The 57,671-nt window shown below is 61.2% G+C and carries 46 protein-coding genes (2 of these 46 cut by a window edge); 14 read left to right on the plus strand and 32 right to left on the minus strand.

Going from position 1 to position 57,671, the window contains the following annotated elements; translation table 11 throughout:
* From LVD11_RS00960 to LVD11_RS00985, 6 genes are all read right to left on the minus strand, one after another.
* Window positions 1–386, minus strand: partial view of a phospholipase A gene (locus LVD11_RS00960; RefSeq protein ID WP_237055041.1) — the start only. The gene continues 526 nt to the left of window position 1, outside the view; only the first 386 of its 912 coding nucleotides appear in the window; the start codon lies at window positions 384–386; its stop codon lies beyond the left edge, outside the window.
* A gap of 170 nt (window positions 387–556) precedes the next feature.
* On the minus strand, window positions 557–1,279 hold the full coding sequence (locus LVD11_RS00965) for a hypothetical protein (protein WP_237055043.1): 723 nt from the start codon (window positions 1,277–1,279) through the stop codon (window positions 557–559).
* Window positions 1,280–1,521: 242 nt separating this feature from the next.
* The gene (locus LVD11_RS00970) at window positions 1,522–2,832 is read right to left on the minus strand and encodes a lysine N(6)-hydroxylase/L-ornithine N(5)-oxygenase family protein (protein WP_237055045.1); all 1,311 of its coding nucleotides are present in this window, start codon (window positions 2,830–2,832) and stop codon (window positions 1,522–1,524) included.
* Window positions 2,833–2,841: 9 nt separating this feature from the next.
* Entirely contained in the window at window positions 2,842–4,668 is a 1,827-nt protein-coding gene (locus LVD11_RS00975; protein ID WP_237055047.1) for an IucA/IucC family protein, read from the minus strand.
* Window positions 4,661–5,704, minus strand: a complete 1,044-nt coding sequence (locus LVD11_RS00980; protein WP_237055049.1) for a GNAT family N-acetyltransferase — start codon at window positions 5,702–5,704, stop codon at window positions 4,661–4,663. Before LVD11_RS00980 ends, LVD11_RS00975 begins: the two co-directional genes overlap by 8 nt.
* A 19-nt stretch (window positions 5,705–5,723) precedes the next feature.
* A complete protein-coding gene (locus tag LVD11_RS00985) occupies window positions 5,724–7,571 on the minus strand; it encodes an IucA/IucC family protein (RefSeq protein ID WP_237055051.1) in 1,848 nt (615 codons plus the stop codon).
* 269 nt (window positions 7,572–7,840) lie between these two features.
* Here LVD11_RS00985 and LVD11_RS00990 point away from each other — a divergent pair, with 269 nt between their 5' ends.
* A complete protein-coding gene (locus LVD11_RS00990; RefSeq protein ID WP_369413296.1) occupies window positions 7,841–9,055 on the plus strand; it encodes an MFS transporter in 1,215 nt (404 codons plus the stop codon).
* 49 nt (window positions 9,056–9,104) lie between these two features.
* Here the strand turns inward: LVD11_RS00990 and LVD11_RS00995 are convergent, their stop codons facing one another.
* Window positions 9,105–9,626, minus strand: coding sequence for a GNAT family N-acetyltransferase (locus LVD11_RS00995; RefSeq protein WP_237055055.1), 522 nt, complete (start codon window positions 9,624–9,626; stop codon window positions 9,105–9,107).
* Between the two features lie 464 nt (window positions 9,627–10,090).
* Here LVD11_RS00995 and can point away from each other — a divergent pair, with 464 nt between their 5' ends.
* The 4 genes from can to LVD11_RS01015 all read left to right on the plus strand — a co-directional run bounded on the left by can (window position 10,091) and on the right by LVD11_RS01015 (window position 14,103).
* Complete coding sequence (can, locus tag LVD11_RS01000; RefSeq protein ID WP_237055058.1) at window positions 10,091–10,747, plus strand: carbonate dehydratase; 657 nt, start codon at window positions 10,091–10,093, stop codon at window positions 10,745–10,747.
* 132 nt (window positions 10,748–10,879) lie between these two features.
* Window positions 10,880–12,538: an FAD-dependent oxidoreductase gene (locus LVD11_RS01005; protein WP_237055061.1), complete on the plus strand. Its 1,659-nt coding sequence runs from the start codon at window positions 10,880–10,882 to the stop codon at window positions 12,536–12,538.
* 137 nt (window positions 12,539–12,675) lie between these two features.
* On the plus strand, window positions 12,676–13,188 hold the full coding sequence (locus LVD11_RS01010; protein WP_237055063.1) for a flavin reductase family protein: 513 nt from the start codon (window positions 12,676–12,678) through the stop codon (window positions 13,186–13,188).
* Window positions 13,189–13,329: 141 nt separating this feature from the next.
* Entirely contained in the window at window positions 13,330–14,103 is a 774-nt protein-coding gene (locus LVD11_RS01015; protein WP_237055065.1) for a glycerophosphodiester phosphodiesterase, read from the plus strand.
* Between the two features lie 88 nt (window positions 14,104–14,191).
* Here the strand turns inward: LVD11_RS01015 and LVD11_RS01020 are convergent, their stop codons facing one another.
* The 4 genes from LVD11_RS01020 to LVD11_RS01035 form a co-directional block, all read right to left on the minus strand.
* Window positions 14,192–16,783, minus strand: coding sequence for a TonB-dependent receptor plug domain-containing protein (locus LVD11_RS01020; RefSeq protein WP_237055067.1), 2,592 nt, complete (start codon window positions 16,781–16,783; stop codon window positions 14,192–14,194).
* Window positions 16,784–17,254: 471 nt separating this feature from the next.
* Window positions 17,255–19,705, minus strand: coding sequence for a Lon protease family protein (locus LVD11_RS01025; protein ID WP_237055070.1), 2,451 nt, complete (start codon window positions 19,703–19,705; stop codon window positions 17,255–17,257).
* A 44-nt stretch (window positions 19,706–19,749) separates the two neighbouring features.
* The gene (locus LVD11_RS01030) at window positions 19,750–20,946 is read right to left on the minus strand and encodes a pyridoxal phosphate-dependent aminotransferase (RefSeq protein WP_237055072.1); all 1,197 of its coding nucleotides are present in this window, start codon (window positions 20,944–20,946) and stop codon (window positions 19,750–19,752) included.
* A complete protein-coding gene (locus LVD11_RS01035; RefSeq protein ID WP_237055074.1) occupies window positions 20,943–22,385 on the minus strand; it encodes an amidase in 1,443 nt (480 codons plus the stop codon). The genes LVD11_RS01030 and LVD11_RS01035 overlap by 4 nt, the downstream gene beginning before the upstream one ends.
* Window positions 22,386–22,689: 304 nt before the next feature.
* Here LVD11_RS01035 and LVD11_RS01040 point away from each other — a divergent pair, with 304 nt between their 5' ends.
* Complete coding sequence (locus tag LVD11_RS01040; RefSeq protein ID WP_237055076.1) at window positions 22,690–23,316, plus strand: DUF2799 domain-containing protein; 627 nt, start codon at window positions 22,690–22,692, stop codon at window positions 23,314–23,316.
* Window positions 23,317–23,352: 36 nt separating this feature from the next.
* Here LVD11_RS01040 and LVD11_RS01045 read toward each other — a convergent pair whose 3' ends face one another.
* From LVD11_RS01045 to arfB, 4 genes are read right to left on the minus strand one after another with little or no spacing between them, the layout of a single operon-like run.
* On the minus strand, window positions 23,353–23,931 hold the full coding sequence (locus LVD11_RS01045) for an HD domain-containing protein (protein WP_237055078.1): 579 nt from the start codon (window positions 23,929–23,931) through the stop codon (window positions 23,353–23,355).
* Between the two features lie 7 nt (window positions 23,932–23,938).
* A complete protein-coding gene (locus tag LVD11_RS01050; RefSeq protein WP_237055080.1) occupies window positions 23,939–24,334 on the minus strand; it encodes a GFA family protein in 396 nt (131 codons plus the stop codon).
* Between the two features lie 15 nt (window positions 24,335–24,349).
* On the minus strand, window positions 24,350–25,405 hold the full coding sequence (locus tag LVD11_RS01055) for an Ldh family oxidoreductase (RefSeq protein ID WP_237055082.1): 1,056 nt from the start codon (window positions 25,403–25,405) through the stop codon (window positions 24,350–24,352).
* Window positions 25,406–25,452: 47 nt separating this feature from the next.
* A complete protein-coding gene (gene arfB / locus LVD11_RS01060; protein WP_237055084.1) occupies window positions 25,453–25,869 on the minus strand; it encodes an alternative ribosome rescue aminoacyl-tRNA hydrolase ArfB in 417 nt (138 codons plus the stop codon).
* A 115-nt stretch (window positions 25,870–25,984) separates the two neighbouring features.
* On the opposite strand from arfB, the gene LVD11_RS01065 reads away from it, so the two are divergent.
* The 3 genes from LVD11_RS01065 (at window position 25,985) to LVD11_RS01075 (ending at window position 30,671) form a co-directional block, all read left to right on the plus strand.
* Window positions 25,985–27,970: a BCCT family transporter gene (locus LVD11_RS01065; RefSeq protein ID WP_237055086.1), complete on the plus strand. Its 1,986-nt coding sequence runs from the start codon at window positions 25,985–25,987 to the stop codon at window positions 27,968–27,970.
* 129 nt (window positions 27,971–28,099) lie between these two features.
* Window positions 28,100–30,088, plus strand: a complete 1,989-nt coding sequence (locus LVD11_RS01070) for a BCCT family transporter (protein ID WP_237055088.1) — start codon at window positions 28,100–28,102, stop codon at window positions 30,086–30,088.
* 52 nt (window positions 30,089–30,140) lie between these two features.
* Window positions 30,141–30,671: a GNAT family N-acetyltransferase gene (locus LVD11_RS01075; protein ID WP_237055090.1), complete on the plus strand. Its 531-nt coding sequence runs from the start codon at window positions 30,141–30,143 to the stop codon at window positions 30,669–30,671.
* 116 nt (window positions 30,672–30,787) lie between these two features.
* Here LVD11_RS01075 and LVD11_RS01080 read toward each other — a convergent pair whose 3' ends face one another.
* From LVD11_RS01080 to LVD11_RS01090, 3 genes are read right to left on the minus strand one after another with little or no spacing between them, the layout of a single operon-like run.
* Window positions 30,788–32,494, minus strand: a complete 1,707-nt coding sequence (locus LVD11_RS01080; protein WP_237055092.1) for a sodium:solute symporter family protein — start codon at window positions 32,492–32,494, stop codon at window positions 30,788–30,790.
* 9 nt (window positions 32,495–32,503) lie between these two features.
* On the minus strand, window positions 32,504–32,821 hold the full coding sequence (locus tag LVD11_RS01085; protein ID WP_091509488.1) for a DUF4212 domain-containing protein: 318 nt from the start codon (window positions 32,819–32,821) through the stop codon (window positions 32,504–32,506).
* 37 nt (window positions 32,822–32,858) lie between these two features.
* Entirely contained in the window at window positions 32,859–34,184 is a 1,326-nt protein-coding gene (locus LVD11_RS01090) for a DcaP family trimeric outer membrane transporter (RefSeq protein WP_237055095.1), read from the minus strand.
* 263 nt (window positions 34,185–34,447) lie between these two features.
* Between LVD11_RS01090 and acs the strand changes: the two genes are divergently transcribed.
* The gene (gene acs, locus LVD11_RS01095) at window positions 34,448–36,406 is read left to right on the plus strand and encodes an acetate--CoA ligase (RefSeq protein WP_237055771.1); all 1,959 of its coding nucleotides are present in this window, start codon (window positions 34,448–34,450) and stop codon (window positions 36,404–36,406) included.
* 241 nt (window positions 36,407–36,647) lie between these two features.
* Window positions 36,648–37,358, plus strand: coding sequence for a response regulator (locus tag LVD11_RS01100; RefSeq protein WP_237055097.1), 711 nt, complete (start codon window positions 36,648–36,650; stop codon window positions 37,356–37,358).
* Here LVD11_RS01100 and LVD11_RS01105 read toward each other — a convergent pair.
* Entirely contained in the window at window positions 37,324–40,776 is a 3,453-nt protein-coding gene (locus LVD11_RS01105) for a hybrid sensor histidine kinase/response regulator (RefSeq protein WP_237055099.1), read from the minus strand. The two genes, LVD11_RS01100 and LVD11_RS01105, sit on opposite strands and share 35 nt — an antisense overlap.
* Window positions 40,777–40,963: 187 nt before the next feature.
* Between LVD11_RS01105 and LVD11_RS01110 the strand changes: the two genes are divergently transcribed.
* Window positions 40,964–41,260 (plus strand): DUF1540 domain-containing protein, encoded by a 297-nt coding sequence (locus LVD11_RS01110; RefSeq protein WP_237055101.1) that lies wholly within the window; start codon window positions 40,964–40,966, stop codon window positions 41,258–41,260.
* 85 nt (window positions 41,261–41,345) lie between these two features.
* Here LVD11_RS01110 and LVD11_RS01115 read toward each other — a convergent pair whose 3' ends face one another.
* Entirely contained in the window at window positions 41,346–42,038 is a 693-nt protein-coding gene (locus LVD11_RS01115) for a single stranded DNA-binding domain-containing protein (protein WP_237055103.1), read from the minus strand.
* A 234-nt stretch (window positions 42,039–42,272) separates the two neighbouring features.
* On the opposite strand from LVD11_RS01115, the gene LVD11_RS01120 reads away from it, so the two are divergent.
* Both LVD11_RS01120 and LVD11_RS01125 read left to right on the plus strand, forming a co-directional pair.
* Window positions 42,273–42,569, plus strand: coding sequence for a DUF1540 domain-containing protein (locus tag LVD11_RS01120; RefSeq protein WP_237055105.1), 297 nt, complete (start codon window positions 42,273–42,275; stop codon window positions 42,567–42,569).
* 184 nt (window positions 42,570–42,753) lie between these two features.
* Window positions 42,754–43,545, plus strand: a complete 792-nt coding sequence (locus LVD11_RS01125) for a 4'-phosphopantetheinyl transferase family protein (RefSeq protein ID WP_237055107.1) — start codon at window positions 42,754–42,756, stop codon at window positions 43,543–43,545.
* Between the two features lie 175 nt (window positions 43,546–43,720).
* Here the strand turns inward: LVD11_RS01125 and LVD11_RS01130 are convergent, their stop codons facing one another.
* The 12 genes from LVD11_RS01130 to rsfS all read right to left on the minus strand — a co-directional run.
* Window positions 43,721–45,445, minus strand: a complete 1,725-nt coding sequence (locus LVD11_RS01130; RefSeq protein WP_237055109.1) for an AMP-binding protein — start codon at window positions 45,443–45,445, stop codon at window positions 43,721–43,723.
* 224 nt (window positions 45,446–45,669) lie between these two features.
* The gene (locus tag LVD11_RS01135; protein ID WP_237055111.1) at window positions 45,670–47,835 is read right to left on the minus strand and encodes a prolyl oligopeptidase family serine peptidase; all 2,166 of its coding nucleotides are present in this window, start codon (window positions 47,833–47,835) and stop codon (window positions 45,670–45,672) included.
* Between the two features lie 352 nt (window positions 47,836–48,187).
* Window positions 48,188–49,186, minus strand: coding sequence for a lipoyl synthase (lipA, locus tag LVD11_RS01140; protein ID WP_237055113.1), 999 nt, complete (start codon window positions 49,184–49,186; stop codon window positions 48,188–48,190).
* On the minus strand, window positions 49,179–49,895 hold the full coding sequence (gene lipB, locus LVD11_RS01145) for a lipoyl(octanoyl) transferase LipB (protein ID WP_237055115.1): 717 nt from the start codon (window positions 49,893–49,895) through the stop codon (window positions 49,179–49,181). The genes lipA and lipB overlap by 8 nt, the downstream gene beginning before the upstream one ends.
* Complete coding sequence (locus LVD11_RS01150; protein WP_237055117.1) at window positions 49,895–50,176, minus strand: HP0495 family protein; 282 nt, start codon at window positions 50,174–50,176, stop codon at window positions 49,895–49,897. Before LVD11_RS01150 ends, lipB begins: the two co-directional genes overlap by 1 nt.
* Window positions 50,177–50,391: 215 nt before the next feature.
* A complete protein-coding gene (locus tag LVD11_RS01155) occupies window positions 50,392–51,537 on the minus strand; it encodes a D-alanyl-D-alanine carboxypeptidase family protein (protein WP_439651252.1) in 1,146 nt (381 codons plus the stop codon).
* Between the two features lie 104 nt (window positions 51,538–51,641).
* The gene (locus LVD11_RS01160; RefSeq protein WP_305080646.1) at window positions 51,642–52,523 is read right to left on the minus strand and encodes a septal ring lytic transglycosylase RlpA family protein; all 882 of its coding nucleotides are present in this window, start codon (window positions 52,521–52,523) and stop codon (window positions 51,642–51,644) included.
* 182 nt (window positions 52,524–52,705) lie between these two features.
* Window positions 52,706–53,695 (minus strand): lytic murein transglycosylase B, encoded by a 990-nt coding sequence (mltB, locus tag LVD11_RS01165; protein ID WP_237055121.1) that lies wholly within the window; start codon window positions 53,693–53,695, stop codon window positions 52,706–52,708.
* An 89-nt stretch (window positions 53,696–53,784) separates the two neighbouring features.
* On the minus strand, window positions 53,785–54,930 hold the full coding sequence (rodA, locus tag LVD11_RS01170) for a rod shape-determining protein RodA (RefSeq protein WP_237055123.1): 1,146 nt from the start codon (window positions 54,928–54,930) through the stop codon (window positions 53,785–53,787).
* A complete protein-coding gene (gene mrdA, locus LVD11_RS01175) occupies window positions 54,923–56,812 on the minus strand; it encodes a penicillin-binding protein 2 (RefSeq protein WP_237055125.1) in 1,890 nt (629 codons plus the stop codon). The genes rodA and mrdA overlap by 8 nt, the downstream gene beginning before the upstream one ends.
* Window positions 56,813–56,940: 128 nt before the next feature.
* Window positions 56,941–57,417: a 23S rRNA (pseudouridine(1915)-N(3))-methyltransferase RlmH gene (gene rlmH / locus LVD11_RS01180; RefSeq protein WP_237055127.1), complete on the minus strand. Its 477-nt coding sequence runs from the start codon at window positions 57,415–57,417 to the stop codon at window positions 56,941–56,943.
* A protein-coding gene (rsfS, locus tag LVD11_RS01185; RefSeq protein WP_237055129.1) for a ribosome silencing factor crosses the window boundary here: on the minus strand, window positions 57,414–57,671 show its 3' portion. Its footprint extends 87 nt past the window's final position; the window shows 258 of its 345 coding nt (coding positions 88–345); its start codon lies off the right edge, out of view; the stop codon is at window positions 57,414–57,416. The genes rlmH and rsfS overlap by 4 nt, the downstream gene beginning before the upstream one ends.

Below are 57,671 nucleotides of genomic sequence, written 5' to 3' on the forward strand. Positions count from 1 at the left end.
CGATTGGTATAAGCCAGGCTGACAAAGGAGGACTCCCCGAGGAATCCGCCCCATACCGGCACCTGCACGGACAACTGGAATTGCACTTCCAGGTCCCGGTATGCCTGCCCGCGCGGACCGGCTTGCTCGCTGAGAGCCTCGTTGTAAGAGGCCGGCAGGACGTAATTCACCTTATGCGAGGCGAGAGAAAACCGGTTGCGTGCGGCCTCCCGAACCGCCTCTACCCTGTCGCTCGCATGGGGGCGTATGGGTCCCTCGGTAGCGACAGGCAATTCCCGCTGGCCCGGCCCCGGGCGAGGCGGTGTGACGTCTTCGGCACACTGCCCCTGCTCCCCGGAATCCATCCCCCCGGGGCTGGCGACGGAGGGAATACAGTCCTCACGCACAGCGCGGGACTCCTGCCCGGAAGCAAATGGCACTGCGAGACAAAACAGAATTATGAGGCAGGCTGCCCGCGAATCCCTGGGGGCATACGACACGGCTTTTACTCCCTGTTAAAGCCCGGACACCCTCCGAATAATAGACCTGGTACGTTCGAACCGCTTGGAAGTGACGATCACACCAGCGCGCCGAACGCACCGGACCACTCCAGGTCCCGTAGCCTGACCTGCCACAAGCGGCCCGTGCTGGAAGGCCAGTCATATCCGACCAGGAGTCCCCGCTTGTCGACGTAACAATGCGCGTCGCGCTCCGCTTCGTCGCCCTGGTAGATATAGCCGACAACATCAGGGCCCAGCTCATGGGTACCCTGGTTGGCGCCGACACTGGACATAAGCCGCGCTGTCCTGTGACTGACGCGGGGCGCGAGCAGCTTACCCCGCTGCGAGGGATCAACGATATCGGGGGAAACCACTTCCAGTCCCCGCTCGGACTGCTGCAGTTTCAGCAGTAGCGGGCCCATGAAGATTCGCATAAGGGGAAACAGCAGCCGTGCGCAGCCACTGAGCCGCGCCTCCTGCGGGCCATTGGGACCGGTCCATTGCGCTTCGATATCGTCACCGAGCACCGGGTCGCCACCACTCTTCCCCAGCAAACGGTAGTGGGCGGTGACCTCGTCCACCTCGTCGTGCCAGCTCAGCTGGCACTCGGTCACCAGGCCCCGGTCCAGCACTGCACCAACCTCCAGCCCGAAGCGCTCGGATCCCACCAGGCGCTGGCTAATCAGAACCTGGCGCCCTTCCTCATCCTCACCCAGCTGCCAGTAATCCCGCACCGGCATCTCACGGCCGTCGCAGCTGTAGTAATAGCGTCCCTGCGCCAGGTTTGATTTCAATCGCATTGTTAACCTCCTCCATGCCCTGTGATCACAACCCTGTGAATACACCGGACTCATGCAAAAAAAAGTATTGCACATGGGGAGAGAAAAGCGCCGCGATTGGCGCGACAGGGGACCCAGAGTAGTATTTGCGCCAGCTTGGTGCAGCCCGCTCATCATGCGTATTGCGATTACAAAGCTGGCGATCGACAGGATCCGGATTCGGCAATAGAACCACGGACGCAGCTGGCCGGGATAAACTTTTTCTAGGCCACGGCAGAAACCATCTCCTCCCGCGTCGACCACTGCAGGATTCCCCCTGCCTGCCCGGTATCGTAAATCCGCCGATTCATCAGGTCATTGATGACCCGCGCAGCGCGCCACGCGGCGAGACTGAGTTGTGGCTCGGCGATCCCATGTGTGTAACGGCCGCTGCCGAGCACATAGACCTGGCGCTCGCCAGCATCCTGCAGGTCCGCGGCAAAATCAGCACTCAGGACCAGACGTCCCCGCCCGTCCATCGCGAAACGGTCTCGCAGGGTCGACAGACAATCCGGCAACATTTCCCTCAAGCCGGTGCAGAGGATAATCAGGTCCGCACGGCAGCTCTCCAATTCTCCGGCGTGGGAATTGAACATGCCCAGCTCGTAACTACCTGTGCGGGAGATATCGCGCAACTCACGCCCCGGCAGTAACACAATTCGGTCACCCTCCCCGTCCAGGTGCACCAGCTGGTAAAAACGCTGGTAAAGTGCCTTCAGGGTCGTGGTAGAGATCCCGTCAGATGCCAGCTTCTGTGCCTCGACAAGGCCCTCCCGTCGCAGCGCCGGCAGGCGGTGGAAAACATGCACGTAATCGGGGGTGAACCAGGCGTTGGTGAAGGGCGATTCATCGAGGGGGAGAAAGTTCTGGCGCCGGGAAACCCACTGGACCTGCTGCGGCTTGCCCCAGTGGCCATCGAGCAGGTTGAGCACCAGCTCCGCTCCGGTCTGGCCTCCACCCACAACAGCCACCCGTCGGCCCTCGACTTTCGGTTGACGCAAGCCTGTCTCCAGCGCGTGGAAACAATGGTCCGAGAGCAGGGGGCGGGCGCAATCAGGCACATAGGCCTCCTTGCCCGCCGCAATACAGAGGTTGCGCGTGGGCACTGTCTTTCGCGCCCCGGAAACCTCGAGCTCCAGCTCAAAGAAATCTCCCCGGTCGCGCACTTCCTGTACGTCGGAGCCCATTTGCAGCCGGTTCGAGTCGACCAGTTGTCCGGCAACCCATCCCAGGTAATCGGCAAACTCCCGCCGGCCTACAGCCTTCTGGTCAGCATTGAGGAAATCATAGAATCGCCGCCTTGCGACCAGGTAGGCGAGAAAACTGTGAGGATTGGTAGGATCCACTGGTGTCACAAGGTCTTTCAGGAACGATGTCTGCAGTTCCGCTCCGGGCAGCATCAAACCCGGATGCCAGGAGTGACTGGGCTTGCGGTCGAAAAAGCAGTAAGCGAGGGGTTGCCGGTGCAACAGTGCCGCCACAGCCAGGTTAAAGGGACCGGCGCCGATGCCGGCCAGGTCGAGAGGGGTGTCCATAGTAGTGCCTTATTGAAGTCCGTGATCAACGTTTTCTTGTTCCACCAGCCACAGAGGATTCTGCAGGGGTGTGCCGAGTACAGGCACGGGTCTCTCATGGGTATCATCGTATCCCTGCTGCAGGCGAACACGATTGATACACACACGCTCCATGTCGGGCCGGAACAAATCGAAATGGGAAAATCGCTCCCGCATCCCGGGCCACTGTCGCCGCGCCTCTTCCTGGTAATTCCGTAATACTCCCGCCAGAAGGCGATAGAAGTCTCGTTCTGGTAGTGCAATCTCCTGCTCCAGTTGCGCCGACAGGTAGCGCAGCACGGTGACAAAATGGCCGGTATACAGGTCGTGAAGCAGGTGTGTTGCCGGTAACCGGGCAAGTGCACGGCCAGCGCTGTCCGGCAGTGAGTCACGCTCGGGGAAGTTCCCCTCTGCCAGGCGCAGGTCGCCCTGGAAGTCTTTCAGCAGCACGCGCTTTACCACTGCATCGTTCACTATCAAGGTCAGGTTCTGCGCGTGCGCTACAAGGCCAACGCCGTAACGACAAAGCAGGTGGTAAAGCGGTATGACGACCTTTTCAAACAACTGCTGCAGCCACTGCCTTGCCTCCAGGCCGGAGGAATCGATGAGAGCCGCAACAACGGATCTGCCGTCTTCATCACATTGCAGCAGTGATGCCATCAGCAGGCTCCGCTCTCCGGCCGCGCACTTTGCCCTGGCGCTCTCGCGCCAGGTCACGCCCAGCAGCTCACGGTAGCGATAAGGTGTACCCATGACCTGTTCATGATGTGGATGAGGCAGATGGATGCCGGCGACCTCCCGCATCACCCCGGTCCCCCGGCTTGCCATTTGCGGATCGTGCTCGCACAGGCCCTGCACCCACTCTGAAAGGGCCGGCCCACATTCCATGTACCGGCCGGGGATACCGCGGTAGCAGGATGTATTGAGCACTGTCAGCGGCAGTTTGAGATGTAATGCCGACGGCCGCTGCAGGTTCGACAGGGTGCGCAGGGACACTTGCGGGAGATATTCATCGCCGAACTCACCCAGCAACCGTATATCGCCCCGGGCAATCATTGCGGCGTACTGGTGGCGGACATACCGGTGCCATTGCCAGGGATGAACCGGCAATGGCAGGTATTCCCCCCAGCTGATGCCGAGGGAAAGACAGGTCGCGGTCAGGCGTTCTGACTCCCCATCATCAAGGCTCTGCGCCAGCAGTTCCTGCCAGTTCCAGTCGCCACTGCGGCTGTGGACTGCCAGCCGGGCCTTTACCGCCAGCCACACCGGCCGCACGGCGGCACCGGACTCGGTGCCGTAACGGGCATATTCCCAGGCTCCCCAGCCGATACGGCCTTTATTGACAATCGCCTTCGGGTGTCCATCCAGCAGGCACTGGAGTTGCTCATCCGGAAGCTGCGCCAGGGTATCTGCATCGAGGCCTCGCCGCGCCGCCAGGAGGGCCATATCCGCGGCCAGGGTGTTGGCGGTTTCATGCAGCAGGTTTCCGAGAGTGGCCGGCCGCAGCTCCAGGTCCTCGCCCGCGTCAATGAAAAACTGGGCCGCGTCGACAGCTCTCCGGCGCCCCCCAACGGTCACCCGTTCGACACTGTTGTAGTCGATATCCAGCCATCCCCAGATCGACACGCGTGCAGAAAATTCATAGCGCACTCCCGAGGAGAGCACGACACAATATCGACCCCGTCTCTGTCGCTTCGCCAGCAGTGCCTGTTCATAGCAGAGCTCTCCCAGGGACTTGGCAGTGAGGGCGCTATTTGCGCGATCCCAGTCATTCTCTACCAGCCGTGCCGGCACAAGTTTCGTGTCAGCTTCAGTCACAGTGGTCACCTCCAGCCATGCCCTGGAAGAACGCATCGCGCTCCCCCATAACCAGCGCAGCGCGTTTGTGTGGGAAGTCAAACTCCTTTACTTTGCGCCACCCCGGCATTCTTTCGACATACTTGAGGATGCCCCGGTTATCGGCGCGCGGCTCCCCCACCAGGCGCGTGGTGCGGGTATCGTCCAGGAACATAAAATGAAAGATGCAATCGAGCCATGCATAGGCATAGTGGCGACCGAGGAATGCGGGGTCGCCGACAAGAAGATGTAGTCCCCGGTCAAATGGTTGGGCATCATAGTATTCGCCCAGCCGGTCCTCCATTGCCCAGTAGAGTTCGAAGTAGGCAAACGGACGGTCGTCAAACGATGCGATCAGGGGATCCTTGTGCGGCGCAGCCAGCACTTTGTCGATATATCGCCGCTGCTTCTCCGCATTGCCCTCCTCTTCCCAGAATTCCGCCACCCTGGGCTGGTTCATCCAGTCGACAAAACGCCGGGTATCAAGGGCCGGATCGATCCTGCGCAGACTGAAATCCATTCCCAGTTCATGGCAGTGCCGCCGGAAGACCTCTCCCGCCGGAATCGCCGGGCGCAAGGGTTGAGGGGGACTCCCAACCTCCCCCGCAGCCCATTCCAGGGGCAGCCTGCCCCCATTCGATCCCCGGTACCAGCAGCGGGCATCCTGGAAAAACCGGGCGCGGGTAATCGACCGGACCGCCTTGCCCAGGGACGAAACCAGGTTGCCATCAAGGACAATACTCTCGAGGCTCCGGTAGTGCGCGAACAACCAGTCGATCCAGGAGTCAATCCGGCCGGCTTCCGTGCCCACTCCCACATTCCCGGAATCACTGAAAAATGCCCGCCGTTGGTCCATATCCAGTGTGATTTTGAGTTGCCGGCCCGCGCCCAGTTCGCAGGAAATTTCACTGCCTCGGCGATACCAGCTGCGCCCGTCAGGTGAAATTCCGGACTCCTCCCAATCCCGGGAATCGGTAGTTGTAACGGTTGTTTTGGCCACCGCCCAATGGCTGTTCATGCTGAATTCCTTATCTCGTTTATTGGCTGGTTGATGTGCCCGTGCTTCCCGCGGTTGATGCAGGCTCCAGCAACGGGTTATCCATTTGGTGATAGATCGCGAGTGGATTGTCCGTGGTGGTCTCATTCATACCGCGCATGGCGCAGCGGAAATTGCCCTTGGCCCAGAGCTGGCCCGCAGTAAGCAGATAATCCAGGCATGTGGGGTCCCGGCGCGGGCCGCGGGCAAGTTCCTGCAGCCGACCGCGCAGCTGCTCCAGTAATGCAGCCTCCTGCAACAGCCCCGCAGCGCCCAGGGCGCCGATCAGCCCAAAACAGCTGTTGACCACCAGGTAATAAACAAACAGGCGATTGGCCATAGTCTCATCGAGCAAATTCTCACTGTCGGTGGCCAGGCCCGGCAGGTAGGGATGCAGGAGTGCTTTCCCAAGTGGGCTGTAGGCTGTGCCCTGGCAGTCCCGGAAAAATCCCGCCCGGGGCAAATCATCGGCAAAAGCAATAATAAGGTTCTGTTGGTGGGCGCCGTACAGGAGGCCGTAATCGGCCTGGGCAATCATCAGCGGCTCGATCACCACATCGAGGAAGCGCCCGAACCACTCGCGCGTTGCCTCCGCCCGGGATAATCCCAGGGCCAGCGCCCGTCGCTGGATCATTTGCGCCGCCCGGCAGTGCCCCTGCCCCGGATGGTCCTGGGTCAGGGTGGCGAGGACACAAGCGTTACGGGCGCCGGCCCCGAGAAAGGGGTTTTCCCGGAACAGCACCAGGCTTTCGCTGATGGGTTCTCCCTGGACGTCACGCAGCAGGAGGTAGGCAGGTTCCGCCAGTACGGTAAATGCCGGGTAACGCGCAGCAAACTCTCGTCCCACCGGCGTGCTGCGTACCCGGGGAACTTCCAGTCCCCGTGCCATTTCCTTCGGCAACAGGGTGCGCAGGGAATTAGTAAGGCGCAGGCTCAGGGAAAATTTCAACATAAAGGGGCTGTGCTCGCCGTACACCGCCCGCAACGAAGAGGTGGCGCGCCACGGCCTGCCCCCATGGCCCAGCACCACAAGTCCACCGCTATCGAGCAATGCACCGACACGGGCGTCGCGACGCAGGTTATGCCACTGCCAGGGATGCGCCGGAAACGGAATATATCCATCGGGAAGCGATTGACCATTGCCCTCCTCCCGCCAGAGACGGTAAGCAAGCTTTTCCGCTGGCTCACTGGTACCGCTCTTTCCACCAAGGAGCCCGGGGTCCACTGCCAGCCACTGCAACGGGAAATCACCGCCAAACTCGGGGGCGTAAAGCCCGGCCTCCTCGTCGGTCATGGGCTCACGACTTTTCGGGGTTGGGTGCATTGCATGCCCACTAAGCAATGCCTGCTCGGCATCGGCAAAATCCAGGGGCGCCAGGAATATTCGTGCCAGGTCCCCTTGCCGGGCATCCAGTGCCAGCGCCATGTTGCGAACGCTCGCTGAAGTGCGCTCAACAAATTCCTGCCGGGAATCAGGTGCCGCCTCTGGGAAGAACTTTTTTTCCCGTGCCACCAGCACCGCTACTTCGGCGAGGGAAAGTGCTTCGCATCGCTTGCAACCGCGCTCCAGCAGCAATGGCAATTCAAACTGGTGTCGCCCCGCCAGGCTGCGATAACGAACTCCAATCCACAGCCGGGCATTACTTTCCTTCAGGTCGATAGCCACTGCGGGGACACTGACCGGATCGGGGACTTCGATATCCTCACCGCTGTACCAGCGTCCCGCGCCGCTTTCCCGCAACAGGGCATTGAAGAAGCTGTTGGCGGACAACCTTTCAGCTTCCGGGCTTCCGGTTCCTGCCACTCCCTCTTCCCGCTGTTGCCGTGAACCCCGCATCACCTCAGGCATATGATAACTCCTGTATCCCCGGCTTCCTGTTCCGCGACCTGTGCTTCAGCTCAGGCCGGAGGCAGGAAGACTGCGTCCGCCCTGACCGGCACAGTTCCCGGGCAATAAACCATTAATCTAAACAATAATCGTTTGCATTCGTAAAATCATGCAGGTAATTTTCACTCCATGCAACGGCTCCTGGAAAATTTTTCCTCCGGAGCCTGCAGACAACACCTACGTGGCGGCCACAATGCGCCGCCCCCAAACAATGGAGATGAGTAGTCGGGATGAGGGGTAACAGGGGTAACAATGGGACGACCAGGCTGCGGTGGGTCGTAGCCAGCCAGGGCGCTGTTCAGGTGATCCTGTTGTCACTGGTACCGGTGATCGCCCGGGAATGCGGCCTCGGCCCTGGGGCAATCGGCAGTCTCATGGGTCTGGGGACAATGTTCCTGATGGTCGCCTCCCCGGCCTGGGGACACGCGAGCGATCGCTATAACCGCCGGCCGATACTGCTGGCCGGCCTGTACGGGATCCTGTTGGCACAGGTATTGTTTGTCGCCCTGCTGGTGATGCTGGCTGAGGGAATAGTTGCCGGTACCAGCGCCCTGTTCCTGCTGGGTTTCAGCCGGGCGCTCTACGGCTGCTGCGCAGCCGGGATTTACCCGGCCTGCCAGGCCTGGACTGTCGAATACGCCGGCCGCGGCCGGGAACTCCCGGCACTGGTTTCTCTTTCGGCGGCGGCAAACCTGGGCCGGGGGCTGGGGCCGGTGCTCGCACTGGCGGGACTCGCCGTCGGGGGCCTCTGGGCACTGGGGTGGCTGGTCCTGCTGCCCTTGTTTTGCCTGCTGGCCATACCGGGCGACCGGGAATCGGGCCGCGCTCCCGGCAGTGCGGCGCCAGCCGTCCACAGCGGCCTTCCCCCTCTGTCCCTGTTTGCAATTGCCCTGCTGGGCACCACCGTTATCGGACAACTGCAACTGGCACTGGGCCCGGTGTTATCAGATTTTTACGGTCTTGGGGTCAGAGAGGCTGCGTCGGCAACGGCGTTGTTGCTGGTTGCCGCCGCCTGCTGTGGTTTTGTGGTTCAATCAACCCTGGTAAATAAGCTGGCAGATTCTCGCACCGTCCTGGCACTGGGCGCGGTGCTGCTTATGGCGGGCGCAGCAATCATCAACGCGGCCCTGGGCAACCGGGGAGCGTTACTGGGGCTGTTCACGCTCGTCGCCGGCACCGCCCTGCTGGTCCCAGGCTATACCGCACTCATCGCGGCTCATTACCATTCCGGACGCGGCCGCCAGTTCGGCCGCCTCACCGCGCTGCATACCGGCGGCTATACACTGGGTTTCGTCCTGGGCGGCTGGATATACCACTGGGCACCCGCCGCCCCGCTGGCCGGGTTGCTGGTTGGCGCCACACTGGTCGCCTCTATCACGCTTTATGCGCTTGGCCGGGAACGGCGACCGCCCACCGGAAAGACAGCTCCGCGCCCGGTGGAATGAGCATTGCCGGGAGTGCATTCGCATACACCGCTTTCCGGCATCTCAGGCATCAGAGGTAGCGCTCCCAGAAGAGCGCCGCGCCATGGGACTCATCCAGGATGTAGGGCTTGAAGCCTGCCTTCCGGTAGGCCGTCTGCGCCGGCAGGTTCTTTTCCAGGACTTCCATGGTCAGCTTGCAACAGCCGCGGGCACGCGCCTCCGCTGTCACCAGCTCCAGCATGGCCGCACAGATACCGGCACCCCGGGCATCGCGGTGCACCACCACATCGTGGATATTGACCAGGGGCGCACATTTGAAGGTGGAGAAACCGGTAAAGCAATTGACCAGCCCGACCGCCCGTCCCGCGCTGTACGCGAGCACACTGAAAGCCCCCGGAAATTCCGCAAGCTTTTGCACCAGCTCCGCGCGGCAGTGTTCACTGAGCGGCTCGCCACCCCCAAAAGGGTCGCGCGAGTAGTGATCCATCAGAGCCACGATATCCGCCCCCTGGCGCTGGTCAGAGTAATCCGCCAGGCAGACCTCGACAGATGCGGCCGGCGCCGCTGCAGCTTCAGTTTGGTTGCTGGTCATCACTTTCTCCTTACTGGTGGCAATTGCTTTGTTTCCTGTGAGCGGCCGGTATGTGGAGCCCTGGGCAGGGGTCAGGAACCGGCATCATTCTCATTCCGCTCGCCGTTTTGGTCTTCACGAAACAACCGCTTGTAACTGCGAACACGCGTTCGCTGTTTCAACAGCCAGCGAACACGAATGCGCTGGCGACAGAGAGGCGTGGCGCGGAAGGCGCGGCGGCGAGTGCGCAGGGAAAGCCGGGCTGGGCGACGTCGGGCCATAATGACAAAACCCTCATGGTGGGAAGCTTTCGCTCCGGTAGCGGCAGCACTGGCTGCATGCATCACAATAACCGGACCCGGCGCAGCTTAACAGATTCAGGCCCCCGGCAGCAGCCGCGCAACTTGGCCGTGCCGGGCAAACCGGCTATCCTCTCCTCTCTACGCGACCAGTTGGTCGGCAACCCTTCATACCGGGATACCATCTTGCATCCGCTCAGACACCTGCTAAAAAACAACCAACAATGGTCCCAGGCCACGCGACGGGAAGAGCCGGAGTTTTTTCTCAAACTCTCCAAGCAGCAGTCCCCGGAGTATCTGTGGATAGGCTGCGCAGACAGCCGCGTGCCCGCCAATGAGATTGTCGGGCTGCTGCCGGGCGAACTGTTCGTGCATCGCAATGTGGCCAATGTGGTGGTGCACACAGATCTCAACTGCCTTTCAGTGCTGCAGTACGCGGTGGAGATTCTCAAGGTCAAGCACATCATTGTCTGCGGCCATTACGGCTGCGGTGGCGTCCAGGCGGCACTGGAAAACCAGCAGCTGGGCCTGATCGACAACTGGTTGCGCCACATCCAGGACGTGCGGGAAAAGCACCACACCCTGGTCGACCTGTTCCAGCAAAAAGAGCGCATCGACCTGTTGTGCGAACTGAACGTGCTCGAGCAGGTGATTCATGTCTGCCAGACCACCATCGTCCGCGATGCCTGGCGCAGTGGCCAGCAGCTTTCCGTCAACGGTTGGGTCTACGGCCTCAGGGACGGCCTGGTGCACGACCTGGGAATTTCTGTCATCCACCCGGGTGAGATTGCCGAGGTCTATCACAGCGCACTGACCAATATCGCCCAGCGCGACGTCGAGTAGCAGACTTAACCGCCAATTTTCCTTACACTGCAATGCTTTCCGGGCCGGGCCCGGGGCCGGCAGTGCCCTCCTGTTGTACCAGGTTAATCCCGGCCATACACCGCATACACGCATGATCAAGTCGGGGGAGTAATGACTGAATACCGTGTCTGGGAATGCCAGATCTGTGGCTGGGTTTACGATGAGTCCAAGGGCTGGCCGGAAGACGGCATCGCCCCGGGCACGCGCTGGGAGGACATCCCGGAAGACTGGAACTGCCCCGAGTGCGGCGCGGCCAAGGAAGACTTCGTCATGCTCGAAGTGAAGGCTGCCAGCGAGCCGGCCCCTGACACCACGCCTGACACAGGAACGCGCCCGTCTGCGCCAGCGCAGCCCAGCGCCAAACAGCCGGGCACCCGCATCTGGGAATGCATGGTATGCGGTTGGGTGTACGACGAATCCAAGGGTTGGCCGGAGGACGGCATTGCCCCCGGTACCCGCTGGGAGGATATCCCGGAGGACTGGTGCTGCCCACAGTGCGGCGTGGGCAAGGAAGAGTTCGACATGGTCCTGGTAGCCGATGGCACAGAGGCACCAGCGGCCGAACCGGCACCGGCCGCAATCATCGACAGCGACGCCGATCCCCTGGTCATCGTCGGTACCGGCCTGGCCGGTTACAACCTGGCGCGCGAGTTCCGCAAGCTGGATCGCACCACCCCCCTCGTAATGATCAGCGCGGATGACGGCACCTTTTACTCCAAGCCACTGCTCTCCGCCTCGCTGGCCCACGGCAAGACCCCCCAGCAGCTGGCCAACAGCTCCGCCGAGGAGATGGCACAGGAACTGGACGCTGAGGTACTGGTGCATACCCAGGTCAATGATGTCGACGCAGCGGCGCGCATCCTGACCCTGGTTCCGGCCAACGGCAGCCATCAGGCCACCCTGCGTTACGGCAGGCTGGTACTGGCAACCGGCGCCAGCTGCCGTCCCCTGCCCGCCATCGAGGGCGATGGCCTGGCCCGCCTGTTCCGCGTCAACAGCCTCGACGACTACCACGGATTCCGAACCGCGCTGGCGGGCAGGCGTCGCGTGCTGCTGCTGGGCGCCGGGCTGATCGGTTGCGAGTTTGCCAACGACCTGGTGCAGGCCGGCTACGAAGTGAACGTGGTCGACCCGCTGCCCTGGCCCCTGGCCACCCTGCTGCCGGAGACCGCCGGTCGCGACCTGCGGCGCAAGCTTGAAAGTGCCGGAGTGCGCTTCCATCCCAACAGCCGCCTGAACCGTCTGGACCGCAACGGAACCGGCCTGCGCGCCAAGCTGGACAATGGCAAGACCCTGGAGACGGATATCGCGCTGGCGGCGCTGGGCCTACAGGCCAATACCGGCCTGGCAAGAATGGCCGGCGTGGACGTTGGCCGGGGCATCCGGGTGGACCGCCACCTGCGTACCAGTGACAACAACATCTTCGCCCTGGGCGACTGCGCCGAGGTCGACGGCCACCAGCTCTATTTCGTGGCTCCCCTGATGGCCTGCGCCCGGGCACTGGCGCAGACCCTCGCAGGTGAGCCCAGGCCCGTACACTACGGGGTCATCCCGGTGGCGGTGAAGACGACACTGCGACCGGTCACGGTGTGCCCTCCGCCCCACGGAACCGAGGGCGACTGGCAGGTACAGGCAGACAGTGACGGAGTCCAGGCAGAATTCCGCAACAGTGACGGCCGCCTGCTGGGCTTTGCCCTCACCGGGTCCCGCATCACCGCACGGGACCAGCTGGTGTCAGACTGCGCGCCGCTGATGGACAGCGACCGCTAGGTCAATCACCGGGCGGGCCGCCACAGGCGGCCCGCCCGGGAGCGATGACTTGCCGCAAGTTGCAAAACGCGCAATACAGCCGTTTTTCGCGTAGAATGGCCGCCAACCCCAAATTTGTTCATTTTTTAAACGACGGTATGACCACAGACAGCACCACAGCGACCTCACCCGCGAGCCAGCCGGACCGCGCCCTGCGCGATACGCTCGGGCTATTCGCCACTGGCGTGACCGTGGTGACCACCACCGATGCGGCCGGCCAGCCTGTAGGCATGACCGTGAACAGCTTCAATTCGGTATCGCTGGAACCACCCCTGATCCTGTGGAGTATCGACAAGCAGTCCCTGGGCTACGATGCCTTCACCGCCGAAGGCCACTTCGCCGTACACGTCCTCAAATCCGACCAGCAGCATATCTCCAACCTGTTCGCCGGTCGTGGCGCCGATAAGTTCGGCCAGGTGCACTGGCAACCGGGCCCGCATGAGGTTCCATTACTGGATGACTGTGCAGCCCTGTTCCACTGTCGCCTGGCCCAGTGCATCGAGGGCGGTGACCACACCATCCTGCTGGGTGAAGTGCTGGACTTCAGGGCCAGTGGCGGCGAGCCCCTGGTATTCCATCGCGGCCGCTACCGCGCACTGGCCGGGGACTGACCGGTTCCGAATCGCGCCTGAGCGACTCTTCAGCCGCCAAAAGTCCTGGAATCCGTACCAATTCCCCTTGGCTCATCTGTCACTCGGAAGTCATACTTTCGGGGGCACAGTGTGTAGTGAGCAACTTTTGAGCACCAAATTATGCAGACACCCGGCACCCTCTTCTGCTTCGCCCACCGGGGCTACCGGCAGAAAGCCACCGAGAACACCCTGCAGGCGATCGAGCATGCACTGGAATTCGACGTGGACGGTATCGAGATCGATATCTGGAATATTGGCGGCCAGTTGCTCGTCAAGCACGACCGGCGCCTGGGCCGCCTGATCGCCGGCAGTGAGTTGCTTACCGACCTGTGCCCCGACGCCCTGCGCGAGAAACTGCTGCCCTGCGGCGGGCGCGTTCCCACCCTGCGTGAGGTGCTGGAAACAGTGGGCAACCACTGCCAGCTCAATATTGAAATCAAGGGGCCCAATTGCGCCGCGCTGGTGGCCGAGGAGCTGGAAGCCTACGTGCGCGATACCGGCGCCAGCTTTGAGCAATACCTGGTGTCTTCCTTCGATCACCGGCAACTTTACGAGAGCCTGCAGCTGCTCCCGGATGTGCGCCGCGGCGTGTTGCTGGGCAGCATTCCCCTGGACCTGGCAGCCTGTGCCGAGCCATTACAGGCCTACTCCATGCACCTGAGCCTGGACTTTGTGGATGCTAAGCTGATTGCCGACGCCAGGCGTCGTGGCCTGCGAAATTACGTCTTCACCGTCAACAATCTTGACGACCTGCACCTGGTCGCCGCCATGGGCGCCGATGGCGTCTTCACCGACGAACCGCAACTGATGATGAACTACAACGCCGCCCGCACCGCCGAGGTGCTGTTCCTCAATGATGAGGAGCAGGACCCACGGCCCGCGGGCCCAGTCTGAGCCTTTTTTGGCATCACTTCTCCAAAACAAGGACGCACAAAAAAGCCGGCGCAAGCGCCGGCTTTTTTGTTACTTACAACTGGGCGGATCAGAACTGTGCGCTCGCGCGCAGGTACCAGAAGCCGCCATTAAAGCCAAAGGGTGAGGTGAGAGACTGGCGTACACCAAGGAACTGCAGGGTCGGGTCCGCCTCCTCATCCGCCTCGACGTCGAAAATATTCTCCCCACCGACTGCTACTTTGTAGCTCTCGGCCAGGTTGAAGGTCACCTCCAGGTCTGTCAGTACCTCACTGCTGTAGGTCGCCGGTGCGGAACCAAACAACCCGCCTGTAGACTCCCAGTCACTGAAGCGATTGAAACGCAGGTAACCGTTCACCAGGCCGCCAGTGTCGTAATCGAACGTCAGCGTAGTGCGATCGCTCGGCACCTGGTTCTCCAGGTCGTACACGCGCAAATCGTTGATCGTGTTCGGGGCAACGTCCGTGACCTCCTGCTGGTTGTGGTTATGACGCAGGTCCACTACAAGCAGGTTGCCCGCCACCTCAAAGTCACTGGTGATCGCCAGGTCGATACCGCTGACCTCGGAATCATAGGCGTTGACGAAGAAGTTGGCGTTGCTGCCTTCCAGCAAGGCCGCATTCTCAATTCCGACTGCACTGAGCTGAGCAACCTGCTCCGCACCGATGGTGTTGTTACGCAGGGCCAGGCGGTCCTCGATATCGATGCTGTAGTAGTCAATAGTGACACTGGTGTTATCGAACGGATTGATGACCGCACCGAGGGTAAAGCTGAAGGATTCCTCCGGGGCCAGAGGCACCGCACCCAGGGCTTCGGCTACAGGGTGATCGACCGGGTAGGTGCCGTTGGGAATCAGGTTCCCGCTGGCATCCGCGGTGGTGGTCACGTTCAGGGTATTGACCTGGCCCGGGGTCGGCGCGCGGAAACCGGTGTTCATGGTCGCACGCAGGGCAAAGGCCTCGGAGAAATCATATCGGCCAGATACTTTCCAGTCTGAAGTGGAACCGAACTGGTCGAAGTCCTCGTAGCGCAGCGCGGCACCCGCAGTCAGGCGATCGGTGATGTCCGCCTCAAGGTCCACATAAGTCGCCACACTGTCACTGTCGTAGCTACCGGCAGCTTCCACCGGGAAGCCCTGGAAACCGTCCGACCCGACCCCGAACTGGGCAGCTGTAGGACCGGAGACAATCGAAGCCTCATCGCCCGCGCCAATCTTGTAGGTCTCCCGGCGCCACTCCATGCCGAAGGCCACGTTCAGCGGCGAGGCAAATACGCCCAGCTCGACAGGCTTCACAAAATCAGCATTAAGGCTGGTCTCTTCCTGCGTCAGCGTCCCCGGATTGAAAGTCGTGGGCGAGAGCGCACCCAGGCTCGGGTTGATGGAGTCTTTCAGCACGTAGGCGACTTCGTTTTCCGCAGTGCGCGCACGCACGTCCCAGGTCATGCCTCCCGCAAGCTCTCCGCGTGCCCCGAATACAGCGGACATATCGGTGATATCGGCCCCGAATTGCGGGTTATAGCCGCCAGGGAACATGGTATAGATCGGGTTCCGCAGTACATAGCCACTGGGGCTGGACGCATCGGATACCAGGTAGTCGGACGGACTCAGGCCCTGACCGAGGATATCGTCGACCAGAGACTGGGGCGCGGCATCCGGCATGAAGTCGCCATCGCTATCCACCTGCAGTGTACCGCGGGCGGTGAATTCATACTGCGGATCCAGAACCGGACCGCGGTAGAAGAAATCCGAAATAGTTTGGTTATCGGAATAACCAAAGTTACCGTACAGCTCGACGCTGTCGTTGATGTCATAGCCGGTGTTCACGAACAGTTTGGTGGTCTCCACCTCCGGGTCACCCCAGCGCTGGCCGAGCCCCTCCAGCGGCACCAGCTCTTCACCGACAATACTGCCCACGTACTCGGCGTCCGGGCGGGCCGCGCCGCGCCAGGTCTTGTCTGCAGTCGAGTGCTCGACGGTGGCATTCACGAAACCGCGATCGCCCAGCGCGAAGCCGGCATTGGCGGAGACGCTGTTGCGCATACCGTCGCCGGCGAAGTACTCGCCGGTCTGGGCGGATACGTTAATGCCTTCGGCATCGTCCTTCAGGATGACGTTCACCACCCCGGCAATGGCGTCAGAGCCGTACTGGGCCGAGGCGCCGTCACGCAGCACCTCCACCCGCTCGATCGCCGCGGACGGCAGGGCCGAGAAGTCCACCGCCTGGGCACCCTGGTTTACCGTTCCCAGTGGCGCCACCTGCAGGTTCACCAGCGCCGAGCGATGGCGGCGGGTGCCGTTCACCAGCACCAGGGTCTGGTCCGGCGACAGGTTGCGCAGTGTCACCGGGCGGATAAACGCGGTACCGTCAGCAATGGGGAAGCGCTGGGTATTGAACGAAGGTGCAATCTTGGTGAGTGACTCGGTCAGGTCAAAGCTCGCCTGGTCTGCCAGGTCCGCTCCACCGACCACATCCACAGGGGACAGGGTCTCGGTGGGTAATGTGCCCTCCCGACGGGTACCGGTGGCAATCACTTCTTCCAGTACACGGTTGTCTGCACTGGGCGTGGTGTCTTCCTGCTCCTGGGCAAAAGCCCCGGAGGCCGGCACGGCCAGGGCGGCGGCAATCGCCAGTGACAACGGCTTGAATGAATATCTACGCATGATGGGACCGTCCTCTCTCGTTTATCGTTTTTATGGTTATGCCACCGACTCCCACGCCACCAGCTATCCGGCAGGACGTGCGGTGATTATGATTCAGGCAGTCATTTGTTGTGACTGCACTTTTATCGGGCAATCAGGTTATGCAAACCAGGCATAGCGAGCAATGCTTCAGGACAATTGACAAAAATCCAGTGGCTCAGGTGAAAAACTTGTTACAGGTGATACTGAATTACCCGCCAACTGAGGCCACCATTACAAATTAAAAGAAATAATGCGGAGGCTCATCTTCTGGTCGTGGCTGGTGCGGAAAACCCATCCCCGAATTGACCGAAAACCCCGCCCCCAGTCACGAGGGCACATCAGGCATGAAAAAATTCAATGACAGCCATGACATAAAAGACAACCAAAAAAAGAGATCCCGCCGCCCGACTGCCCCGGGCCTGACATTCGGCCTCTCGGTAGAAGTAGCCTTCACGTACGCCTTGAACCACCTTTTTTGTCTGTTTTTCCTGCTTCCAGCTGTTCCAGGTCCCGCTGCAATAAGCGCAGGCGGCTGTCCTCAAGATCACGCAGGCGCTTCTGCACCCGCCCATTGAAGGATTTCTCCGGATACATGCCCTGATCGTCGGGGCAGCCTGCCTCCAGGCCAGTGAGCAGGGCCAGCGCCTGGTCCACGTCCTGTACGGCATAGACAGAAAATTGCATCGCGCGTACCGCCTCGACCACTTCATTCTTCAGCATCAGGTGCTGCACATTGGCTGCGGGAATAATGACCGCCTGCTCGCCGCTTAACCCGCGCTCTTTGCAGACGTCAAAGAAGCCCTCAATTTTCTCGTTCACGCCGCCCACCGGTTGTACCCGGCCCAGCTGGTCGACGGACCCGGTGACCGCATAATTCTGGCGCAGGGGTACCTGAGCCACCGCGGACAGGAGCGCGCAGAGTTCGGCGAGCGAGGCGCTGTCACCCTCGATGGGGCCATAGGACTGCTCGAACACCAGGGTGGCGACGAGCGACAAAGGCTGCGAAGGCGCGTATCGGCTGGCGAGGAAGGCGCCGAGGATCAGTACGCCCTTGGAATGCAGGGGACCACCCAGTTCTGTCTCCCGCTCTATGTCCACTACTTTGCCGCTGCCAAGGCGCGCGGTGGCAGTGATGCGTGTGGGATGACCGAAGGCAATATCACCGAACTGAATTAAAGACAGGCCATTTATCTGTGCCTCCTGCTCCCCCGCGGTGTCAATCATCAGGATGTCACGGGCGATGGCTTCCTGCAGCCGCTCCTGCCGCTGGCGTAGTCGGTACTCGCACTGGTCTATGGCTTTCTGCACATGCGATCTCTCCACGCGCACACTGTTCTCGCGTCGGCACCAGTAGTCTGCCTCGCGCAACAGATCGGCCAGGCGTTCGCTATGCAGGGAAAGCTTTTCTGCGTCCCCGGCCAGCCGCGCCCCATGCTCCACGACCCGCGCCACTGCTTCGGCCGACAACGGCCGCAGGTTCTCCCCGATCGCCAGGGCGACCGTACGCCGAGCATAAGCTGCCACGCTTTCACGCTCACGCGCTGTGTCCTCGGAGAAGTCGGCGTACACTTTGAACAGCTGTCGGGACTCAGGATCGTAGGCCTCGAGCAGATAAAAGAGCCAACGCTCGCCGATCAGGACCACGTTTAAACTCAGTGGAATTGGCTCCGGTTCGAGGGTAGTGGTGGACAGCAATCCCAGCTGCGTTTCCAGCGGCTCGATTTTGATCTTCCGCGAGCGCAGCGCTCGCTTCAGGGTTTCCCACACGAATGGCGTCATCAGAAGTCGGTGCGCATCCAGGATCAGGCAGCCACCATTGGCCCTGTGCAGGGCACCGCCCTTGATCAGGTTGAAGTTGGTGGTCAGGTTACCCATCTGCGATTCGTGCTCGATACGCCCCAGCAGGTTGGTATAGGTGGGGTTGTCCTCGTAAACCACAGGCGCACCACTGATATCACCGTTGTCCACGAGGATATTGACATGAAAACGGATAAATTCGCGCGCACGAGCCAGCTTTTGCGGGGCTAACCCCTTTTTCTGAAGCTGCTCTCCAGCGTTGCGGAAGTCATCAGCATACTCGATGACGCCCCGCTTGATGTCCTCGAGAACATTTTGCACCTGCTCCAGGCCCTGGTAGCGCTTGCGCAACCAGTCAATAGGCTCATCCAGAACCAGATGGAGGAATTCGCGGTCCAGGAGCTTTAGTTCCTTGACCAGCTTTTCGTGCCAGCGCAGGGCGCGCCCAAGGGTTTCCTTCAGGTCGGCGTTAACCTTTTCAATATTCTCCGTGAGCTGCTGTTGCTCCTCTTCAGGCAGCTCGGAAAACTCCTCAGTGGTGATAAATTCATCGTCTTCCAGGGGGCCAATGGTGTAACCCGAGGGGGTACGCACCACCCCTATGCCAAGTGCCCTGGCCCGCTCCACCAGGTCGGTAAAGGCATGTTCCTCCCGTTCCTCCACCCGCTGCTTGAGTTCGTCGCGGCGCGTGCGATACTCGTCGCTCTTGAAAATATCGGGAATTGCGGTCAGCAGGTGCTCGATAAGACTGTCGATATCGCGCCGCAGCCGGCGCGCGGTGCCGGCGGGCAGCACCAGGGCCCGCGGCTTGTCGTCTGCACCGAAGTTATGCACATAGCAGAGGTCGTCGGCCTGTTTCTGCTTTTGCGCCCAGTCGCCGATAAGCCTCTGCACCAGCGCATGCCTGCCGAGCCCCACGGAGCCGGCAACATAAACGTTGTAGCCTCGGCCAGACATGTCCAGGGCAAATTCCAGCGCTTCCAATGCGCGGTCCTGACCGAAGGGCCGGGTTTTGGCGATTTCGTCCGGCTCGGCTTCCAGTTGCAGCCACTCCAGCGGGCACTGCCGATAGAGTTGTTCGGGTGTGAGGGGGGGAGGAAGCATTCGCACGCCTCAATGACCATCCATTACTTCAGACAAGTATGGATTCAGCCAAAATCCTGCTTCTCCATCCACGGAATAATCCGCTCGAACGCCCGCTCAATCTGGTCGATGGAAGTGGCGTAACTGATGCGCAGGGCGTTGCGGCAGGACTCGCCAAAGGTGTCCCCGGCAATGGTGCACACACCGGTCTCCCGCAGCAACCGCAGGGCCACATTGTTGCCGTTGACCCCCTCCGGCAGCGCCGGGAACAGGTAGAAGGCACCATCCGGAACGTATCCCTCCAGGAACGGGGTTTGCTCCACCAGTTGCACCAGGCGGTCCCGGCGTGCCTTGTAAGTACTGATGATGTCCCTGATAAAGCTGCGGTCACCGCGCAGGGCGGCAACGCCCGCCCACTGGCAGGGGGTGTTGGCCACGGTGGTGGTGAACATGTGGTAGCGGCGCAACTTGCGGATGGCCCCCTGACTGGCGATCAGCCAGCCGATTCGCATGCCCGCCATGCTGAAAGTCTTGGAGAAACTGCTGATGATCATCACATGATCCAGGTCGGAGCAACAGGACAGCACCCCGGCGTAATCGCGATCGTAAACCAGGTGATCGTAGACCTCGTCACTGATGACATAAATGCCGCGGTAAGCGGCCTCCTGCACGATCATTTCCACGGTTTCGCGGGGATAGACAGTGCCGGTGGGGTTGCTGGGTGAATTGAGGATGATCGCGTGGGTATTGGTGTCGATCGCGTCGATCACCTCCTGCGGATCCAGCTGGTGATTGTTCTCCGCCCGGGTGGGAATATACCTGACCTCACCGCCATTCATCCTGATCAGTGGTGCGTACAGCATGAAGGCTGGATCGGGCACAATAAATTCGCGCCCCGGCGCGGATACCGCAGTCAGTGCCAGGTAAATGGCCTCGGTGGCACCGGTGGTAACCAGGATATTCTCCGGGGAGATGGCGCGGCCGTAGCGCTCGCCGTTGTACTCCGCCAGAGCCTCCAGCAGTTCCGGCAGACCCGCGTCCATTGTGTAGCCGGTCTGGCCAGCCTCCAGCGCGTCTACGGTGGCCTGGATCACATGGGGCGGCGCCGGTGCATCGGGCTGGCCGATGGACAAATGGATCACATCATCCATAGTGGAAGCCAGATTCACCATCTTGCGGATGCCCGGCACCGGTATGGTCAGCAGCGCCGGGTTCCAGACCGGGTCCTCCGACTCATAGAAATCGAAATCCAGCCTGCTCATACCTGCGCCCCCGCTTCGACGCCCTGGTGGAACAGAGCCGGGCGGCGGTCTGTCAGGGGATTCGCCAGCTGATAGGCCTGCGCGGCACGCAGTACCGTGGCATCGTCAAAGCGCCGCCCCACCAACTGCAGGCCGATCGGCAGACCGTCACTGGCAAAACCACAGGGCACCGAAATGGCGGGCTGGCCGGTCATATTGAAAGGATAGGTATACGGTGTCCAGGACGGCCAGCGGGTGCTGGGCCAGTCCTCGGGCACCTCACGCCCGGCCTTGAACGCGGTAATCGGCAGTGTCGGCGTCAGCAGCAGGTCGTACTTGCGGTGGAATGTCACCATCCGCTCACACAACGCCATGCGCTCATTGACCGCGCCCAGGTAGTCCAGCATCGACAGCTGCGCCGCCTTTTCCGATACCCCCACCAGTTGCGGGTCCATCTCCGCCCGCTGGCGCTTGCCCAGGTCGCGCAGGGCATTGGCGGCGCCGCCGTAGAACAGGTGGCCGAACGCGGCCAGCGGATCGTCAAACCCGGGCGCCACCTCAACCACTTCCGCACCCAGGGACTGCAGTACATGGGCGGCATCGCGCACGCTCTGCTCCACCTCCTGCTCGACGTTTACATAACCCAGGGTGGCACTGAACGCGATTTTCAGTCCCTTGAGCAACTCGCCGGGCTCTCCCTGCACCGCCGCGAGGTAATCAATGTTACGGCGCGGGATGGCATTGGTATCACGGTCGTCAGCCTCGCTCAGCACGTTCATCATCAGCGCGCAATCGGCCACGGTCCAGGTCATGGGGCCGGCGTGGGCCAGGGTACCGAAGGGGCTGGCGGGCCAGTGGGGCACCTCGCCGAAGCTGGGTTTCAGGCCAACATGACCACAGAAACCCGCGGGGATCCGAATCGATCCGCCGGCATCCGTCCCCAGCGCCAATGGTCCCATGCCCAGTACCACCGCCGCCGAGCTGCCGCCGCTGGAGCCTCCAGCGGTCCTGTCGGTATTCCATGGGTTACTGGTAACGCCATCGATCGGGTTGTCGGTGACACCTTTCCAGCCAAACTCCGGTGTGGTGGTCTTGCCCAGGGGCACATAACCATTGCGGTCGAGTGCCGCGACACACGGAGCCTGCTTGTTGAGTGTGGATTCCGGATTGACAGTTTTCGAGCCTTTCAGGGTCGGCCACATGGGCGTCAGGAATACATCCTTGATCGCCACCGGGACACCATCCAGGGCACCGCGGGTTTCCCCCGCCTGGTACCGCAGCTCAGACGCGCGCGCGTATTCCAGCGTCGTCTCGGGGTCCACCAGGCAATAGGCGTTTACCGCCTCATTGCAGCGTTCGATTTGTTCCAGCAACGCACTGGTGACTTCCACGGGGGAAAAAGACTTGTCCCGATAGCCTTCCAGCAGTTCCAGAGCTGTCATGCTGACGAATTCGTTCATCCGTGGATCCTCTCGCTTGTGCTTCTTCTTGATTTGCCATCCAATCCTAGTACCAGTTGGCGCCAATTCGGGCGTTTACTAGTGGATTCTGGCGCCCCGATTTATCCCCGGATTGCAAACGGCACTTTCGTACTCGTCTGGCGAGCGGCTGACGCCGGCGGGCGCGAACCAGCGGGCAAGCCCAAAGCCGATTCCCACGCAGCAATTTCGTGACACGCATCACAATCTGCGCGTCAGCTTCAGGCTGCAGACAGGATGAATGCGGTACCTTAGGCGCGGTAATCATCGCGAACGGGAAGCAATCGTGAAATTTCTTGTACGGATAAGCATTGCCAGCGTGCTGGCACTGTGGCTGGGTGGCTGCGCCACCATGAGTGAAGAGGAATGCCTGGTGGCTGACTGGCACGGGTTAGGCTTTGAGGACGGCGCCGCAGGCCAGCCGATCGCGCAGCTGGGCCGGCGCCGCGAGGCCTGTGCCGAACACGGCGTGCGACCGGATACCAGCGCCTATCGTGCCGGTCGCGACGAGGGCCTGGAACACTACTGCACGGAAATGCGCGGCTTCCGCCTGGGCCGTGCCGGGGGCAATTACAACGGCGTCTGTCCCGCCGACCTGGAAGGGCTGTTCCTCCACGCCTATGAGGCCGGACGGGAGCTGTATGTGGCCCGCAGAGCGGTCAACAGTGTCGCCGGGGCAATTGGCGACCGCGCCGAGGAGCGGGAACATATTCTCGATGATATTACGGATATGAGTGCCCGCCTGATCAGCGACGAGGCGACCCGCGAAGAGCGTATCACCCTGCTGGCGGACATCGCCCGCCTGAAGGAGCGCCACACAGAGCTGGGTATAGAAATCGAGGACCTGGAGCACGAGCTGGCCATGCGCGAAGCGGAGTACCAGGAAGTCCAGCGCCGCTCCCCCTACCAGTGAGCCACATGCCCGGGAATGGCCTGCCGGAGTAACTCCTTACTTCAGCAGGCCGTCCTCTACCGCACCGCGCAGGCGCGTTTCCATCTCTTCCCACAGGGCGCGGCTGCCAAGGCCGATACGGCTGTTCAATTCCAGCACCCGTTCTTTCGGTACCCGGTGCTCGCGCCAGGAGTGGCCGCCACCGTGGAGGTTGTGCAGTAGCGGCGGCACACGGTCTACCGCGCGGGCGAAGCGGGCGTCGGCAGTCTCCCCCGCCTCGAATTCTTCCCAAAGGCGCAAGTACTCGGTGCCACGCCCGTTGGGCAGCATCTCCAGCAGCCGCCGGACGCCGGCCGCTTCGCACTCCTTCTGTGCGGCGGTTTCGCTGGCGTAAATTATCTTGTCACCGGCATCGATTTCCCCCAGGTCGTGGATCAGCAACATACGGATCACCCGGTCGATATCGATGGCATCATCCGCGTAGTCCTTCAGCATCAGTGCCGCCAGGCAGACATGCCAGCTGTGCTCGGCGGAATTCTCATAGCGGTCCAGCCCTACCGGGCGGGTCTTGCGCGTGACATCCTTCAGTTTCTCGATCTCGACAATAAAATCGAGGACCTGTGCTATCTCCTGCATGCTGCTCCTATCGGTCTGCGGGGTGATTGACACCATCATTGGTAGGGACTTCGTCAAGCGCCGCTGGATTGACGCCGTCAAGGCAGCCCACGTTGAATCCATATTCTTCCGGGCTGGAGCGACGCTGGTGATGGGTATACACACCGCAACGGCCACAGAAATAGTGCTTCGCCGTGCGGGTGTTGAACTGGTACAACCGCAGGTCCGCCGCGCCCTTGCGAACCCGGATACCCGCCAGCGGCACTGAAGCCATGATGGCACCCCGTCGGCGGCACAGGGAGCAGTCGCAGCGCCGGGGGTTTACCAGCCCTTCCGGCAATTGCAGCTCCAGTTCCACCGCCCCGCAATGGCAGCGCGCCATATGCACGGGGCCAATGGGTGTATTACCAACAGACTTGATCATGGTGTTGCCTGCGCCTCAATCCAGTGGACGGGGCATATCGACACCGAGTTTTTCCGCCCAGGGCCGGATGTCCTCCATAATCGACGGGTACAGCGCTACCCCGTCGCGCAGTTGCCCGGCCCGCGCTCGCCAGGCACGTTGGCCCGGCACCCGCACCTCCCCTCCCCCGTCACTGGGATTTTCCTCCCAAAGCTGGCAGAGGGCGCGGGTCTGGCGCAGGAAATCCGCCTCCGCACCGAAGGCACGCGGGTCGATCACCTGCAGGAAAACCGAGTTGGCCTCATCGTCCCCGGCTGCTGCTGCATCGGCACGGCCGTAGCCGCCCAGGCCCATGGACAGGACTTCCAGCATTGCACTGAGCGCCGCACCCTTGTAACCGTGATCGGCGCCACCTACCGGCAGGATGCTGCCCCCATTCTGGAAAGCTGCCGGATCGTCAGAGAGCCGGCCCTCGCTGTCCTTGAGGCAGGGCTGGGGCATTTTCTTTCCTTCCCGGGCGGCGCGGGCCACATAGCCGCCGGCCGTCACTGACATGCTGATATCGAACAACAGGGGGTACTCACCGGCGGGGGCGGCAAAGGCCAGCGGGTTGGCGGAAAACAGCGGCGCCCTTCCACCCTGCGGCGACACGGTGTTCTCCGCCGGGGTCGAGCAGGTAAGTATGGCCACGCAACCCGCCTCGATCACTGGTGGCAGGTAGGCTGCCAGGCAGGCGATGTGCTGGCTGCGGCGAATCGTAGCGGTCACCACCCCGTGTTCCTCCACCCGCTGCAGGGCAAGGCCCACGGCCCGGGACAGCACCCAGGGTCCGGGCAGGAATCCGGCATCCCAGTTGAAGCAGTTGCCTCGGTCAGCAAGTTCACGCGGCTCGCCCTCGGCCCGTGATTCGCCACTCTCCAGCCAGGCCAGGTTGTGGGGTACGCGATTCAGGCCATGCGTGGTGAACCCCAGCAGGTCTGCCTGCAGGAAAATGTTCGCCATCACCGCGGCCCGTTCCGGTGCGAGCCCGGCCCGCTGGAATAGGCGGGTGGCAAATTCGTGCAGGTCTGCGGCGGAATATCTGGTTGCCATGGGATTTCCTCTCCTGGTCCATTGCCGATCAGCGGTGATACCGCGGATCAGTGATCACTTACTTTGCCCCGCAGCGACTTGACCTGACCGCGGCGGGTTTTCTGCTTCAGGCGGCGTTCCCTCGAGGCCCGCGTTGGCTTGGTGGGAACACGCTTCTTATGTCGGCGCGTGGCGCGGCCGATCAGTTGCGCCAACCGTTCCAGTGCATCGGTCCGGTTTTTTTCCTGGGTCCGGAAACGCTGGGCCTTGATCACGATAACACCCTCACTGGAGATACGTTGGTCCCCCAGTGCCAGCAGGCGCGCCTTTGTTTCTTCCGGCAATGACGACGCGGCGATATCGAAACGCAGGTGAATCGCCGAGGCGACCTTGTTGACATTCTGGCCACCCGCGCCCTGGGAACGCACCGCGTGCATCTCTATTTCGTCGAGCGGAATCGCGATTTTGCTAGAAACTTTTAACATGTCAGACTTGCTTCTTATTTAGCGCCTTTATATAGGGTTTTATTGTCTATGCTGAGACCGATAGGCGCAAAATTTAACCTTCCAAGTGTCGGCAAATTCAGGTGGTAACTGCGCTATGACCGAAAGCACACCCCGGAACCAGGGCCATTATGACCCCCCGGTATTCTACACGGCGACCGCCGTGCTCCTCCTCCTTGTCGCCTATGCAGTCTTTTTCCCGGAGGGAGCGACCGCCCTGTTCAAGGATGTGCAGGCGTGGATCGTCACCAACATGAGCTGGTACTACGTCCTGGTAGTGGCGGTCATTCTTGTCAGTGTGATCGTGATCGGGCTGTCCAAGCTGGGGGAAATCAAGCTGGGGCCGGAGCACATCGAGCCGGATTACGGTTTCGGTTCCTGGTTTGCCATGCTGTTCAGTGCCGGCATGGGCATCGGGCTGCTGTTTTTTGGTGTGGCCGAGCCGGTCATGCACTACCTCAGCCCCCCGGTCGGTGAAACCGGCACGGTGGAAGCGGCACGTGAGGCCATGGTGCTGACCTTTTTCCACTGGGGCTTTCACGCCTGGGCCATTTACGCCATCGTCGCGATGATCCTGGCGTATTTCAGTTACCGCCATAACCTGCCGCTGACCCTGCGCTCGGCACTCTACCCCATGATTGGTGAGCGCATCCATGGTCCCATCGGTCACGCGGTAGACGTTTTTGCCATTGTGGGTACCGTCTGCGGTGTGGCAACAACGCTGGGCTATGGGGTATTGCAGATCAACTCGGGGCTCAACCACCTCTTTGGGCTGCCGGTAGGGAACGGGGTCCAGGTGGTACTGATCATCATCACAACCATCCTGGCCACCATCTCTGTGGTGATGGGCCTGGATGCCGGCATCAAGCGCCTGTCGCAACTGAACATGACCCTCGCCGGGCTCCTGCTGGTCATGGTGCTGATGCTGGGCAGTACCGTCTACCTGCTGCAGGCCTTTGTGCAGAACTTCGGCAGTTACCTGTCGGTGATCGTGAGCAAGACCTTCAACCTGTACGCCTACAACCCCACAGACTGGCTCGGTGGCTGGACCATTCTCTACTGGGGCTGGTGGATGTCCTGGTCACCATTCGTGGGGCTGTTTATTGCGCGGATTTCCCGTGGACGCACCATTCGTGAATTCGTGGTGGGCGCCATGCTGGTTCCCGCCGCAGTGACACTGGTGTGGATGACTTTCTTCGGCAACTCGGCGATCCACATGATCCTCGACCAGGGGCTCACGCAACTCGGTGAAGTGGTGGCGCAGGACCAGTCGGTGGCACTGTTCCAGTTCCTGGAGCAGTTTCCCTTCTCCGGTGTCTTTTCCCTCGTCGCCGTCATCATGGTGGTGGTTTTCTTTGTCACTTCCGCCGATTCCGGCGCACTGGTGGTGAATATGCTGTCGTCCCACGGTCGTGACGACACACCCGTGTGGCAACGTATTTTCTGGTGTTTCCTGATCGGCGCCGTAGCCATTGCCCTGTTGCTTGCCGGCGGCCTGGGCTCGCTGCAGACAGCGGTAATCGCCAGCGCACTGCCTTTCTCGGTGATCCTGATGATTGCCATTTACGGGCTGGTTTCCGGCCTGCGCACCGATACGGTCAAGCGCATTACCCAGTCGGCACCGGTGTCTCCGATCAGCGCGCGCAACCCGGTCGTATGGCAGCGTCGCCTCAAAAACGCCCTGCAGCTGCCCTCGCTGGAAGAAGTACGCGAATTCATCCGCGAAACCGGCAAGCCCGCCCTGCACGAGTTCGCAGAGGAGATGAAGAAAAATGGTTACGACGCCACGGTTTCCGAGGGAGAAAACGAGTGGGTGCAGATAGAAGTCCACCAGGGTGAAGAAACCAGCTTCATTTATGGACTGCACCCCAAGGCCACACTCAAACCCGATGCCACCAACGCCGACCAGGTGCTGGATGACACTCACGATGACGGCTCCCCCGACACCTATTTTCGCGCAGAGGTTCATCTCTACGAAGGCGGGCAGGATTACGATGCCATGGGCTGGACCAAGGACCAGTTACTGACCGACATGGTATCCCAGTATGAACGCCACCTGCAGTTCCTGCATACGCTCCGCTAAACAGGAGACTACCGGGCCGTCACCGGAGCATCCCGGCGACGGCCCGCGAGCGCGCGGACTATGCTGAAAGCATTGGCCGGTCCGCAATACCGCGGGCGCCCGCCGGGCTGAAATTTTCGGTTTCTGCGTATGAAGCTCCGTACAACTGATGGCGGCCAGGCCCGCTTCGATCCCCCGGTATTTTATACCTCCACCGGTATCCTGCTGTTACTGGTGGCCTACGCGGTATTTTTCCCCGAGGATGCGACTGAGCGTTTCAAGGCCATGCAGGTGGCCATCGTCGATTACATGGGGTGGTATTACGTCCTGATCGTCGCCATCCTCCTGATCACGGTGGTGGTGCTGGGGGTCTCCCGCCTGGGGGATATCAAGCTGGGACCCGAACACGCAAAACCGGCGTACGGATTCACCTCCTGGCTGGCCATGCTGTTTTCTGCGGGTATCGGTATCGGGCTGCTGTTTTTCGGTGTGGCCGAGCCGGTGATGCACTACCTGAATCCCCCGGATGCAGATACCGGCACCGTAGAGGCGGCGCGGCAGGCGCTGGTACTCAGTATCTTTCACTGGGGCCTGCACGTCTGGGCAATTTTTGCCGGGGTCGCGCTGATCCTGGGCTACTTCAGTTATCGCCACAACCTGCCACTGACACTCCGCTCGGCCCTCTACCCGATGATCGGCGAGCGAATCCATGGACCTATCGGCCATGCCGTCGATGTATTTGCGATTGTCAGTACCGTCTGTGGTGTCGCCACCACCCTCGGCTTTGGGGTGTTGCAAATGAACTCGGGGCTCAACCACCTGTTCGGCGTGCCGGTAGGAGAAGGGGTACAGGTAATCCTGATTGTCGTGACCACGGCCCTGGCTACCATCTCAGTGGTAGTGGGCCTGGACGCCGGTATCAAGCGATTGTCGCAACTGAACATGGGCCTGGCCGCAGTCCTGATGCTCACGGTGCTGGTGCTGGGTAGCACTGTCTACCTGCTGCAGGCTTTCGTGCAGAATGTGGGCAGCTACCTGTCGGTGCTGGTCAATCGCACCTTCAACCTCTATGCCTATGCCCCCACCGACTGGATTGGAGGTTGGACCATTTTCTACTGGGGTTGGTGCATGTCCTGGTCGCCATTCGTGGGGCTGTTCATCGCCCGAATCTCCCGCGGCCGAACCATCCGCGAGTTCGCCATCGGCACTCTGCTCATGCCCACGCTGATTACCATCATGTGGCTCACCGTGTTCGGCAATTCGGCTATCCGCCTGATCCGCGACGAGGGGCTGCAGTCGCTGGCCGACATGATCCAGGAGGACCAGTCGCTGGCCCTGTTCCAGTTCCTCGAGCAGTTTCCCATGTCCGGTTTCCTGTCCATGCTGGCCATCATCCTGGTGGTGATCTTCTTCGTCACCTCGGCGGATTCGGGCGCCCTTGTGATGAACATGCTTTCCTCCCATGGCCGCGACGACACACCGGTGTGGCAGCGGATCTTCTGGGCAGCGATCATCGGCGTGGTGGCCATTGCCTTGTTGCTGGCAGGCGGGCTCGCCTCCCTGCAGACAGCAGCGATCACCAGTGCCCTGCCCTTTTCATTGATTCTTCTGGTGGCCCTCTACGGGCTGATCAAGGCTCTACGAACCGATACCGCCAAACGGGATGCCCAGAGTGCGCCGGTAGCGCCGGTCAGTGCGCGCAACCCGGTTTCCTGGGAACGGCGCCTGAAAAACCTGGTGCAGCTCCCTTCCCTGGAGGAAGTACATGAGTACATCGCCGAGGTGGGCCAGCCGGCTCTGCAGGACTTCGCCGCACAGATGGAAAAAAATGGTTTCTCAGCACGGGTGTCAGAGCTGGACAACTCTGTCGTTCAGCTGGAGGTTATGCAGGGGGAGGAACTGGACTTCCTTTACAGCATCCATCCCAAGGCGCACCTCAGGCCAAATGCCGGTAACCCGGACGCAGAGCTTGACGATAGACATGATGACGGTTCGCCAGACAAGTATTTCCGGGCCGAGGTCCATCTCCGCGAGGGTGGCCAGGACTACGATGTGATGGGCTGGACCCGGGACCAGCTCCTGACCGATGTGCTGTCACAGTACGAGCGCCACCTGCAATTCCTGCACACCTTGCGCTGACAATGGTGCCGGGGTCATGCAGAATGTCTTCCTTTCACAAGGAGCCCCTGGCATGACTATTCTAGAGACTGACCGACTGCTGATCAGGGAGTTTACCAGGGAAGACACGGGGCCCGTCCTCGCCGTACTGAACGACCCCGACTTTATCCGCAACGTCGCCGACCGCGAAATCCGCACAGTCGACCAGGCGCGCGGATACCTGCAGGCGACACTACTACCTTCCTATCGCCAGAATGGCTTCGGCATGTACCGGGTGATGCTGCGGGACGGCAGGGATATTGGCATGTGCGGGTTGGTCAAGCGGGAATGGCTCGATTTCCCGGATATCGGCTTCGCTTTCCTGCCAGAGTACCGAGGCCAGGGGTATGCGCGGGAAGCCGCTGTGGCCGTCATGGATTTCGCCCGTAACAGCCTCGGCTTGTCCGTGGTGCGGGGCATCGTCAACCCGGATAACCAGCCATCCATCCGGCTACTTGAAAAGCTCGGACTGGAGCGAGTCAGGAAAGCCCGGATTCCCGGTGAGGACGAGATGGTGCTGGTCATGGAGTGGCGGGATCCCAGCCACCAGGCAAAGCCGACCTAACAGCCGAGAAAAAAGGCGGACCGTCTTCGGGGAGGTCCCGGGCCCGCCACGGTGGTGAAGGAAAGTGAAGCCGAATTGAGCGGGCCGGTTACCGACCCGCTCCCCCAAGCCCCTTATCAATGAGCGCTTGCTGCTCCCGCCCCTTTCGGGAAGCGGATATCAGCCACCATGGCCTGCACATCCCTGGGCGCATCGGCGGTGAAACGGGCCACTGCAATCGCCACCGCGAAATTCAACAGCATACCCAGGGTACCAATACCTTCCGGTGAGATACCAAACCACCAGTTATCCGGGGTGTTCGCCCCAGGGTTGATGAACTTGAAGTAGATGATGTAGGCCGCGGTAAATGTGATACCGGAAACCATACCTGCAATCGCCCCTTCCTTATTCATCCGCTTGCTAAAGATACCCAGGATGATCGCCGGGAAGAAAGACGATGCCGCAAGCCCGAAGGCAAACGCCACCACCTGCGCCACAAAGCCGGGAGGATTGATTCCCAGGTAGCCGGCGATACCGATGGCCACCGCCGAGGCAATACGCGCATAACGCAGCTCCTGCCTGTCACTGATATGCGGCATCAGGTTCCGTTTCAACAGGTCGTGGGAGATCGATGTCGAGATCACCAGCAGCAGCCCGGCGGAGGTGGAGAGGGCTGCGGCGACACCGCCAGCGGCCACCAGGGCGATCACCCAGGCCGGCAGGTCGGCGATTTCCGGGTTGGCGAGCACCATGATATCGCGATCGATATCCATCTCGTTGCGCTCATCGCCGGAGTAAAACATCCTGCCGTCGCCGTTCTTGTCCTCCCAGCTGATCAGGCCGGTGCTTTCCCAGTTACTGATCCAGCTCGGCGCCTCCTCGTAAGCGGTGCCCTGCGCATCCGGGCCGTTGATCGTATCGATCATGTTTACCCGGGCAAATGTGGCAATCGCCGGTGCAGTGGTGTAGAGCAATGCAATGAACAGCAGTGCCCAACCTGCAGACTTGCGCGCGTCACGCACCTTGGGCACCGTGAAAAAGCGCACGATCACGTGCGGCAGTCCGGCAGTACCGACCATCAGTGCTGCGGTGATGAAGAATACATCAATGGTGCTCTTGGTCCCTGATGTGTATTCGGCAAAACCCAACTCCGTCGATAGCCCGTCCAATTTGTCCAGCAGGTAGGTTCCGGAACCGTCATTCAGCTCAGCACCAAAACCGAGCTGCGGAATGACATGTCCGGTCATCATGATGGAAATAAAGATAGCCGGAACCAGGTAGGCACAGATCAGCACGCAATACTGGGCCACCTGGGTGTAGGTGATGCCCTTCATGCCGCCCAGCACCGCATAGAAGAATACGATACCCATGCCGATGATCACTCCCGCGGTGATATCCACTTCCAGGAAACGGGAGAACACCACCCCGACGCCGCGCATCTGGCCCGCCACGTAGGTAAAGCACACGAATACAGCACATATCACTGCCACGGTGCGCGCGGTATTCGAATAGTAGCGATCCCCAATAAAAGCCGGCACCGTGAACTTGCCGAACTTGCGCAGGTAGGGCGCCAGGCACAGCGCCAGCAGCACATAGCCACCGGTCCAGCCCATCAAGTAAACAGCTCCGTCGTAGCCCATGAAACTGATCAGGCCAGCCATGGAGATAAACGAGGCCGCCGACATCCAGTCCGCTGCGGTGGCCATGCCATTGGCCACCGGGTTAACGCCGCCACTGGCGACATAAAAGTCCCGGGTGGAGCCGGCGCGCGCCCAGATGGCGATGCCAATATAGAGGGCGAAGGTCAGCCCCACGATAATGAATGTAAGAGTTTGAATATCCATGACCCGCTCCTAGTGTGTGTATTCTTCTTCGAGGGATTCACCGAGCTCTTGCGGCTCTTCGTGATCCTCATGCACGTTGTACTTGCGATCGAGTTTGTTCATCTTGATCACATACACCACGATCAACGCCAGGAACACATAGATGGAGCCCTGCTGGGCAAACCAGAAGCCGAGCTTGAAGCCGCCCAGGCGGATGGCGTTCAATTCATCGACCAGCAGGATTCCGCAACCGAAAGAAACGGCAAACCAGATAGCCAGGAGGGTGAACATCAGGCGCAGGTTCTCTTTCCAGTAGTCCTCTGCATGCTTTTCGCTTTCGAAACTCATGATTGATCTCCAGGTTTATTGTTATCACTTTCCGGGTCTAGAAGGCATATTTGACGGAAAACTGCATTCGCTGCAAGTCGCCCTCATCATCGGCCAGTGTCCCGCTGCTGTTTTCCAGCTGCTTACTGGCAAAGATGTACTCGCCGCCGAGTGTCATTTGCGGCAAGGGTGAGTAAAGCAGGTTCAGGTGGGCGCTGCGATACTCCGCGGCGGTTGTGTCCGTAACCAGCTCCGGATTGTCGGCACTGGTCATCGACAGAACCAGGTTGGAGCGCCATTTCTCGCTCCAGAAATGCCGCAGGGCCACGAAGCCCCCGGACTGGTCGATCAGCTCGATGTCTCCCTCCGGATCGATGATCCCGGCACGGTAGCTGTTCAGTCCCATATAGCGGCCCAGCGCATTGCCGTAGCTGTACATAAAGCGGATGTCGTCTGCCCCCAGCTGGTACTTACCGGACAGGCTGATCGCAAAACCCCGGCGCGACTCCTGGCCGGTATCCCGGTCATACGCCAGCTCGCGGCTCATCGACGCCACCGAATAACTCAAGCCGCCGGCGCTGTTGTTGTAGCGCAGCACGAAGTCCGGGGTGCTGTTGTCGTCGTAGGGGTTTTCCGTGCCGCTGTACAGCGTTGTGGCCGGGTTTTCCGCCGCAACTTGCAGGCTGCCACTGCCGATACCGTGGGTATATCGCAGCTGTGGCTGGCGCTCGAAAATCGTACCCACCGGGCCGACAAAGTCCATGCCCTCGGGTAATGCGCCAACATTGAAGAAGGTGGACCAGGTCTGGCCCGCCAGCAGGGAGCGCCCTGCCGCCATTTGCCAGTCGACATAGGCATGGCGCAGGCGTTGCGCATAGGAGTTGCTGATCCGCTCATCGCCCTGGCCGCTGGCCATGGCATCGATCTCCAGGTGCGTGTTGACCTGCCCCGAACCAAACTTCGTTCGCGTCTTCACGAACAACCGTGTGGACTTGGCGTGGGCGTTGTACTTGGCAGCGCCGCTCTCGCCCCCCACCGGAATAGTGGAGGGAACCAGGAAGTCCTCGCCGATACCGGCAGTGGCCGCAGCGCCATCGGAATAGTCACTGATGGCGCTGTCCAGCTTCACGTAACCGCCAATCTCCAGCTGTGTCTCACCATCGGCAGGTTGCGTGGGCTCCGGGTCCCGCACCGGCGCCTCCCGGTCGCGCGCTTCCCGCGCCTGCTCTGCGAGGGTCGCTACCTGTGCCTGTAGCTCCTGGATCCGCAGTTGCAATTCCTCATTGGTGGGCGACTCCGTTTGGGCCAGCGCCAGCGCGCCAACGGACGAATAAAGCAGGCCCGCCGAGAGGCGAGCCACGAATTTATTTGTTGTTCTGGTCATTACCTCTCCCTCATCGCTGTTTGAGTGGACTGCTGACAGCCAGTATCAAAACCTGCCCCGGCAATCGGGGGTATTAACCATTGGTCTAAGTCATGCCCCGGATTAGACCAATGTCTAGGTGCTCACGGGCAGCGCGGGGCTTTCGCCCTTATGCGAATTCGACTTTTGTCTAATACGCGACTGCAATGGGGCGGTGACAAAATGCGCAGCAATCCATAAATCCGCAGTGATCAATGTGATCAAACCAGACCGAGGCGCGCATGATGAAAGAACCAACGCTCTACCCCGTACCGGATTCGTATGCCTGGAACAGCCTGCTCGACGACCATGCCTACCGGGAAATGTACCGGCGTTCGATAGAGGACAATGAGGGGTTCTGGCGAGAGCAGGGCGGGCGTCTCGACTGGATCAAACCGTTCACCCAGGTCAGGGATGTCTCGTTCGCCCGCGATGACCTGCATATCCGCTGGTTTGCCGACGGCACCCTGAACGTGGCCGCAAATTGCCTGGATCGCCACCTGCCCGAACGCGGGGACGACACCGCGATCCTGTGGGTGGGGGATGAACCCGGGGTCAGCCGCGAGATCAGTTACCGCGAGTTGCACGAGGAAGTATGCCGTTTTGCCAACGGACTCAGATCCCTGGGTGTACAACGCGGCGATGTGGTTACCATTTACCTGCCGATGGTCCCCCAGGCCGCAGTCGCCATGCTCGCCTGTGCCCGCATCGGGGCCATCCACTCGGTAGTGTTCGCCGGTTTCTCCCCTGAGGCGCTGGCCGGGCGTATGGACGACGGCCAGTCACGGGTGGTTGTTACGGCAAATGCCGGGCGGCGCGGGGGGCGGTCAGTGCCGCTGAAGGAAAATGTGGACCGGGCGGCGGACCTCTGTCGCGAGACCCGCGTGGATACCGTGGTGGTGGTGAACTGTACCGACGGGGAGCCCTCCCTGGAGGCCGGCCGCGATGTCGACTACCACACCCTGGTCCGGTCCCAGGACAGCGATTCGCCGGCCGAGGAGATGGGCGCTGAGGACCCCCTCTTCATCCTCTACACCTCAGGCTCCACAGGCAAGCCCAAGGGAGTGCTCCACACCGGCGGCGGCTACCTGACCTATGCCTCCCTCACCCACGAATACGTCTTTGACTACCGTCGCGGAGAGCGCTTCTGGTGCGCCGCGGATGTGGGCTGGATCACCGGGCACTCCTATGTGATCTACGGGCCACTGGCCAATGGCGGTACCACGGTCATGTACGAGGGAGTACCCAATTACCCGGATGTGCGGCGCGTGGCCCAGGTGGTCGACGAACACCAGGTCGACATCCTGTACATTGCCCCCACTGCCATCCGGGCACTGATGGCCGAGGGCGAAAAGCCCACTGCCGGTGCGGACCTTTCTTCCCTGCGCCTGCTGGGTACCGTCGGCGAACCCATCAACCCGGAGGCCTGGCGGTGGTACCACCGCAGCTTCGGGCGCAGCGAGTGCCCGATTGTGGATACCTGGTGGCAGACTGAAACCGGCGGCATCATGCTGACCCCGCTGCCCGGCGCCACCCCCCTGAAGCCCGGCTCCGCCACCCGGCCCTTTTTCGGGATCCAACCCGCGCTGGTGGATGGCGAAGGCCGGCAGCTCGAAGGCAACGCCGAGGGTAACCTGGTCATACTCGACAGCTGGCCCGGGCAGATGCGCTCGGTGTACGGCGATCACCAGCGGTTTGTCGACACCTATTTCAGCACCTTCCCCGGCATGTACTTTACCGGGGACGGCGCGCGCCGGGACGATGACCACTACTACTGGATAACCGGGCGAGTGGACGACGTACTCAATGTTTCCGGGCATCGCATGGGAACCGCGGAACTGGAGAGCGCACTGGTGGCCCACCCTGCGGTCGCCGAGGCAGCCGTGGTGGGCTACCCCCATGAGATCAAGGGCCAGGGGATCTATGTGTATATCACCCTGAACAGCGGCGAGGAGCCCAGTGAAGCCATGCACCGCGCCCTGCGCGACTGGCTCCGCAGTGAAATCGGTCCCATCGCCACCCCCGATGTTATCCAGTGGGCACCGGGCCTGCCGAAAACCCGTTCCGGCAAGATCATGCGTCGCATCCTGCGCAAGATTGCTGCGGATGAATCCGACCAGCTGGGGGATATTTCCACCCTCGCCGATCCTTCGGTGGTAGCGCAGCTGCTCGATAACCACCAGCGCCTGGCAGAGTCCGCCTGAGCGGGTCCAGCTGATAGGTTATATAGGGGCGGGTGGAGTCCCCTTCCGGGCGGCCGGACAACGCCGCCCGGTTGTCGACCTCGCCGCCTCCATCCCCGAAGAAGGCAGGAGGCGACTGCGATAGCCCTGAAGGTCACGATCCTGAGGCATAACCTGGGCCAAAAGACCCGGCCCCGTCGTACACTAGGCATAATAATTAAAACGGCTCCCCGTGAGCCCAGACGATGATGATGAGGGAGTTATGGGCATCCAATCCGATTCCCACCCGGACCGGCGCCAGTTTATTGTCGCCGATGACCATCCTTTGTTCCGCGGTGCGCTGCAGCAATCCATTCGCCAGATTTTTCCCCAGGCGGAACTATACGAGGCGCACGATATGGAAAGCCTGCAGGCATGCGTGACAGAGCACGGCGACTGTGACCTGCTGCTGCTCGACCTGCATATGCCGGGAGCCCACGGCTTCAGCGGGCTGGCCTTCCTGAGCGGCCAACACCCCCAGTTGCCGGTCATGGTGGTTTCCGCCAACGAGAAACCGGAGGTGATGTGCAGGGCGGTCGACCACGGCGCCTGCGGCTTCCTGCCCAAGTCCGCGCCGGTGGACACCATTGCCGAGGCTATCGGGAAGGTGCTCGCTGGCGAGATATGGCTGCCGGAAGGCATGTCCGCGCTCTGCGCCCGGCAGGAGTCCGCCACCGACGCCGTCGCCGACGTGGTCGCCACGCTGACACCGCAGCAGTTCCGTGTCGCCACCATGCTCGGCGAGGGATTGCTCAACAAGCAGATCGCCTACGAAATGGATGTGACGGAAGCGACTGTGAAGGCGCACCTGACAGCCCTGTTCCGCAAGCTGGGCGTCAATTCCCGCACCCAGGCCGTGCTCGCCCTGAACAGCCTGGATGTCGAGCCCCCGGGCCAGTTCACCCCTCCGCCACGACAGCCTGAACCCGCCTGAGCCGTCGCACCAGGTTGCGCAAAGCCGCCGGCTTGACCGGCTTGGGCAGGTAATGGAGCCCGGCCATACCGGCACTGTCACGCACCTGGCCCGAGATATCGGCGCTGATCAGTATCCCGGGTACCCGTTGTGCCCACAGCTGCACCAGGGCCTCGAATGCGGCGACGCCGGTCTCCCCGTTATCCAGGTGATAATCCACGATCACCAGGTCCGGTGGTGGGGCCAGTGCTCCATGCGACAGGGCGGCCTCGCGGGAGTGGGCCACTGTTACCTGGCAGCCCCAACCCTCGAGCAGGCTCTGCATTCCACGCACGATTGCATCCTCGTTGTCGATGCACAGCACCCGCAGGCCCCGGAGGCCACCCGGCTCTGTATTCCCCGCCGCCTCCGGTGATGCCGCCGGGCCCACCGAGGCGCTGCCCACCGGCACCCGGATCGAAAACATGGCGCCGCGGCCCGGTTGCGACCGCAGGTCGATGGGATGCCCCAGCAGCCCGGCGCTGCGACTGGCAATCGCGAGCCCCAGGCCGAGCCCCTTGTCGGCGCCGCGCTCGGCGGCCGACAGACGTACAAACTCGTCGAAAATCCGGGCCTGCTCCTCCGGGGCGATACCGGGCCCGGTATCCCAGACCTGGATTTCCAGCTCGCCCCCCCGGCGGCGGGCCCCCAGCAATACCCGACCGCGCCGGGTATAGTGCAGCGCATTGCCCAGGAAATTCTGCAGGATCCGCCGCAACAGCTGCCGGTCACTGTGGATCCAGGCGTTGCAGGGCACATAGTGGAATTCCAGACCCCGCGCCACGGCAATGGCCCCGAACTCGGTGGCCAGGGCTGCCAGTAACTCATCCAGTGGAAAGTGTTCCCGATTGGGCGTCAGCTTACCGGAGTCCAGGCGGCTGATTTCCCTCAACGCACCAATCAATTGTTCGGCGGAGTGCAAAGCACTGTCGATGCCGGCAATATCGGTCATGGCCTGCGGCCAGTTTTCCCGGGCTGCCTTCTGTTGCGCCGAGGCGATAAACAGTCGGGCGGCATTAATCGGCTGCAACAGGTCGTGACTGGTGTGGGCCAGGAAGCGGGATTTGGCGGCATGGAGGTCGGCGAGTTCGGCGGTGCGCTGTTCCACCCGCTGCTCCAGGGTACGCTGGTTTTCCTCCAGCGCATCCACTGCGGCCCGGTAATCACTGATATCGGTGAAAGTGGTAACGAAGCCGCCACCCGGCATGGGAGTGCCGCGCACCTCGACGATGGTGCCGTTGGGCAGGCGCCGCTCAAACCGGTGGGCGCTGCCGTGCCGCAGCAGGTCGAGCCGTCGCACCACCTGGGCCTCCAGGTCGTCCGGGTTGTCGCCGTAGAGCCCGCGCTCCGCATTGTGCCGGTACAGCCGCTCGATGGGGCAACCGATATACAGCAGGCGCGGCGGGTACTCAAACAACTCGATGTACTGCTGGTTCCACGCCACCAGGCGCAGGTCTGCATCCACAACGCTGATGCCCTGGCTGATGGTCTCTACGGTGGTCTGCAGCAGTTCCTGGCTGAAGCGCAGCTTTTCCGAGGCTCCATCCACCAGCCGGGCAATATCCTCCACCTTGAGGGGCCGGTTGCGCCGTAGCAACTCCACCACCTGGTGAGCGGTGGCAGACCCCACTACGCCGGCCAGTACCCCCTCCGCTTCCCGCACCGCGAACCGCGGCGCCAGGTCGTCCGGCAACAGGCGCTGCCCCGAGCGGTGCTCAAAGCCCCGCCAGATCCCGTCGAGGCGCCCCGCTCCCACGAAGGGGCGCATCAGGCTGTACAGCTGCCCCATGGGAATGCTGGTGGGCGCCAGCTCGACACTCTCATCCCGAACTGTCTCGCCACTGCCCACGAACAGCTCTGCCTGTCGCCGGTCGCGGGCCCCCTGGCGACACCGGCGAGAAACCAGCCAGAACAGTGAGATATTGGCCAGCAGGCTCCAGAAGACACCATGGCTCAGGCTATCGAGCCCCGACAACCCGAGGAATTCCCGTGGGCGCAGCCAGCCGATCCCCAGGGGCCCCGCTTCCACCCAACTGGCCCCGGGGAAAATTGCCGGCAACACCAGGCAATAGAACCACAGCGCATAGCCGGCAGAAAGCCCTGCCCAGACGCCGCTGCGGTGGGCACGGCGCCAGTAGAGTCCCGCCACCAGGGCCGGCGCCAGCTGCGCCGCAGCGGCAAAGGACAGCAAGCCGATGGGGGCCAGGGTATCCAGGCCGGTGATGGCCCGGTGTACTCCCCATCCCATCAACATCAGGAGCATGATGCTGGCAGCCCGTACCTGGCGCAGGTAATTACCAAAGGACACCGCAGACAGCCGGGTGTAGCGGCTCAGGTACAGCCAGACTGGCCCCACCAGCTCATTGGAAACCATGATCGCCAGGGTCACTGCGGCCACCACAACCATGCCGGTGGCCGCGGAGAAGCCGCCGAGATAGACGAGCGCCGTCAGGGCATTGCTGTCCGCCGCCATGGGCAGGGTCAACACCAGGCTGTCGGGCGCCATTCCCTGGGCCAGCAGCGGCTGGCCGGCCATCGCGATGGGCAGGATCAGGACAGAGAACATGACCAGGTAAAGCGGCAACAGCCAGCGCGCGGCCTGCAGGTCCCGCGGCCCCTGGTATTCCACCACGGCCATGTGGAACTGCCGTGGCAGGCAGATGATCGCGACGGTGGCTAACAGGGTCTGGGTCAGGAAATTGGCATCCACCACCAGCGGGTCCCAGCGGCGATCCAGCACCGTCCCCAGAGCCAGCGTCTCATCCAGCAACAGCCAGCAGGCAAAGCCGCCGACTGCGGCAAAGGCCAGCAGTTTCACCAGTGATTCCAGGGCAATCGCGGCCACCACGCCCCGATTACGCTCGCGACCCTCCAGGTGACGCGTGCCGAAAAACACTGCAAACAGGCCCATCAGCACCGCGGTGACCAGCGCTGTATCCAGATTCACGAACTCACTGCCCTCCCCACCACCGACGGTATCCCAGGCCATGGCCACCGCACGCAGCTGCAGCGCGATATACGGCAGGGTGCCGACGATCGCCAGCAGCGCCACCAGCGCCGACAGGCCCCGACTCTTGCCGTAGCGCGAACCGATGAAATCGGCAATCGAAGTCACTTTCTGTCGCTCACCCACCACCAGCAGGCGCCGCAGGAAGGCCCCACCGAAGACAAACAGCAGGATGGGGCCGAGGTAGATTGGCAGGTAGCTCCAGGTACTGGCCGTGGACTGCCCCACCCCGCCAAAGAAGGTCCAGGAACTGCAGTAGACCGCAAGTGCGAGGCCGTAGACCAGCGGCCGAAAGCGACCCGCCTCGCCCCCGCGATCAGCACGCCAGGCAACCGCAAACAACAGCGCAACGTATACCAGGGCAAGCAACAACAGGAGGGGTTTGCCGATCATCTCTCAATTCACCAATTGCGGGGAAGCGCCCAAATCATCGACTTCTTTTATAACCGAAGCCCGGGGGCGGAAGCTATTAGCGAATGGTCGCAAGGATTGCCCCAGCGACCTTTGACAAGCCGGTTCGCTGGACTAGGCTCCAACATATCTCCCACTCCCGCCCCGGAAGCAGCCAAGCGAGGCCAAGATGATCATTGCCACCGATATGCCGGAAGTCGCCAAGTGCGCCGTCACCCAGTGCGCCTTCAACACAGATGATGCCTGTCACGCCCGCGCCATCACCATCGGCGAGGGCTCGGACCCCGACTGCGATACCTTCTTCAACAACTCGAACCATACCCACAGTAGCCGCACCGCGGGGGTCGGCGCCTGCAAGATGACCGACTGCTCCCACAATCAAGACCTGGAGTGCTCGGCGGAAAGTATCCAGGTGGGCAAGAGCGGCGACTCGGTGGAGTGCCTGACCTACAGCACCCGTCACTGAGCCGGCAAAAAAAAGGGATGCCGACTGGCATCCCCTGAGAGCCTGCAGCGACTGGAGGCCCGGGCCTCCAGTGCGCGCGCTGAGGTCAGTCGCGCTCCTCGGGACTCAGGCTCAGTACCCGGTCGGCACGGATCTCATTTTCCTCAAAAAAGCCGAGGTCAAACTCACCGGAGACGCTCACAAAGTCCCCGGCATCGATCCGCTGGAAGCCCTCGTCATCGAGGGGGTCGTAGCCCATACCGACGGTATCGACACGCATTTCACGAACACCGGTGTCCAGGGTGAACTCGCGACCGTCGACATCCTTTACGATCCCCGTGAGGCTCATTTCCCGCCCCTCGACCAGCGGGAAGGAGAAGTAGCTGCCCACATAAACGCTGGGAATATCTTCCTCGTCCAGGGCGCTCGCGAAGAAAGTGCTGTTGAGGCTGTCCACATGGACGCTGCTCGCCTCGATCGTACGCAGCTCATACAGGTCATCGTCCACCCGGCCATGAACAATCACCTCCTGGCCCGGCAGCAGCGCACGGCCCTCCGGGTACCAGTCCCAGTCATCCATCTCGACGACAACTGCGCCATCGCCGAAATCGAGGGAGAAACGGTCGTCCTCCACGTTCACCACCTCGCCGGCGATACTGATCCAGCTGTCATCCGGCTTTTTGTAGGGATCCGCCGCCAGCGCGGGCATCGACAACACGAGTCCGGCAGCTCCCGCGGCAATACCTCCGAGAGTGGTTCCGATAGCGCTCGTCAGTCTCTGCGTCTTGTGCGGAATCATAAAAACTCCTTCTCTTCGTATGACTTTCGTCTACGTCACTCCACCTGCGATCGGCATGACGCTATTTAAAGGGTAAAATTGATTCAATTTTGGAATAAAGGCTTGCTATCGATAGCCCCCTGAAATAACGACGCCGGGCGGCAGTGCCGGCAGCAGATTTGACAGGGTCCCACACTCGACTAGGCTCCCTGAACCAGGCTTGCGGAAGCCCGATAAACCACAGCGAGGCCCGAGATGATCATCGCCACCGATATGCCGGAAGTCGCCAAGTGCGCCGTTACCCAGTGCGCATTCAACACAGATGACGCCTGTCACGCCCGCGCGATCACCATCGGCGATGGCGCGAACCCCGGCTGCGACACTTTTTTCGACAATTCGCAGCACACCGACAGTGACCGCACCGCCGGTGTTGGTGCCTGCAAGGTGACCGACTGCAGTCACAATGACGATTTCGAGTGCTCGGCTGACAGTATCCAGGTAGGCAAAAGCGGTAACTCGGTCAATTGCCTGACCTACAGCGCCCGGCACTGACACCGCTTCACGATGCCCCCGCCTGCGGCCATGCCAGGCGGGCCCACCTCCCCAGCCCGAGTCCCGGGCGACACCCGCCCACCTGCAGAAAATTCCCCATCGGGTGAATCTGTGGTGAAATCCATGCTTGCTGGCACCAATTCGCCGGCAGGCGGCAATACACAATGGCAGGGATGACAACAGCATGGAGAGGACTGCTGCCCACGGAGCATTTGCCCGGGACTTTGCCGGAACGGCAGCGACTGTCGAGTTACCGGGTTTTTCCGGGGTCTGTGCTGAAATCACCTTTGCTACCACCCATTACGAAGACCGGCTTTACCGGGACCTGCAGGTGCCCTTTCCCCGCTCCCTCGCAACGGCGAGACCGCAACGTCGCGCAGAATTTCTCGCCGGCCGCTACCTGGCGGGACAGCTGCTGTACCGCCTGGGCTCGATGCAGCGCCGCATCGGTATCGGCAGCCACGGGCAACCGGTGTGGCCCATTGGCTTCAGTGGCTCCATCACCCACACGGAGGACCGCGCCATTTGTGCCGTGGCCGGCGCCAGTACCATGCTGGGAATCGATTTTGAGGTATTCCATCCCCGGCACGGGTGCGAGGAGCTTCTGGCGGCCATTGCCAGCAAAGAGGAGGCGGATCTATTGGCGAGCGTGTTTGCCGGTCGGGCCCAGGGCACCATAACGCTGTTCTCTGCCAAGGAGAGCCTGTTCAAGGCACTTTTCCCTCTGGTTGGGGATTACTTTGAATTCACCGATGCGGCCCTGGTGGACATCAACCCGGCACGGGGCGAGTTGCGGCTGGAAATTCTCCGCGACCTGTCGCCAGCCGTTCCCCGGGGAAAGATTTTCAAACTTGCTTTCCGCCACCACGCCGGGGGTACCCTCACGTGGCTGGCTGAGGAAAATACTGGCTCTCCTCCGGCGAACAAAAGCACAGGGACATGGGGCCCCGGTGTTAGCGACACGCGGGACAGTTGATCAGGCGGCAGCACCGTCTGCTTCCACGATATCCGCGATATAACCTGGAGTTTTCTCCAGGACCTCCAGCGCACAACACCATCTTCAATCCCCCCCATCGACGTCGTGCAGGTGAAGTCGCGCAAGTCTTGGCAGGCGTATGTTCGATTGTCTGCGAGATAGGGGCCGACCGATGTCAATCGGCTATCCCAGGTTCGCCGAGCCGGGCCCCGCCGGCCTCTCCCCTATCCGGTTCGGAGTCCTCCCAGATCACCCCAACCTGCTGTTGGTTGTTTTCAATCCACGGCCGGTATTGAGCCTCAAGCGCCTTTCGCTTGATTTTCAGGGTTGGTGTAGCCAGGTTGTTCTGGGGCGTCCAGTCCCGGCTGGTGATAAAAATCGCCCGCAGCCGCTCATGCTGCTGGAGCTGCTGGTTCACATCATCAAGAGTCTGCAGGAGTTCTTCCGCAATTTTCACGGGCGAAAGCTTCCGGGCCATCTCGGAAAGGCTGGCGAGCATGACCGGTTGATCCATACCATGTCCCAGGACGCAAACCTGCCCCAGCAAGGCATTCTCCCCAAACCTGTTTTCCAGTTCTGCCGGCTGCACAAACTTGCCCTTGCTGGTCTTGAACGTATCGGACAAGCGGCCGGTAACATGCAGCAAGCCGGAATCATCGATAAAACCTGCGTCGCCGGTATGGTAATAGCCGTCGCGCAGCACTTCCGCAGTCTTTTCCGGCTCCAGGTAATAGCCCTTCATCAGGGCTCGGCTCTTGAACAGGACCTCGCCCTGCGCCGAGATCTTGACCTCGCAGTCCCAGAACGGTTTGCCCACAGTACCCGGGACCGGTGTCTCCCCCATGTGAGTGTTGCAGCCATAGATAAAGTTCTCGGTCATGCCGTAACCATCGGCGACCATCATCCCCATACGGTGATACCAGTTTTGCAGGTCGATTGAGATGGGAGAGGCGCCGGTAACCAGCATACGCGCCTGGTCGAGGCCCAGCCCCCGCTGCACTTTCTGTTTGAACCAACGGCTGACCAGAGGAGTTCGTAACAGGAATCGCTGCACCGATGGCGCGAGCTTTGCGTCAATCCCCTCCTTGAATTTTGCCCACAGCCTCGGCACGGAGAAGAACAGGGTCGGGCGGGTGCGCTGGAGATCCTCGAGGAAGGTATCAAGGGATTCAGGGAAGTGAACCGGGGTACCCGAGTAGAGGCTGTGGAATTCCACCACAATACGCTCCGCGGCATGGGCCAGGGGCAGGTAAGAGAAGAAACGATCGCTCTCGTCGTAGCCGTAGCCCCGCACCATATTCGGCACTGCAAAGGTAATAGCGGACCAGGTGTGCATCACTCCCTTAGGGTTACCGGTGGTACCGGATGTGTACATGATGGTGAATACCTCATCCGGGTCATAGAGCGGCGATTCAACCATAGGCGGGTGCTCGGCAACCACAGCCTCCAGCGAGTAATCACACTCGATCTCACAGCGCTGGATGGCTATTGAGGGCAGTGCTACCGCCACATCGGCGAGAGCCTTGTTATCATCGCTGGCCCCGCAGAACAGGAGCCTGCTCTCTGAATGCCGTAACACATACTGCATGGAGGCGGCGGACTGGCCCGGGTAAAGGGGCACGCTCACCATCCCTGCCAACATGATGGCATAGTCAACCAGGATCCAGTCAGCGCAGTTCTTCGCGTGGATGGCGACCCGGTCACCGCGCTCACAGTGCGACCGCAGGAAAGTGGCAATCCGCCGCACCCGGTCCATCACCTCACCCCAGGTGTACTCGCGCCAACGGCGCTGCTGCATCTGTCTCAGGTAAACGCGGTCGGGGTGCTCCCGCTCACGCTGGTAAAGGATATCCAGGGGCTGCCTGTCCTTCAGGCGCGCATACTTCTCCTCGGGAGTCATACCGGGCACCTCACAATCATTATTGTGTTTATTCTGGGATTCGCGGCTACAGCATCACTGTTTTTCAGGTCCGTTGCCGGTCCAGCACCAAGTATAAGCACAATCCTCGGTGCCTGTCCCAGATGCCCTGGCCGCCCCGGCCACGTCGCTGCGAGGCAGGTTCGCAATGGCAACAAAAAAGCCCGGCGATGCCGGGCTTTGGGAGGGACACTTTAATAGCGAGCTCAGTTTGGCAGGGAATTCATCCCCATATTGAACAGGGTGAAGCTGAAGATATCCGCATACTGCTCGATACTCTTTGAAACCGGCGTTCCCGCCCCATGACCCGCCTTGGTCTCAATCCGGATCAGCGTCGGGGCAGGCCCGGCCTGCTTGGCCTGTAACTGTGCCGCAAACTTGAAGGAGTGGGCCGGCACCACGCGGTCGTCGTGATCAGCCGTGGTCACCAGCGTCGCCGGATATTGCACACCCGCTTGCACATTGTGAACCGGGGAGTAACCCTTCAGGTACTCAAACATCTCCTCACTGTCTTCGGCGGTGCCATAGTCATAGGCCCAACCAGCGCCAGCGGTAAAGGTGTGATAACGCAACATGTCCATCACCCCTACCGCCGGCAGCGCAACCTGGAACAGGTCGGGGCGCTGGGTCATGACGGCGCCGACCAGCAGGCCACCATTGGAACCACCGCGAACCGCAAGGTAGTCACTTGAGGTGTACTTGTTCTCAATCAGGAACTCCGCTGCAGCGATAAAGTCGTCGAACACATTCTGCTTCTGCAGTTTCGTGCCCGCCTTGTGCCAGTTTTTACCGTACTCCCCACCGCCGCGCAGGTTGGGTACTGCGTAGACACCACCCAACTCCAACCAGGCAGCATTGGCAATGCTGAACGATGGGGTCAGGCTGATATTGAAGCCGCCGTAGCCGTACAGGATCGTCGGGTTCTTGCCGTCCAGTTCCAGCCCTTTTTTGTGGGTAATCATCATGGGCACCCGGGTGCCGTCCGCAGAAGTATAGAAAACCTGGGTGGACTCATAGCGATCGCTGTCGAAATCTGCACCGGACTTCCGGTACACAGTGGATTCGCCCTCATCGGCATCCAGCGCAAAAATCGTGGAAGGCGTCTTGTAATTGGTGAATGAGTAGTAGAGCACGTCGTCTTCGCGCTTGCCGCTAATGGAAGAGGCACTGCCCGGCCCGGGCAATTCAATCTCCCGCACACGCTCTCCCTCATAGTCGTACTGGTAGACCTTGGAGAGGGCATCCACCATATATTCGGCAAAGAAATAGCCAGCGCCGGTGGAAGCAGTCAGCACATTCTCGGTCTCGGGAATAAAATCCACCCAGTTGCCCGGTCCCGGCGCAGACGCATCCACAGTGACCACTTTCTTGTTGGGGGCACCGCGGTTGGTCACCAGGTAGAGCTTGCTGTCGACATTGTCGATCACGTAGGTATCGGACTCGAAGTCCTCGAGCACTGGCACCAACGGTGCATTTTCTCTGGACAAGTCGCGAATAAAGAGGTCATTGCCGGAAGTGGACTTCGCACCGGAGATTACCAGGAAGCGATCATCTTCTGTCACATAGCCCTGTACGTAACGGCGCTTCTGTTCCGCGCTGCCACCAAACACCAGACGGTCTTCTGACTGGGGCTGGCCCAGCTTGTGGTAGTAGAGCTTGTGCTGGTCTGTTTTGGCGGATAGCTCACTCCCCTCCGGCTTGTCATAGCTGGAATAGTAAAACCCCTCATTGCCCTTCCAGGAGATACCGGAAAACTTGACGTCCACCAGCGGCTCTTCAAGTACTTCCTTGCTCTCGGCATCCATGACAATGATCTTGCGCCAGTCGCTGCCGCCTTCGGAAATAGCATAGGCGGCAATGGAGCCATCTTTGGAGAAGCTCAGGGTGGAGAGCGAAGTGGTGCCGTCCTCACTGAACTGGTTTGGATCCAGGAAGACTTCCGCCTCGCCATGGCCTTTGCGGCGCCACACCACATACTGATCCTGCAGGCCGTTATTGCGGTAAAAATAGGTGTAGTCCCCCTCGGTAAAGGGCCGTCCCACTTTTTCGTAATTCCACAGGGACTCCAGGCGCTGCTTCAGTGTCTCGCGATAAGGGATACTTTCGAGATACTCGAAGGTGACCGCATTTTGGGCCTCAACCCAGGCCCCGGTTTCCTCGCTGCGGTCGTCCTCCAGCCAGCGATAGGGATCTGCCACCTCAGTGCCGAAATAGGTATCGATAACTTCCCCCTTCCTGGTTTGCGGGTAAGTAACTTTGGCGACGGCTTGGCCCGCCAGTTCTTCGCTGTCCATCACCCGTGATTGCTCGGGTGACTCCCCGGAGCAGGCCGCGAGCAAGCCGGCGACAGCCAGTGAGGTAAGCTTTTTCATGCGTTGATCTCTTATGTGTTCTTATCGGACGTTCCGGCAGCGTCGCGCTACCTGATGCCGCGGCAACATCGTTCACTGCGGCAGCCCTCTAGCAAACAGTTTCCACGTGTAAAGATCAAGCAAACGGTCAGCGGACCGGGGCTTTATCGGGCAGGTGAGGGTTATTTAGAGTAAAACCCTGCCAAACAGCCTCTTAACCGGATGTTAAGCGGAGCGGTGACACAGCCTCCGGTGAATTACCCACCGGGCAGGGCGGGAAGCCCACGTGCAAGTCAAATAAAAAGGGCAGGACAAATAAAAAGGGCAGTGCCCACAAGGCACTGCCCTTCGATGCAGCGGGAAAAGCGGGCTCTCAGCCCACTTTCTCTCCGTGCGCCTGCTTATCGGCATGATAGGAGGAACGCACCAGCGGTCCACAGGCCGCATGCTTGAAACCAATCTGCTCAGCATAGCGGCGGTACTCCTCGAACTCGTCGGGATGCACGTAACGCTGAACCGGCAGGTGCTCCTTGCTGGGTTGCAGGTACTGGCCGATGGTGAGCATATCGATATCGTGCTCACGCATATCATCCAGCACCTGGAAGATTTCCTCTTTTTCCTCACCCAGGCCCACCATCAGGCCCGACTTGGTCAGTACATCCGGGCGACGCTTCTTATACTCCTGTAACAGCTTCAGGGACCACTTGTAGTTGGCACCCGGGCGGGACTCGCGATACAGGCGCGGCACGGTTTCCAGGTTGTGGTTGAAAACATCCGGCGCCTCGGCTTCCAGGATATCCAGTGCCACATCCATACGTCCACGGAAGTCCGGGGTAAGGATCTCCACCTGCAGGTCCGGCGAATGCTCGCGCGCCGTGCGGATACAGTCGGCAAAGTGCTGCGCACCGCCATCGCGCAGGTCATCCCGGTCAACAGATGTGATCACCACGTAGCGCAGGCTCATCGCGGCGATGGCTTCCGCCAGGTGCTGCGGTTCTTGCGGGTCCAGCGGGTTGGGCTTGCCATGGCCCACATCGCAGAAGGGGCAACGGCGGGTGCAGATCTCGCCCATGATCATAAAAGTGGCGGTGCCGCCACTGAAACACTCGTGCAGGTTCGGGCAGCTAGCCTCTTCACAGACAGTGGCCAGTTTCTGCGAGCGAAGGATCTTCTTGATCCGCTCAACTTCCCTGGAGGCGGGCACTTTCACCCGGATCCAGTCCGGCTTGCGCAGCACCTGGTCACTGGCAATTACCTTGACCGGGATGCGCTCCACCTTGTCGCCGTCGCGCAGTTTCTCGCCCTGCTTCAGTCGCCGGGTCCGCTTGACCGGTACCAGGTCGGGCTTCTCAGGTTTGGAATTGTCAGCCATTGCTCGTTTCCTGCTCCTCTTTACCCTTTTCAGGGGCGCTTGCACGCGCAAAAATTTGCTCGTCCACCGGTTGCCAGTCGGCCTCCGGCAGCGACAGTGCACGAAGCAGTTCGCGCACGAAAATGTCCGCCACCTGCGACCAGGCAGGCGTCGGTTGAACCAGTTCGGCCATCTGTACCATCTGCATGCCCGCGTAACCGCAAGGGTTGATCCGCAGGAACGGGGCCAGGTCCATATCGATATTGATGGCGATCCCGTGAAAGCTGCAACCACGACGCACCCGCAGCCCGATCGAGGCGATCTTGCTGCCGGCCCGCGGACCATCGGAGAGGTAGACACCTGGCGCATCGGCCCGGGGCGCCGCCGCAATACCGTATTCGGCCAGCATGGCGACCGTCGCCTGCTCCAGGCCCGAGACCAGGTCCCGCACCCCCACTTTGATCCGCCGCAGGTCCAGCAGCGGATAGACCACCAGCTGCCCCGGGCCGTGGTAGGTCACCTGCCCCCCGCGGTCCACCTGCACCACAGGGATATCGCCTGTATTGAGCAGGTGCTCGGCCTTGCCCGCCTGGCCCTGGGTGAATACCGGCTCGTGCTCGACACACCAGATCTGGTCCGCGCTGTGCTCATCGCGGCAGTCGGTATAGCGGGACATTGCTTGCCAGACGGACTCGTAGTCACGACGGCCGAGGTTACATACCCTGGTCATTACATCACCATATGGACCGACGGATGGGCCTTCAGCTCATCGAACAGGGCCTGCAACTGGGGCTCCCCGGTGGCAAGGATATAGAAAGTCATGGAGGTAAAGCGGCCGTTGCGGCTCTCCCGCAGCGTGATGCGCTCCTCATCGAGGCCCGGGGCGTGGCGACGCATCACCTCTAGTACGAACTCGTGCGTCTGGTCATCGGAGTCCCGGACCACCTTGACCAGATAGTCTTCACAGGGAAACTCGATTTTCGGGGGCTGCTGGTTTGGATCTTGACTCATTCCACTCTCTCCCGGCCACTCAATTGCACATTAAATAAACACAGCAGTGACCGGGCGGCGATTATACAGCCCCGGCGGTTGAGTGGACAGGGATCACAGATATTGGCGGGAACCGCACAGTCGGCGGCGAGAATGTCACCGGGAACGGCGGACTCTCTACTCCTGCCCGCCGAATCCGGCCGCACCCCGGACGGGTGCGGGATCTGGGCAAATGACTAGAAGAAGCTCATCACGAAGCGTTTCAGGGCATCCCACATACGCTTGAAGAAACCGGCCTGTTCCACTTCCTCAGCGGCCACCGCACGCACTTCCGCGACGGTTTCCCCATCAAGGGTCACAACCACCTTGCCCAGCGGCTGGCCTTTCTGGATCGGGGCCTCGAGCTCGCCGTCGATAATCAGGTCAGCCTTGATGCTCTCCTCACCACCGCGGGGAATGGTAACAAACACGTCGCTCTCCACAGCGATGCCCACCTGCGGCTCCTTACCGCCCCAGACTCGCTCACTCTGCAGGACATCTTCGGCACTGTATACCTTGTGCGTCTGATAGTAGCGGAAACCATACGCCAGCAGCTTCTGGGATTCGGCGGCACGCTTGTCATCACTATCAGTACCCAGTACCACGGAAATCAGGCGCATACCACGCTTCTGCGCAGATGCCACCAGGCAGAAACCCGCAGCTTCCGTGTGACCGGTCTTGATACCGTCAACCGAGTTGTCCCGCCACAACAGGCGGTTGCGGTTGGGCTGGTTAATCCCGGCGTAGCTGAAGTACTTCTCGGAATAGAGCTGGTAGTGCTGGGGATGATCATTGATCAACGCCCGCGCCAGGGTCGCCAGGTCGCGCGCGGTGGTCATATGTCCCTCTGCCGGCCAGCCGGTGGCGTTCTTGAAGTGGGTGTCGCGCATGCCCAGCAGCTCGGCCTGCTGGTTCATGACTTCCGCAAACACTTCCTCGCTGCCGGATACGTACTCCGCCAGGGCAATACTCGCGTCATTCCCGGACTGGATGATGACGCCGCGCAACAGGTCGATCACCGGCACCTTGTCACCAACCTTGACGAACATCTTGGAGCCACCTTTCTTCCAGGCTTTTTCCGAGATGGGTACCAGGTCGGTCTCCTTGATGCTGCCTTTCTCGATCTCCTCCGATACGATGTAGGCAGTCATCATCTTGGTCAGGCTGGCCGGCGGCACCTGCTTGTCCGCATTGTGCTCTACCAGCACCTGGCCGGTATGGGCATCAATCAGCAGGTAAGCGGTTGCAGCCAGCTGCGGCGGCGCGGGAATCAGCGGCTGTTCAGCGAGAGCAACGCCGGTGGTCAACATCAGAAGCAGGCAGGCAAAAAGGCGTTTAAGCATGGCTGAAAGTCTCATTATTCCTCATGTCAGTTTGATATCCATCCGAATCGGGCCGTATACCCGGCCCGGCTGAACGCCGTGGGCGACAAATATGGCCGCGCCACTCAGTCATATACGACCTGGGGGGTGCCGAGGCGATTTTCCTCTACCGACTCACGCAGGGCCACCAGCGCCCGCTGCTGGGCAATTGGCCCAATACGCACGCGATACAGCGTCTTCCCCTGGGCCTGAACCGGGCTGACCGATACAGGATAGTCGACCACGGCCGATACTTGCCCGCGAATGCGCTTGGCCTGGGAGGCATCACTGAATGCCCCCACTTGCAGGAAAGTATTCTCGGGCAGTTTGAAGCTGGCGTCCTGCGCCAGGGCTTCCCTGGCGGCGACATCTTTTTCCCGCACCAGCGTATCGCTCGCAGAAGGCAGCGTCTCTGGATCGATCGCCACCACTTCCACCCGGGCCACGCCCTTGTCGATGTAACCCAGTTTCTGTGCTGCGGTGTAACTCAGGTCAATCAGCCGTCCCGGCACAAATGGCCCGCGATCGTTGACCCGCACAATAACACTGCGTCCATTTTCCAGGTTCGTCACCTTGGCGTAACTGGGCAGCGGCAGGGTCTTGTGTGCCGCGGACATGGCGTACATATTGTACACCTCACCATTGGCGGTACGACGGCCGTGGAACTTGGTGCCATACCAGGAAGCGTGGCCACGCTCACTGTAGCCCTTGACGCCCTGGAGGACGCTGTATCTCACACCGTTTACAACGTAAGGGGATTTATTACCCGCCTTGCCGATGGGCTCCTTCACCGGTGTGGGCTCCGGCGTCGCCAGCATATTCACCGGCCGCAGCGGGCCGCTGTCCTTGATCGTGTCCGGTGCCGGCCCCTGTGTCGGCTTGCGCGCCGATTTGTGGGCCTGATGACTGCAGGCCACAACCGCCAGCGCGGCAATGGTTATTGCAATTCGCGAATAATTAACAAACATGGTCCCCCCGTTACGGTGCCCAACCGCACACCCCGCTACTTATAGGTTTGAAAGCAAAGAAGAAAATCAGCTTTGATTGATTCTTATTCAGACAATTGGTTCACTTGCCAGCGCATTTATCCCGCCCACCCGGCTTGGCCAAGCCAGGCGTAACGGGCTGCGGGACAGTAGCCCCGGCGCAATCAGGAACGCCCGCCGCGTGCCTTGACGATCTCCTGCGCCAGGTCGTAGGCGGCCATCGCGTACAGGCGGCTGCGATTGTAGCGTGTTATGACGTAAAAGTTTTTGAGGCCGATCCAGTATTGCTTGCCTTGCTCGGTCTGCAGCGAAAAAACATTGGCCGCCATGTCATCCCGCACCTGGGTAGTGGCCGGGAACCCCTTCTCCGCCAACTGGCCGACGGTCCAGTTGGGGTCCAGCGAGTCATTGACGATGGTCATGTCCGCGTTGGGACGCGGGTTAGCCAGCACCGTCACCGGCTCCCGGGGCAACCAGCCGTGCCGGGCCAGGTAGTTCGCCACACTGCCGATGGCATCTTCGGTATCGCGCCAGATATCCACTGCCCCGTCACCGTTGAAATCCACCGCATAGGCACGGTAGCTGGATGGCATGAACTGCCCGAAGCCCATCGCGCCGGCGTAGGAGCCCTTGAGCTCGCGGGGATCCATATTCTGGTCGCGGGTCAGTAGCAGGAAATTCTCCAGCTCCTTGGTGAAGAACTTGGAGCGACGCGGATAGTTGAAGGCGAGCGTCGCCAGGGCATCCAGTACACGATATCCGCCCATATTGCCGCCATAGCGGGTCTCGATACCGATAATCGCGACGATCATCTCCGCCGGCACACCGTAGCGCTTTTCCGCCTCGGCCAGTGCACCGGCATTCTTATCCCAGAAATCCACGCCGCCGCTGATACTGCGCGGCGTGACAAAGAGCTTGCGGTATTCGTACCAGGGCTTGGCCTTTTCCGCCGGGCGCTTGATCGCCTTGAGAATCGAGTCCTTGCGCTTGGCCTCGCGCATCAGCTGGGACAGTTCCTCGCGGTCAAAATCGTGTTCGGACACCATATACTCGACAAAAGCCTGGGCCTCCGGGTTATCCGCATGGCCGGGCTCCTGCGCACATGCGGCGAGCACCAGGCCCATCCCTGCCAGTAATCCTGTGGTCCACTTCAAAACAGCCGCTCCTGTTCTCATATAGTGCTTCTCTACTTCCAAGTTCTTATTTGATTCAGCAGGCCACCCGATGATGGCCGCTGACGGCACTAAAACGACACCCGCCGCCTTTCCGTGCCTATGGCCATGAGGATACCGAAGCCCGCCATCAGCGTGATGACAGAGGTGCCACCGTAACTCACCAATGGCAGGGGAACCCCCACCACCGGGAGCAATCCGGTCACCATGCCGATATTCACAAATACATAGACAAAGAAAGTCAGCGTAATACTCCCCGCCAACAATCGCCCGAATACATCCTGGGCCATAAAACTAATATAGATCCCCCGGGCAATGATCAGGACATACAGTAAAAGGAGCAGCAATGCACCACGCATGCCCCACTCCTCGGACAGCACCGCGATGATGAAATCGGTGTGGCTCTCGGGTAGGAAATCCAGTTGCGACTGCGTTCCCTGCATGTAGCCCTTGCCATAAAGGCCACCGGACCCGATCGCGGCCTTGGACTGGAAAATGTTCCAGCCGGCGCCGAGTCGGTCCGCATCCGGGTTGAGCAGGGTGAGAATACGCTGGCGCTGGTAATCCCGCAGCCCCCACAGCCAGATCGGCCAGGCTGCAACCAGCAACGCCAGCAGGGCGCCGCCGATCATGCGCCAGCCGAGGCCCGCCAGGTAGAGCGCAAACACCCCGGAAGCGGCAATCAGGATCGCAGTACCCAGGTCCGGCTGCTGCACAATTAACACCGCGGGAATCGCCGCAATCGCCAGGGCGCCGGCAATGCTGACCAATGACGGGGGCAGCGTGCGTTTGTGCAGGAACGCCGCCACGGACATTGGCACCGCCAGTTTGAGCGCCTCCGAGGGCTGGAAGCGGAAGCCGCCGATTTCAAGCCAGCGCTGCGCGCCCTTGGCCCCCACCCCGATAAAAAGCACCGACACCAGAAGGCAGCAGCCGACGACATAGAGCCAGGGTGACCAGCGCCGGTACATATCCGGCGGAATCTGCGCGGCCACGAGCATGCCCACGAAGGCAATACCCATAAAGATCGCCTGCCGGCGCACATGGTGAAACTCCCCTCCCGAGGCGCTGTACAACACCACCAGGCCGGTCCCGCACAGGATGATCAGCAACACCAGCAGCGGCACATCGATATGCCACCGCCGCGACAGGCTCACCGGCCGGCTGAGGCTGCTGTGGGAATCCGGCAGGCGGTGCATGAAATCACGACTAGCCACTGACTACCTCCTCCCGCTTTTCTGCGCTAGCGCGTGCGGTCTCCTCGACCGGCCGCGATATCCAATCGGCGAACAGCTCACGCGCCACCGGCGCGGCAACGCCGCCGCCGGTTTCGCCGTTCTCCACCAGCACCGCGACGGCGATCTGGGGATCATCCACGGGGGCGAAAGCAATAAACAGAGCATGGTCACGGTGCCGCTCCTTCAGCGCCTCGGAATCGTACTGCTCCCCCTGGGCAATACCTACCACCTGGGCTGTACCCGACTTGCCGGCGACGCGGAAATCCAGGTCTTTACCGGCCCTTTTACCGGTGCCCTTTGTGTCGTAGACGACTGACTCCATGCCCTCGAAGATCAGGTCCCAGTTTTCCTCGCTGGCTTCGACGTGGTGCAGCACCTCCGGTGGCTGCTCAATACCGTCGACCGCCATGACCACCTGCGGCTTGAAGTGGGTGCCACGACTGGCGATTGTGGCGGTCATCACTGCCAGCTGTAGGGGGGTGGCGAGCACAAAGCCCTGTCCCAACACGGCATTCAGGCTGTCCCCCGGGAACCAGGGCATACCGCGGGCACCGCGCTTCCATGCCCGGGACGGGAACAGGCCCGGGCGTTCGATGGGCAGGTCGATGCCCGTCCTGCTACCAAGGCCGAAGCTGGTCGCGATATCGTGCATGCCATCGATGTTCCAGCGGTGTGCAGTGTCGTAGAAGTAGACGTCGCAGCTTTCTGTCAGCGCCTGGATCAGGTCCACCTCCTTGCCGTGGCCCCAGCGCTTCCAGTCCCGGTAAAGGCGCTTGTCGTTAGGCAGCCGGTAAAAGCCGGGGTCCTTGACCTTGGTTTCCCGGTCAATCACCCCGGCGGCCAGCGCTCCAAGCCCCATCATCGGCTTCAGCGTCGATCCCGGCGGGTACTGGCCCTGCAGGGCGCGATTGAACAGGGGCACATCGAGGGAGTCACTCAGGGCCCGGTAATCCTTGAAACTGATACCGGTCACAAAAAGGTTGGGATCGAAAGATGGCTTGCTGACAAAGGCCAGTACCCCGCCGTTTTTCACATCCAGGGCGACAACCGCCCCCCGGTTTTCCCCGAGGGCGTCGGAGGCCACCTGTTGCAGGCGTGCATCCAGGTGCAGGGTGAGCTCACTGCCTGGTTCAGGGTCGTGACGCTCCAGTACACGCAGTACCCGACCACGGGCATTGGTCTCGACATTCTCGTAGCCGACTTCCCCCAGCAACACATCCTCGTAGGAGCGTTCCAGCCCCACCTTACCAATACTCTGGGTACCGCGGTAGCGACGCACATCCTCGTCGGTAAAGTTGGCCAGTTCGCGGTCGTTGATGCGGCCTACATAGCCAACACTGTGGGCAAAGAGCTTATTGAGGGGGTAGTAGCGCACCAGTTCCGCCTCCACCGACACACCCGGCAGGCGGAACTCATTGACACTGATGCGGGCGATTTCCTCCTCAGACAGGCGGAAACGCAGGGGAATCGGCTGGAAGGGGCGGCGGCGCTCCAGGCGATCACGGAACTTATTAACGTCGCCTTCGTCGAGCTGCACCAGCTGACCAATCAGTTCCAGGGTGGCATCCAGGTCGGACACCCGCTCCATCACCAGGGACAGGGTGTAGCTGGGGCGATTATCCGCCAGCATAGTACCGTTGCGATCGTAGATGAGGCCCCTGGTCGGGGGCACGGGCCGTACCTGGATGCGGTTTTCGTCGGACTGGGTACGGTAATCCTCGTAATTGATCACCTGCAGGTGGTAGAAACGGGCCACCAGCACGCACAGCAACGCGACCACACCCGCCAGGGCCACCAGCATACGATGGCGGAACAACCGCTGCTCGGTATGGCGGTCTTTGAGTTGCAGATCTTCGACCATGGAAATTCGCTGGCGATACTCAGGGTAAGTGGCGCAAAAATTGTCTATTTTGCATACATTATCACAACTGACCAGCGATTAATGGGCAGTAATCAACACTGGCCCGACCGCTTGACCACGGCCAGGGGTCACTTGTGGTACGGATGTCCGGTCAGCAGGGTCCAGGCGCGATAGAGCTGCTCTGCGAGCACCACCCGCACCAGTGGGTGCGGCAACGTCAGCGGAGAGAGAGACCAGCGCTGCCGCGCCCGCGCCCGCGCCTCATCGGCCAGCCCGTCGGGACCGCCGATCAGCAGACTCACGTTCTCCCCCAGCATCTGCCAGTCCGCCAGCTGGCGGGACAGTTGCTCGGTAGACCAGGGCTTGCCCAGCACATCCAGCGCCACCACGTGCTCCCGTGGACCGAGCGCCGCCAGCATGGCCTCTCCCTCCTTGCGCCGCGCCTTGTCGGCCATTGCCGGGGAATTCTTCTGGCCCCGCTGGCCCAACGGTATTTCCACCAGCTCGAGGGTCATTTCCCGCGGCAGGCGCCGGGCGTACTCGCTGTAGCCCTCCTGCACCCAGCCGGGCATCTTGCCGCCAGCGGCCAGGATACGGATCTTCACTGCTGGCCGTCGCGGGATGCCGGGGTCATGGACCAGAGCTTTTCCAGCTCGTAGAAGCTGCGCGTCTCTGCCTGCATCACATGCACCACCAGGTCGCCGTAATCCACCAGCACCCAGTCGCCCTGCTCCAGGCCCTCGACGCCGATCGGCCGGATACCGGCCTTCTCCCGGATATCATCCACCACGTTGTTCGCCAATGACTTCACCTGCCGGTTGGAAGTACCGGTACAGATCACCAGCGTGTCCATCACGTC

Origin of the sequence: Microbulbifer sediminum, assembly GCF_021729035.1 — a bacterium.
Taxonomy (GTDB): Bacteria; Pseudomonadota; Gammaproteobacteria; order Pseudomonadales; family Cellvibrionaceae; genus Microbulbifer; species Microbulbifer sediminum.

What these genes read in the sequence shown, in the direction of transcription:
- LVD11_RS01105 (WP_237055099.1), bottom strand. Translation starts at nt 40,776, where the DNA reads ATGATCGGCAAACCCCTCCTGTTGTTGCTTGCCCTGGTATACGTTGCG.
- LVD11_RS01110 (WP_237055101.1), top strand. Translation starts at nt 40,964, where the DNA reads ATGATCATTGCCACCGATATGCCGGAAGTCGCCAAGTGCGCCGTCACC.
- LVD11_RS00970 (WP_237055045.1), bottom strand. Translation starts at nt 2,832, where the DNA reads ATGGACACCCCTCTCGACCTGGCCGGCATCGGCGCCGGTCCCTTTAAC.
- LVD11_RS01035 (WP_237055074.1), bottom strand. Translation starts at nt 22,385, where the DNA reads ATGAACGAATTCGTCAGCATGACAGCTCTGGAACTGCTGGAAGGCTAT.
- LVD11_RS01005 (WP_237055061.1), top strand. Translation starts at nt 10,880, where the DNA reads ATGACTGAATACCGTGTCTGGGAATGCCAGATCTGTGGCTGGGTTTAC.
- LVD11_RS01070 (WP_237055088.1), top strand. Translation starts at nt 28,100, where the DNA reads ATGAAGCTCCGTACAACTGATGGCGGCCAGGCCCGCTTCGATCCCCCG.
- LVD11_RS01020 (WP_237055067.1), bottom strand. Translation starts at nt 16,783, where the DNA reads ATGCGTAGATATTCATTCAAGCCGTTGTCACTGGCGATTGCCGCCGCC.
- LVD11_RS01100 (WP_237055097.1), top strand. Translation starts at nt 36,648, where the DNA reads ATGGGCATCCAATCCGATTCCCACCCGGACCGGCGCCAGTTTATTGTC.
- lipB (WP_237055115.1), bottom strand. Translation starts at nt 49,895, where the DNA reads ATGACCAGGGTATGTAACCTCGGCCGTCGTGACTACGAGTCCGTCTGG.
- LVD11_RS01055 (WP_237055082.1), bottom strand. Translation starts at nt 25,405, where the DNA reads ATGGCAACCAGATATTCCGCCGCAGACCTGCACGAATTTGCCACCCGC.
- LVD11_RS00995 (WP_237055055.1), bottom strand. Translation starts at nt 9,626, where the DNA reads ATGACCAGCAACCAAACTGAAGCTGCAGCGGCGCCGGCCGCATCTGTC.
- LVD11_RS00965 (WP_237055043.1), bottom strand. Translation starts at nt 1,279, where the DNA reads ATGCGATTGAAATCAAACCTGGCGCAGGGACGCTATTACTACAGCTGC.
- LVD11_RS01015 (WP_237055065.1), top strand. Translation starts at nt 13,330, where the DNA reads ATGCAGACACCCGGCACCCTCTTCTGCTTCGCCCACCGGGGCTACCGG.
- LVD11_RS01030 (WP_237055072.1), bottom strand. Translation starts at nt 20,946, where the DNA reads ATGAGCAGGCTGGATTTCGATTTCTATGAGTCGGAGGACCCGGTCTGG.
- LVD11_RS01025 (WP_237055070.1), bottom strand. Translation starts at nt 19,705, where the DNA reads ATGCTTCCTCCCCCCCTCACACCCGAACAACTCTATCGGCAGTGCCCG.
- LVD11_RS00985 (WP_237055051.1), bottom strand. Translation starts at nt 7,571, where the DNA reads ATGCCTGAGGTGATGCGGGGTTCACGGCAACAGCGGGAAGAGGGAGTG.
- LVD11_RS00990 (WP_369413296.1), top strand. Translation starts at nt 7,841, where the DNA reads ATGAGGGGTAACAGGGGTAACAATGGGACGACCAGGCTGCGGTGGGTC.
- LVD11_RS01010 (WP_237055063.1), top strand. Translation starts at nt 12,676, where the DNA reads ATGACCACAGACAGCACCACAGCGACCTCACCCGCGAGCCAGCCGGAC.
- LVD11_RS01125 (WP_237055107.1), top strand. Translation starts at nt 42,754, where the DNA reads ATGGAGAGGACTGCTGCCCACGGAGCATTTGCCCGGGACTTTGCCGGA.
- LVD11_RS01090 (WP_237055095.1), bottom strand. Translation starts at nt 34,184, where the DNA reads ATGACCAGAACAACAAATAAATTCGTGGCTCGCCTCTCGGCGGGCCTG.
- LVD11_RS01045 (WP_237055078.1), bottom strand. Translation starts at nt 23,931, where the DNA reads ATGCAGGAGATAGCACAGGTCCTCGATTTTATTGTCGAGATCGAGAAA.
- LVD11_RS00980 (WP_237055049.1), bottom strand. Translation starts at nt 5,704, where the DNA reads ATGAACAGCCATTGGGCGGTGGCCAAAACAACCGTTACAACTACCGAT.
- LVD11_RS01075 (WP_237055090.1), top strand. Translation starts at nt 30,141, where the DNA reads ATGACTATTCTAGAGACTGACCGACTGCTGATCAGGGAGTTTACCAGG.
- LVD11_RS01155 (WP_439651252.1), bottom strand. Translation starts at nt 51,537, where the DNA reads ATGCTTAAACGCCTTTTTGCCTGCCTGCTTCTGATGTTGACCACCGGC.
- LVD11_RS01085 (WP_091509488.1), bottom strand. Translation starts at nt 32,821, where the DNA reads ATGAGTTTCGAAAGCGAAAAGCATGCAGAGGACTACTGGAAAGAGAAC.
- mrdA (WP_237055125.1), bottom strand. Translation starts at nt 56,812, where the DNA reads ATGGTCGAAGATCTGCAACTCAAAGACCGCCATACCGAGCAGCGGTTG.
- LVD11_RS01065 (WP_237055086.1), top strand. Translation starts at nt 25,985, where the DNA reads ATGACCGAAAGCACACCCCGGAACCAGGGCCATTATGACCCCCCGGTA.
- LVD11_RS01135 (WP_237055111.1), bottom strand. Translation starts at nt 47,835, where the DNA reads ATGAAAAAGCTTACCTCACTGGCTGTCGCCGGCTTGCTCGCGGCCTGC.
- lipA (WP_237055113.1), bottom strand. Translation starts at nt 49,186, where the DNA reads ATGGCTGACAATTCCAAACCTGAGAAGCCCGACCTGGTACCGGTCAAG.
- LVD11_RS01130 (WP_237055109.1), bottom strand. Translation starts at nt 45,445, where the DNA reads ATGACTCCCGAGGAGAAGTATGCGCGCCTGAAGGACAGGCAGCCCCTG.
- acs (WP_237055771.1), top strand. Translation starts at nt 34,448, where the DNA reads ATGAAAGAACCAACGCTCTACCCCGTACCGGATTCGTATGCCTGGAAC.
- arfB (WP_237055084.1), bottom strand. Translation starts at nt 25,869, where the DNA reads ATGTTAAAAGTTTCTAGCAAAATCGCGATTCCGCTCGACGAAATAGAG.
- LVD11_RS01150 (WP_237055117.1), bottom strand. Translation starts at nt 50,176, where the DNA reads ATGAGTCAAGATCCAAACCAGCAGCCCCCGAAAATCGAGTTTCCCTGT.
- LVD11_RS01080 (WP_237055092.1), bottom strand. Translation starts at nt 32,494, where the DNA reads ATGGATATTCAAACTCTTACATTCATTATCGTGGGGCTGACCTTCGCC.
- LVD11_RS01160 (WP_305080646.1), bottom strand. Translation starts at nt 52,523, where the DNA reads ATGTTTGTTAATTATTCGCGAATTGCAATAACCATTGCCGCGCTGGCG.
- LVD11_RS01120 (WP_237055105.1), top strand. Translation starts at nt 42,273, where the DNA reads ATGATCATCGCCACCGATATGCCGGAAGTCGCCAAGTGCGCCGTTACC.
- LVD11_RS01115 (WP_237055103.1), bottom strand. Translation starts at nt 42,038, where the DNA reads ATGATTCCGCACAAGACGCAGAGACTGACGAGCGCTATCGGAACCACT.
- LVD11_RS01050 (WP_237055080.1), bottom strand. Translation starts at nt 24,334, where the DNA reads ATGATCAAGTCTGTTGGTAATACACCCATTGGCCCCGTGCATATGGCG.